General features: G+C 60.8%; 45 protein-coding genes and 1 pseudogene (1 of these 46 cut by a window edge). 22 read left to right on the top strand and 24 right to left on the bottom strand.

The features are described 5' to 3' along the window. The 6 genes and pseudogenes from V6M90_RS07825 to V6M90_RS07805 all read left to right on the top strand — a co-directional run. Window positions 1–522 carry the final stretch of a DUF1631 domain-containing protein gene (locus V6M90_RS07825; RefSeq protein WP_332846279.1) on the top strand. The gene continues 1,629 nt to the left of window position 1, outside the view, so the window shows 522 of its 2,151 coding nt (coding positions 1,630–2,151); the start codon falls outside the window, past its left edge; its stop codon occupies window positions 520–522. Between the two features lie 61 nt (window positions 523–583). Next, window positions 584–1,147: a 1,6-anhydro-N-acetylmuramyl-L-alanine amidase AmpD gene (ampD, locus tag V6M90_RS07820; RefSeq protein WP_078823228.1), complete on the top strand. Its 564-nt coding sequence runs from the start codon at window positions 584–586 to the stop codon at window positions 1,145–1,147. Next, a complete protein-coding gene (gene ampE / locus V6M90_RS07815) occupies window positions 1,144–1,980 on the top strand; it encodes a regulatory signaling modulator protein AmpE (protein ID WP_141064340.1) in 837 nt (278 codons plus the stop codon). The genes ampD and ampE overlap by 4 nt, the downstream gene beginning before the upstream one ends. Before the next feature lie 214 nt (window positions 1,981–2,194). Beyond that, a pseudogene (locus tag V6M90_RS30105) lies at window positions 2,195–3,286 on the top strand (methyl-accepting chemotaxis protein); the annotation flags it as partial. After that, the gene (locus V6M90_RS30100; protein ID WP_408637285.1) at window positions 3,263–4,192 is read left to right on the top strand and encodes a methyl-accepting chemotaxis protein; all 930 of its coding nucleotides are present in this window, start codon (window positions 3,263–3,265) and stop codon (window positions 4,190–4,192) included. The pseudogene V6M90_RS30105 and the gene V6M90_RS30100, both read left to right, overlap by 24 nt. A gap of 127 nt (window positions 4,193–4,319) precedes the next feature. Further along, window positions 4,320–4,751, top strand: a complete 432-nt coding sequence (locus V6M90_RS07805; RefSeq protein ID WP_141064342.1) for a hypothetical protein — start codon at window positions 4,320–4,322, stop codon at window positions 4,749–4,751. On the opposite strand, the gene V6M90_RS07800 is transcribed toward V6M90_RS07805, so the two are convergent. Together V6M90_RS07800 and cra are read right to left on the bottom strand one after the other, a co-directional pair. Next, window positions 4,698–5,474 (bottom strand): TatD family hydrolase, encoded by a 777-nt coding sequence (locus V6M90_RS07800; protein ID WP_332846278.1) that lies wholly within the window; start codon window positions 5,472–5,474, stop codon window positions 4,698–4,700. The genes V6M90_RS07805 and V6M90_RS07800 overlap by 54 nt on opposite strands. A gap of 2 nt (window positions 5,475–5,476) precedes the next feature. Beyond that, window positions 5,477–6,472 carry a catabolite repressor/activator gene (gene cra / locus V6M90_RS07795; protein WP_003171698.1) on the bottom strand — a complete coding sequence of 332 codons (996 nt, stop codon included), beginning with the start codon at window positions 6,470–6,472 and terminating at the stop codon, window positions 5,477–5,479. 293 nt (window positions 6,473–6,765) lie between these two features. Here cra and ptsP point away from each other — a divergent pair, with 293 nt between their 5' ends. From ptsP to V6M90_RS07775, 4 genes are all read left to right on the top strand, one after another. After that, the gene (gene ptsP / locus V6M90_RS07790) at window positions 6,766–9,624 is read left to right on the top strand and encodes a phosphoenolpyruvate--protein phosphotransferase (RefSeq protein WP_141064344.1); all 2,859 of its coding nucleotides are present in this window, start codon (window positions 6,766–6,768) and stop codon (window positions 9,622–9,624) included. Then, on the top strand, window positions 9,625–10,545 hold the full coding sequence (gene pfkB, locus V6M90_RS07785; protein ID WP_003171702.1) for a 1-phosphofructokinase: 921 nt from the start codon (window positions 9,625–9,627) through the stop codon (window positions 10,543–10,545). An 11-nt stretch (window positions 10,546–10,556) separates the two neighbouring features. Then, a complete protein-coding gene (locus tag V6M90_RS07780; protein WP_141064345.1) occupies window positions 10,557–12,275 on the top strand; it encodes a PTS fructose-like transporter subunit IIB in 1,719 nt (572 codons plus the stop codon). A gap of 88 nt (window positions 12,276–12,363) precedes the next feature. Beyond that, window positions 12,364–13,905 carry an alkaline phosphatase D family protein gene (locus V6M90_RS07775; RefSeq protein WP_003171705.1) on the top strand — a complete coding sequence of 514 codons (1,542 nt, stop codon included), beginning with the start codon at window positions 12,364–12,366 and terminating at the stop codon, window positions 13,903–13,905. 50 nt (window positions 13,906–13,955) lie between these two features. Here V6M90_RS07775 and V6M90_RS07770 read toward each other — a convergent pair whose 3' ends face one another. Together V6M90_RS07770 and V6M90_RS07765 are read right to left on the bottom strand one after the other, a co-directional pair. Beyond that, on the bottom strand, window positions 13,956–16,481 hold the full coding sequence (locus V6M90_RS07770) for a sulfite reductase flavoprotein subunit alpha (RefSeq protein WP_332846277.1): 2,526 nt from the start codon (window positions 16,479–16,481) through the stop codon (window positions 13,956–13,958). 136 nt (window positions 16,482–16,617) lie between these two features. Then, window positions 16,618–18,903, bottom strand: coding sequence for a TonB-dependent receptor (locus tag V6M90_RS07765; protein WP_332846276.1), 2,286 nt, complete (start codon window positions 18,901–18,903; stop codon window positions 16,618–16,620). 207 nt (window positions 18,904–19,110) lie between these two features. Here V6M90_RS07765 and V6M90_RS07760 point away from each other — a divergent pair, with 207 nt between their 5' ends. The 4 genes from V6M90_RS07760 (at window position 19,111) to V6M90_RS07745 (ending at window position 21,185) form a co-directional block, all read left to right on the top strand. After that, entirely contained in the window at window positions 19,111–19,791 is a 681-nt protein-coding gene (locus V6M90_RS07760; protein ID WP_003171708.1) for a Fe2+-dependent dioxygenase, read from the top strand. A 1-nt stretch (window position 19,792) separates the two neighbouring features. Beyond that, the gene (locus tag V6M90_RS07755; RefSeq protein WP_332846275.1) at window positions 19,793–20,578 is read left to right on the top strand and encodes a tetratricopeptide repeat protein; all 786 of its coding nucleotides are present in this window, start codon (window positions 19,793–19,795) and stop codon (window positions 20,576–20,578) included. Between the two features lie 65 nt (window positions 20,579–20,643). Further along, a complete protein-coding gene (locus V6M90_RS07750) occupies window positions 20,644–20,910 on the top strand; it encodes a CopG family ribbon-helix-helix protein (protein WP_042944164.1) in 267 nt (88 codons plus the stop codon). Beyond that, window positions 20,910–21,185, top strand: coding sequence for a type II toxin-antitoxin system RelE/ParE family toxin (locus V6M90_RS07745; protein ID WP_042944166.1), 276 nt, complete (start codon window positions 20,910–20,912; stop codon window positions 21,183–21,185). Before V6M90_RS07750 ends, V6M90_RS07745 begins: the two co-directional genes overlap by 1 nt. 73 nt (window positions 21,186–21,258) lie before the next feature. Here V6M90_RS07745 and V6M90_RS07740 read toward each other — a convergent pair whose 3' ends face one another. From V6M90_RS07740 to V6M90_RS07720, 5 genes are all read right to left on the bottom strand, one after another. Then, window positions 21,259–22,422: a type III PLP-dependent enzyme gene (locus V6M90_RS07740; protein WP_014716890.1), complete on the bottom strand. Its 1,164-nt coding sequence runs from the start codon at window positions 22,420–22,422 to the stop codon at window positions 21,259–21,261. A gap of 417 nt (window positions 22,423–22,839) precedes the next feature. Next, complete coding sequence (locus V6M90_RS07735; protein WP_003171711.1) at window positions 22,840–23,997, bottom strand: osmoprotectant ABC transporter ATP-binding protein OsmV; 1,158 nt, start codon at window positions 23,995–23,997, stop codon at window positions 22,840–22,842. Continuing rightward, complete coding sequence (locus V6M90_RS07730) at window positions 23,994–24,647, bottom strand: ABC transporter permease (RefSeq protein WP_141064351.1); 654 nt, start codon at window positions 24,645–24,647, stop codon at window positions 23,994–23,996. Before V6M90_RS07730 ends, V6M90_RS07735 begins: the two co-directional genes overlap by 4 nt. 12 nt (window positions 24,648–24,659) lie before the next feature. After that, window positions 24,660–25,553, bottom strand: coding sequence for a glycine betaine ABC transporter substrate-binding protein (locus V6M90_RS07725; protein WP_003171713.1), 894 nt, complete (start codon window positions 25,551–25,553; stop codon window positions 24,660–24,662). Window positions 25,554–25,573: 20 nt separating this feature from the next. Continuing rightward, window positions 25,574–26,326: an ABC transporter permease gene (locus V6M90_RS07720; RefSeq protein WP_408637284.1), complete on the bottom strand. Its 753-nt coding sequence runs from the start codon at window positions 26,324–26,326 to the stop codon at window positions 25,574–25,576. Window positions 26,327–26,622: 296 nt separating this feature from the next. Here V6M90_RS07720 and V6M90_RS07715 point away from each other — a divergent pair, with 296 nt between their 5' ends. Beyond that, on the top strand, window positions 26,623–28,206 hold the full coding sequence (locus V6M90_RS07715) for a peptide chain release factor 3 (RefSeq protein ID WP_003171715.1): 1,584 nt from the start codon (window positions 26,623–26,625) through the stop codon (window positions 28,204–28,206). Window positions 28,207–28,303: 97 nt separating this feature from the next. On the opposite strand, the gene V6M90_RS07710 is transcribed toward V6M90_RS07715, so the two are convergent. The 12 genes from V6M90_RS07710 to V6M90_RS07655 all read right to left on the bottom strand — a co-directional run bounded on the left by V6M90_RS07710 (window position 28,304) and on the right by V6M90_RS07655 (window position 46,261). Further along, a complete protein-coding gene (locus V6M90_RS07710; RefSeq protein ID WP_332846274.1) occupies window positions 28,304–29,506 on the bottom strand; it encodes an MFS transporter in 1,203 nt (400 codons plus the stop codon). 185 nt (window positions 29,507–29,691) lie between these two features. Next, complete coding sequence (locus V6M90_RS07705; protein ID WP_078731542.1) at window positions 29,692–30,663, bottom strand: peptide ABC transporter ATP-binding protein; 972 nt, start codon at window positions 30,661–30,663, stop codon at window positions 29,692–29,694. After that, window positions 30,663–31,631, bottom strand: a complete 969-nt coding sequence (locus V6M90_RS07700; RefSeq protein WP_003171718.1) for an ABC transporter ATP-binding protein — start codon at window positions 31,629–31,631, stop codon at window positions 30,663–30,665. The genes V6M90_RS07705 and V6M90_RS07700 overlap by 1 nt, the downstream gene beginning before the upstream one ends. A gap of 10 nt (window positions 31,632–31,641) precedes the next feature. Continuing rightward, window positions 31,642–32,553 carry an ABC transporter permease subunit gene (locus V6M90_RS07695; protein ID WP_042944169.1) on the bottom strand — a complete coding sequence of 304 codons (912 nt, stop codon included), beginning with the start codon at window positions 32,551–32,553 and terminating at the stop codon, window positions 31,642–31,644. A 10-nt stretch (window positions 32,554–32,563) separates the two neighbouring features. After that, window positions 32,564–33,574 carry an ABC transporter permease subunit gene (locus V6M90_RS07690; RefSeq protein ID WP_003171721.1) on the bottom strand — a complete coding sequence of 337 codons (1,011 nt, stop codon included), beginning with the start codon at window positions 33,572–33,574 and terminating at the stop codon, window positions 32,564–32,566. Window positions 33,575–33,650: 76 nt separating this feature from the next. Then, window positions 33,651–35,249, bottom strand: a complete 1,599-nt coding sequence (locus V6M90_RS07685; protein ID WP_332846273.1) for an ABC transporter substrate-binding protein — start codon at window positions 35,247–35,249, stop codon at window positions 33,651–33,653. Between the two features lie 80 nt (window positions 35,250–35,329). Beyond that, a complete protein-coding gene (locus V6M90_RS07680; protein WP_332846272.1) occupies window positions 35,330–36,727 on the bottom strand; it encodes an OprD family outer membrane porin in 1,398 nt (465 codons plus the stop codon). 169 nt (window positions 36,728–36,896) lie between these two features. Further along, window positions 36,897–38,501 carry an ABC transporter substrate-binding protein gene (locus V6M90_RS07675; protein WP_003171725.1) on the bottom strand — a complete coding sequence of 535 codons (1,605 nt, stop codon included), beginning with the start codon at window positions 38,499–38,501 and terminating at the stop codon, window positions 36,897–36,899. 303 nt (window positions 38,502–38,804) lie between these two features. After that, window positions 38,805–40,433 (bottom strand): ABC transporter substrate-binding protein, encoded by a 1,629-nt coding sequence (locus V6M90_RS07670; RefSeq protein ID WP_003171726.1) that lies wholly within the window; start codon window positions 40,431–40,433, stop codon window positions 38,805–38,807. A gap of 258 nt (window positions 40,434–40,691) precedes the next feature. Beyond that, window positions 40,692–42,293 carry an ABC transporter substrate-binding protein gene (locus V6M90_RS07665; RefSeq protein WP_003171727.1) on the bottom strand — a complete coding sequence of 534 codons (1,602 nt, stop codon included), beginning with the start codon at window positions 42,291–42,293 and terminating at the stop codon, window positions 40,692–40,694. A 92-nt stretch (window positions 42,294–42,385) separates the two neighbouring features. Further along, window positions 42,386–45,259, bottom strand: coding sequence for a dermonecrotic toxin domain-containing protein (locus tag V6M90_RS07660; RefSeq protein WP_332846271.1), 2,874 nt, complete (start codon window positions 45,257–45,259; stop codon window positions 42,386–42,388). Window positions 45,260–45,550: 291 nt separating this feature from the next. Then, window positions 45,551–46,261 (bottom strand): SIMPL domain-containing protein, encoded by a 711-nt coding sequence (locus V6M90_RS07655; RefSeq protein WP_003171729.1) that lies wholly within the window; start codon window positions 46,259–46,261, stop codon window positions 45,551–45,553. 205 nt (window positions 46,262–46,466) lie between these two features. On the opposite strand from V6M90_RS07655, the gene V6M90_RS07650 reads away from it, so the two are divergent. The 3 genes from V6M90_RS07650 (at window position 46,467) to V6M90_RS07640 (ending at window position 50,104) form a co-directional block, all read left to right on the top strand. Then, window positions 46,467–47,729 carry an ATP-binding protein gene (locus tag V6M90_RS07650; protein ID WP_003171730.1) on the top strand — a complete coding sequence of 421 codons (1,263 nt, stop codon included), beginning with the start codon at window positions 46,467–46,469 and terminating at the stop codon, window positions 47,727–47,729. Next, complete coding sequence (locus V6M90_RS07645; RefSeq protein WP_003171731.1) at window positions 47,722–48,282, top strand: response regulator transcription factor; 561 nt, start codon at window positions 47,722–47,724, stop codon at window positions 48,280–48,282. Before V6M90_RS07650 ends, V6M90_RS07645 begins: the two co-directional genes overlap by 8 nt. A gap of 100 nt (window positions 48,283–48,382) precedes the next feature. Further along, window positions 48,383–50,104 (top strand): ABC transporter ATP-binding protein/permease, encoded by a 1,722-nt coding sequence (locus V6M90_RS07640; protein ID WP_141064358.1) that lies wholly within the window; start codon window positions 48,383–48,385, stop codon window positions 50,102–50,104. Between the two features lie 151 nt (window positions 50,105–50,255). On the opposite strand, the gene V6M90_RS07635 is transcribed toward V6M90_RS07640, so the two are convergent. Next, window positions 50,256–50,693 carry a YhcB family protein gene (locus tag V6M90_RS07635; RefSeq protein ID WP_003171734.1) on the bottom strand — a complete coding sequence of 146 codons (438 nt, stop codon included), beginning with the start codon at window positions 50,691–50,693 and terminating at the stop codon, window positions 50,256–50,258. A 146-nt stretch (window positions 50,694–50,839) separates the two neighbouring features. Here V6M90_RS07635 and V6M90_RS07630 point away from each other — a divergent pair, with 146 nt between their 5' ends. The 3 genes from V6M90_RS07630 to zapE all read left to right on the top strand — a co-directional run bounded on the left by V6M90_RS07630 (window position 50,840) and on the right by zapE (window position 54,024). Continuing rightward, a complete protein-coding gene (locus tag V6M90_RS07630) occupies window positions 50,840–51,469 on the top strand; it encodes an alpha/beta hydrolase (protein WP_141064373.1) in 630 nt (209 codons plus the stop codon). A 25-nt stretch (window positions 51,470–51,494) separates the two neighbouring features. Continuing rightward, entirely contained in the window at window positions 51,495–52,850 is a 1,356-nt protein-coding gene (locus tag V6M90_RS07625) for a tryptophan--tRNA ligase (protein ID WP_003171737.1), read from the top strand. A gap of 79 nt (window positions 52,851–52,929) precedes the next feature. Next, a complete protein-coding gene (gene zapE, locus V6M90_RS07620) occupies window positions 52,930–54,024 on the top strand; it encodes a cell division protein ZapE (RefSeq protein ID WP_078731552.1) in 1,095 nt (364 codons plus the stop codon). Between the two features lie 131 nt (window positions 54,025–54,155). Here zapE and V6M90_RS07615 read toward each other — a convergent pair whose 3' ends face one another. Continuing rightward, window positions 54,156–55,052 (bottom strand): GlxA family transcriptional regulator, encoded by an 897-nt coding sequence (locus V6M90_RS07615; RefSeq protein ID WP_181408626.1) that lies wholly within the window; start codon window positions 55,050–55,052, stop codon window positions 54,156–54,158. 244 nt (window positions 55,053–55,296) lie between these two features. Between V6M90_RS07615 and V6M90_RS07610 the strand changes: the two genes are divergently transcribed. After that, window positions 55,297–56,433, top strand: coding sequence for an acyl-CoA dehydrogenase family protein (locus V6M90_RS07610; protein WP_332846270.1), 1,137 nt, complete (start codon window positions 55,297–55,299; stop codon window positions 56,431–56,433). Window positions 56,434–56,561: 128 nt separating this feature from the next. On the opposite strand, the gene V6M90_RS07605 is transcribed toward V6M90_RS07610, so the two are convergent. Next, entirely contained in the window at window positions 56,562–57,602 is a 1,041-nt protein-coding gene (locus V6M90_RS07605; protein ID WP_332846269.1) for an NADP(H)-dependent aldo-keto reductase, read from the bottom strand. Window positions 57,603–57,671: the final 69 nt, after the last annotated feature.

The following is a 57,671-nucleotide window of genomic DNA, read 5'->3' as shown; positions in this document are numbered from 1 at the left end:
CCGGACGATACCGAGGCAGGTCGGCACCTGATGGAGCAATTGCCGGGCTTGCTCAAGGCCTTGCGTGACGGTTTGACCAGTGCCGCCTTCGACCCCTTCAGCACGCGCGATTTCTTTGTTCGCCTGCAGGCCCTGCATGTCCAGGCGCCCGAAGGCGTGGAGGCGTTAATCGAAGTGCGCGGGCCGTTCGTGCTCAGCACCTTGCCCGCCGATTCAGGCGAACACCTGCCGGCCGATGATCCCGACCTGCTCAAGGTTCACCAATTGCGCATCGGCGGCTGGGTGATGTACCAGCAGGACCAGGCCAACACCCTGCGCTGCAAGTTGACGGCGATCATGGCGCCGGCCGACACCTATATATTCGTCAGTCGCACCGGGCTCAAGGTCCTGGAGCAAAGCGCCGGTCAGTTAGCACTGGCGTTCAAGCGCGGCGCGCTGCAGACGTTGGACGACGGCCCCCTGTTCGAACGGGCGCTGGCCGCCGTGGTGGACAGATTGCAGCAACTCAATCGCGGCAAGTGATCGCAACCACAGGGTCGAACGCGGCATACTGGTCACACGTTGTCTCACTCAGGGAACCTGTATGCAGTTGGACCCCATCAGCGGTTGGTGCCAGGGCATCCGTCATTGCCCCTCGCCCAACTTCAACGAGCGCCCCGCAGGCGAAGTCTCACTGTTGGTGGTGCATAACATCAGCCTGCCACCGGCGCAGTTCGCCACGGGTAAAGTGCAGGAATTTTTCCAGAATCGCCTGGATGTCACGGAACATCCCTACTTTGAAGGGATTGCCGACCTACGGGTATCTGCACATTTTCTGATTGAGCGTGACGGCGCCGTGACGCAGTTTGTGTCGTGCCTCGATCGTGCCTGGCATGCCGGGATTTCGTGCTTCGAAGGGCGGGAAACCTGCAATGACTTTTCCCTGGGAATCGAGCTGGAAGGCACGGATGAACTGCCATTCACCGATGCTCAGTATGAGGCGCTGATCGAGTTGACCCGTCAGTTGCTCGGCGCTTACCCCGGTATTACCCCGCAACGTATCTGTGGCCACAGTGACATTGCGCCTGGACGCAAGACCGATCCCGGCCCCGCTTTTGATTGGACGCGCTTTCGCAGCGCCCTGCAGGATGGAGGACACGCACGATGAGTTTCCTGGTATTGGTACTGGCCGTGTGGATCGAGAAATTCTCGGCCCTGCGTCAACGTTTGCAGCGTGATGGTGGCTGGTTGCGCGAATTGGCCAAGCTGGAATCGAGCCCGCGCATGGGCAAACAGCCGTGGCTGATTCTGACCCTGTTGGTGCTGCTGCCGGTGGCGTTGCTGGCGTTGTTGCTTCTGGTGCTGGAGCCGGTGGCGTATGGCTTGTTGGCACTGCCGGTGCATCTGTTGGTGGTGATCTACAGCCTGGGGCGCGGCGATCTACTGGCCGGGCTCGGCCCGTTCCGCGATGCCTGGCGGCGTGGTGACTTGCAGGCTGCCGAGCATGTGGCCGAGCGCGATCTGGCGCTGGGCGCGGACAGCGGCGAGCAGTTGCTGGAACGCGTTCAGGGCCACCTGTTGTGGCAGGCGTACCAGAGTTTTTTCGCGGTGATTTTCTGGTACTTCTTGTTGGGTCCCGTCGCCGCCCTGGCTTACCGCCTGTTGGCGCTGGCCAGCGAGCACAGTCGCAACCCGTTGGTGGCCGAGCGCGCCGGGCAACTGCGACATGCCTTCGATTGGTTGCCGGTTCGCTTGCTGGCGGCCAGCTTTGCGCTGGTGGGCAACTTTGTTGCGGTCAGCCGCGTGATGCTTCATGAGCTGCTGAGCTGGGACATCAGCGCGGCTCAACTGGTGGAAAAGGTCGGCTTGGTGGCCGCCGAAATTCCGGCTCCGGTGGTGGGGGCCGACGGTATCAGCAGCCTCGATCGCCTGTGGGAACTGCTGCTGCGCGCGGCGGTGTTGTGGTACGCCGGGTTTGCCATCTGGACCGTATTGCCTTGATCCTTGTCATCAGCGGGCTTGCCCCGCGCCGGGCTGCTTAGCAGCCCCCTGGACTCCCCCCTTCGTTAACCTTAAGTTACAAAACTCCCCTTCAAATTGAGCTATACAGGCAGAGCGCCAAATAGTGGCTTTGTGCCGCCGCCCTGCGCCTCAATAAAAATAAAAACAAGGGAGTTCACCTGTGAAGAGCTTGCTCTATCCCGCTGTCGCATTGATGAATCGCCTGACCTTCAGCATGAAGTTCAGCCTGATCAGCGTGCTGTTCCTGCTGCCGATGCTGGCGACCAACTATTACCTGGTGCGCGATTCCTGGCGTGAATTCCAAGGCACCCGAGTCGAGCTGCAAAGCCTCGATCTGCTTGGCGGCAGCCTGGCGTTGCGTCGTGATCTGGAAACCCTCAACAACCAGGTACAGATCAACGCAACCCTCGGCCAATCGGGCAAGGCCGGTGACCTGGAGAGCCAGATCGGCACCCTCGAACAGAGTCTGCTCAGCCGCTTGCAAGCCCTCAACGCAGTGGCCGGCGAGCCTGAGCAAATAGTCGTTTTCGAAGGCAAGCGCGACGAACTGATCGCCGCCTTTACGGCCCAGCAACAGGAAACCTCGCTGATGAGTAAAAGCGCGCTGATCGGCAAACTGCTGAACAAGGCGCAAATGCTCAGCCAGATCATCGCCAGCCAATCCGGCCTGAGCCGCGATTCCCAGAGCGACCTGCGCCAACTCAGTGAGCTGATCACCAGTGTCACCCCGCAAGTCACCCAGACCTTGGGCGAAGGTCGTGCGATGGGCGCGTATTCCCTGGGCCAGGGTTTCCTCAACTCATCGTCCAGCACCCGCTTTGATGAATTGTTGCAGCAGCTGGAAAAACTCCACGCCGAATACGCCTTGAAGTTGCAGGACGCCCTGGGTTCCAGCAGCGCCGCGCATGCCGCCCTCGATGGCCTGGCCAAGGCCAGCAATGGGAGCCTCAAGCAAGGCAGCGCAGTTTTTGAAGAGCAGGTGGTGATGGCCGAAACTCTCGACGCGCCCTGGCCGGCCTTCTACGACGAGGTCAGTCAATTGATGGCCACTACCTATGAACTCGATGCAGCCACGCTGGCCTTCCTGGGCCAGCAACTGGAGCAGCGGTTGGCGCAGAACCGCACGCACATGCTGGTGCTGATCTCGGGCCTGACGGCGGTGTTCTTGCTGATTTTCTATCTTTACGCCGGTTTCTACGCCTCTACCCGCACCACCCTGCGGCGCCTGGGGGCCATGATGGACAAGGTCGCGGCCGGTGACATGACCGTGACCTTCGTTGCCCGCAGTCGCGATGAACTGGGCGACCTGGGCCAGGTGTTCAACGGCACCGTGGCGAAAATCCATGACTTGATCGAACGTGTCGGGCACACGGTCAGCCAGGTCGAGCGCCAGGCTGGCCAGGTGCAAGCGGTCTCGGCGCAGAGCAACCAGGCGGTGTCCGGTCAGCGCAGCCAGATCGAACAGGTAGCGACTGCCATGAACCAGATGTCGTCGACGGCCCAGGAAGTCGCACGCAATGCCGCAGCGGCGGTCAGCAGCGCCCACAGTGTCAACGATGAGACCGTCAGTGGCCGTAGCCTGGTGCAATCCCAGCAAGGCAGCATTGCGCGGCTGGCCTTGGAAATCGACCAGTCGGTGCGGGTCATCAACCAATTGGCCACCGACAGCCAGGCCATCAGCAGCGTATTGGAGGTGATCAAGAGCATCGCCGAGCAGACCAACCTGCTGGCGCTCAACGCGGCGATCGAAGCGGCCCGTGCGGGGGAGCAAGGGCGCGGTTTTGCGGTGGTGGCCGACGAGGTGCGTACCCTGGCTCGACGGACCCAGCAGTCCACCGAGGAAATCGAACAGATGATCAGCCGTCTGCACGACGGGGTGGCGGCGGCGGTCACCGCCATGGGCTCCAGCCATGCAATGGCGAATGGCACCGTGGGCCAGTCGGAGCAGGTACAGCAGGCCCTGGAAAACATCCTCGGTGCCGTCGGCATGATCGTCGATCAGAACCAGCAGATCGCCGCCGCCGTGGAACAGCAGACCGCGGTTGCCCACGATATCGACCAGAACATCGTCGAAATTAACCGTGCCGGTGAACATGCTGCCGACGGGGCGCATCAGACCGAAGCGGCGAGCCGGCAGTTGTCATTGCTGGTGGTCGAATTGAAGCATTTGATCGGGGCGTTTCGCGTGTAGGACGCGGGAGTAAGAACGGTCTTCGAGCGGTGTGGCGTTTTTCTGTATTTCACGGTGTGTCTTTTTTGAACGCGTAAGTAGGTGAGAATTTGTTTCACCTTATTAACGGTCCAAGGGAGGCACGACGATGACCGCTGCAATCGGCATCAAAGGGCACTGCGCCCATTGCGACATCACGTTTGTACTCAAACCCTGGCAATTGAATGCCATCGCGATCGAGGAGCCCTTCGATTGCCCGTATTGCCAGCAGATCCTGCAGTTGAGATGCCCGCGGCAGATGCGCCAATTCAAGTCGCTGGGCCACTGGGCCCTGGTACGCCCGAGCATGACCATGCTGACCTGTGCGGTGTTGATTGTGGTCCTGGTGGCGGAGTGGCTGGGGCTGATCAGTCTGGTCGGGCAGCTCAATGTGTCGCTGGTGGTGATCCTGATGCACTTTCTAACGCTGCGCTATGCCCGTTACCGGCAGAGAATGACGCTGCAACTGCAAATCGCCGCCGCGCCGTTACCAGTTGAACAGCTCGCACGCATTGCGTGTGCTCGCCTCGGCCAGCATTAGCGGGCTTGTGCCCATGCGCTCGGCCAGGGCGCCGCAGATCGCCGGCAAGTGCTCAGGGCTGTTGCGCCGGCCTGGGTACATGGCGGGGGCCATGTCCGGCGCGTCGGTTTCCAGCACCACGGCGTCCAGCGGCAGGTGCGCCAGCACCTTGTGCATGCGCAAGGCCTGCGGCCAGGTGGCGGCGCCGCCCAGGCCGAGCTTGAAGCCCAGCTTGATGTACTCGTGTGCCTCTTCGCGGCTGCCGGCAAAGGCGTGGATAATGCCGCCGCGTGGCAGGCGGATGCGCTTGAGCGTGGCGATGACCGCCGCGTGGCTGCGGCGTACATGCAGCAGCGCCGGGAGCTGGAAATCCACCGCCAGCTGAAGCTGCGCCTCGAACAGTGCTTGCTGGCGTTCGCGATCCAGCGCTTGCAGGAAATAATCCAGGCCGATTTCGCCGACCGCGCACAGTTGCCGATGGCCATGCAGGCGTGACAACCAGTCGGCCAACGCGGTCAGGTCGGCGGGGCGGTGGTCGTCGAGGTACACCGGATGCAGGCCGAAGGCCGCGAACAAACCTTCATCGGCCTGCACCAGATCCCACAGCCTCTGCCAGTTCTGCTGATACACCCCCAACACCACCATGCGCCGCACGCCCAATTCACGGCTATGGGCGAGGACTTCGCGCCGATCCGTGTCGAAGTCGGCGAAGTCCAGGTGAGTGTGGGTGTCGATCAGCTCCACGCTTACGCCTCGATAATGCGCTGCTTGAAGGTCCGGCCGATGGCGTGTACGCCCGGCTGGTACTGCTCTTCTTCAATCGCCGCCAGCGCCAGGCGCAGGGCGGCGTCCGCGATCAACTGGTGTTGCTGGGCCATGGCGTTGACCGGCAGTGGCAAAAAGTCCAGTAACTGGGTGTCACCAAACGTGCCCAGGCGCAGCGGGCGTGATTTGAGCGGATAGTCATGCAGTGCGTCGAACACGCCCTGTAACAACACATAGGACGTGGTCACCAGCGCATCAGGCAGGTGCCCCAGTTGCTGGAGCAATTGCTGCATCAACTGGCGGCCACCCTCGCGACTGAAGGCTTCGGCGTGTTCGACGATGATTTCACCGGTGAACCCCTGCAGCGCTTCGCGAAAACCGGCGGCGCGCTCCTGGCTGATGCTCAACTCGGGCCGTGCGCCGATCAGCACGATCTGCTTGGGCAGCGGTTGCAGCAGGCTGGCCGTCAATTGCTGGCAGGCCTGGCGGTCGTCGCTGACCACCGAGCAGAACTGTTCCGGCGCCATCACCCGGTCGATAGCGATCACCGGCAGGCCCTTGGCTTGCAGCTCGCGGTAACTGTCGTCGTCGGCGGGCAGGCAACTGGCCACGAACAACGCGTCGCAACGCCGGGCGCGGAACAGTTGCAGCAACTGGCGCTCGCTGTCCGCATCGTCGTCGGAACTGGCGATCAACAGTTGATAGCCGCGCGCTCGGGCGCCTTGTTCCAATAGCTTGGCGATACGTGCGTAACTGGGGTTTTCCAGGTCGGGCAGAATAAAGCCCAGGGTGCGCGTATGCCGGCTGCGCAGCCCGGCGGCCTGTGGGTTTGGGGTAAAGCCATGAGCCTCGACAACGGCACGCACCCGCTCGACGGTGGCATTGCTGATGCGTTGCTGTTCGGCCTTGCCGTTGATGACGTAGCTGGCGGTGGTCACGGACACACCGGCGAGACGCGCGATATCACTGAGTTTCAAACCGGGATTTCCTTGTTTTTTAGAGCTTGCCCCGACATTTTGTCCAATCCTAACCGATTCCAGCCCGGGACCCATGTCCCAGCTCAAGTGCCGAGTGGGTCTTCAAGGATGGCCAATTAACGCGTAATCTGCCATAAAATCTAGATTAAACGTTTCAGCAGGCGTATTTTTACGATGTTCGCGACTGAGTGGCTACTGCCAATTGACTACTCAGTCAGTTATCGCAGAACACCTTTACACTGTTTTATTCAAAACAATACCTAGTGCACCAGCGCACTAACTAGGAGAACGGCATGCTTGAGCTCACCCACGAGCAGATATCCATGGGCCAGGTGGCTGTGGATAAGTCTGCTGCCTTGCACTTGCTCGCTGACAAACTGGTGGCCGATGGCCTGGTCGCCGAGGGTTACCTCAGCGGTTTGCAAGCCCGTGAAGCCCAAGGTTCGACCTTTCTCGGCCAAGGTATTGCCATCCCCCACGGCACCCCCGAAACCCGCGACCAGGTGTTTGCCACCGGTGTGCGCCTGCTGCAGTTCCCCGAAGGGGTGGACTGGGGCGACGGCCAGATCGTCTACCTGGCGATCGGCATCGCCGCGCAATCCGATGAACACCTGCGCCTGCTGCAATTGCTCACCCGCGCCCTGGGTGAAACCGACCTGGGCCAGGCGCTGCGCCGTGCCGGCAGTGCCGAAGCCTTGCTGAAACTGCTGCAAGGCGCGCCGCAGGAACTGGCGCTGGATGCGCAGATGATCAGCCTGGGCGTGTCTGCCGACGACTTCGAAGAGCTGGTCTGGAGAGGTGCGCGCCTGTTGCGCCAGGCCGACTGCGTGAGCAACGGGTTCGCCGCCGTGTTGCAGCAGGTCGATGCGCTGCCCCTGGGTGATGGCCTGTGGTGGCTGCACAGCGAGCAGACGGTAAAACGTCCGGGCCTGGCGTTTGTGACCCCGGATAAACCGATGCGTTACCTCGGTCAGCCGCTCAATGGTCTGTTCTGCCTGGCCAGTCTGGGGGAGGCCCATCAAGCCCTGCTGGAGCGCCTATGCGCATTGCTGATCGAAGGCCGCGGCCAGGAATTGGGCCGTGCCACCAGCAGCCGTGCGGTACTCGAAGTGCTGGGCGGCGAACTGCCGCCGGACTGGCCGAGTGCCCGTATTACCCTGGCTAACGCCCATGGCCTGCATGCGCGCCCGGCGAAGATCCTCGCCCAATTGGCCAAGAGTTTTGAAGGCGACCTGCGTGTGCGCATCGTCGATGGCTCAGTGGGTGCTGTGTCGGTGAAAAGCCTGAGCAAGCTGCTCAGCCTCGGTGCGCGTCGCGGCCAGGTGCTGGAATTTGTCGCCGAGCCGAGCATCGCCGGCGATGCGCTGCCCGCGCTGTTGGCGGCGGTGCAGGAGGGTCTTGGCGAAGAGGTCGAGGCGTTGCCGACGGTGAGCGCCCAGCCCGAAGTGCTCGATATCGAGCCGGTGGTCAGCGCGCCGCCAGCCGGCAGCCAGGTGCAGGCGATTGCGGCCGCGCCGGGTATTGCCATCGGTCCTGCGCACATTCAGATCCAGCAAGTATTCGACTACCCCCTGCGCGGCGAGTCCTCGGCCATTGAGCGCCAGCGCCTGCAAGCCGCCCTGGCGGACGTGCGCCGCGATATCCAGGGCCTGATCGAACGCAACCCGTCCAAGGCGATCCGTGAGATTTTCATCACTCACCAGGAAATGCTCGACGATCCGGAACTGACCGACGAAGTCGACACCCGCCTCAAGCAGGGCGAGAGCGCCGAAGCCGCCTGGATGAGCGTGATCGAAGCCGCCGCCAGGCAGCAGGAGTCATTGCAGGACGCCTTGCTCGCCGAGCGTGCCGCCGACCTGCGGGACATCGGCCGGCGTGTGCTGGCGCAATTGTGCGGCGTCGAAAGCGCCCAGGAGCCGAGTGAGCCTTACATACTGGTGATGGACGAAGTCGGCCCCTCCGATGTCGCGCGCCTGGACCCGACTCGCGTCGCCGGTATCCTCACCGCCCGTGGCGGCGCCACCGCTCACAGCGCCATCGTCGCGCGTGCTCTGGGCATCCCTGCGCTGGTCGGCGCCGGCCCCGGCGTGCTGCTGCTGGCCGCCGGCACGCCGCTGTTGCTCGATGGTCAGCGCGGCCGCCTGCATGTGGACGCCGACGCCGCGACCCTGCAACGCGCCACCGTCGAACGCGACACCCGCGAACAGCGCCTGCAAGCCGCTGCGGCCCAGCGCCACGAACCGGCCGTGACTCGCGACGGTCATGCCGTGGAAGTGTTCGCCAACATCGGCGAAAGCGCCGGTGTGGCGAGTGCGGTGGAGCAGGGCGCCGAAGGCATCGGCCTGCTGCGTACCGAACTGATTTTCATGGCGCATCCCCAAGCGCCGGACGAAGCCACCCAGGAGGCCGAATACCGCCGCGTGCTCGACGGCCTCGGCGGGCGTCCGCTGGTGGTGCGGACCCTGGATGTGGGTGGCGATAAACCCTTGCCTTACTGGCCGATTGCCGAGGAGGAAAACCCCTTCCTTGGCGTGCGCGGCATTCGCCTGACCCTGCAACGCCCACAGATCATGGAAGCGCAATTACGCGCGTTGCTGCGTTCTGCGGACAGCCGCCCGTTGCGCATCATGTTCCCGATGGTCGGCAGCGTCGATGAGTGGCGTGCGGCCCGCGACATGACCGAGCGCCTGCGCCTGGAAATTCCGGTGGCGGACCTGCAACTGGGCATCATGATCGAAGTCCCGTCGGCCGCGTTGCTGGCGCCGGTGCTGGCCAAGGAAGTCGACTTCTTCAGCGTCGGCACCAACGACCTGACCCAATACACCCTGGCCATCGACCGAGGCCACCCGACCTTGTCGGCCCAGGCCGATGGCCTGCACCCGGCGGTGTTGCAACTGATCGACATCACCGTGCGCGCGGCCCATGCCCATGGCAAATGGGTCGGTGTGTGCGGCGAGCTGGCGGCGGACCCGCTGGCGGTGCCGGTGCTGATCGGCCTGGGTGTGGATGAGTTGAGCGTGTCGGCCCGCAGCATTCCCGAAGTGAAGGCGCGCGTGCGTGAATTCAGTCTGAGCGAGGCCCAGAGCCTGGCGCAACAAGCACTGGCGGTGGGCTCCCCCGCCGAAGTGCGTGCCCTAGTGGAGGCCGTGTAAATGGCAAGGATTCTAACCCTGACGCTGAACCCGGCGTTGGACCTGACGGTGCGCCTGCCGCGCCTGACGCCCGGTGAAGTCAACCGCAGCGAAACCCTGCTCACCCACGCCGCCGGCAAGGGGGTGAATGTCGCCCAGGTGCTGGCCGATCTCGGTCACGTGGTCAACGTGGGCGGTTTTCTCGGGCGTGCCAACCCCCAGGCGTTCGATGTGTTGATCGCCAGCCGGGGATTTGGCGACTCGTTCATTCGCGTACCGGGCGAGACCCGCAGCAATATCAAGATTGCCGAACAGGACGGCCGGGTCACCGATATCAATGCGCCGGGGCCACTGGTGAGTGAGCAGGCACAACAAGACTTGCTGACACTGATCACAACCGTCGGCCCTGACTTCGATGCGGTGGTGGTGGCCGGCAGTTTGCCGCGTGGCGTCAGCCCGCAGTGGTTTCAGAACATGCTGGAGCAACTGAAGGCGCTCGGTCTGAAGGTGGTTCTGGACACCAGCGGCGAAGCGCTGCGCGCCGGTTTGAAGGCGGGGCCATGGATGGTCAAGCCCAATACTGAAGAGCTGGCCGAAGCGCTGGATAACGCCACCGATGCCGTCAGCCAACTGCATCGACAGGGTGTGGAACACGTGGTGGTTTCCGACGGTGCCGCCGGCGTGACCTGGTACAGCTCGGCTGCGACTCTGCATGCCACGCCGCCTCAAGTGACGGTAGCCAGCACTGTTGGCGCCGGCGACTCGCTGCTGGCCGGCATGCTCCACGGGCTGCTCAGCGGCGACACGCCCGAGCAGACCCTGCGCCGCGCCACCGCGATTGCCGCGATGGCGGTGACGCAGATCGGTTTTGGCATCAGCGATGACGCGCAGTTGGCGCGCCTCGAAAGCGGCGTTGTCGTACGCACGCTGACAGAACAATAAGAGGGTTTGTGATGAAGTTAGCCATTGTTACTGCCTGCCCCAACGGCATGGTCACCAGTGTGCTGTGCGCCCGCTTGTTGGATGCCGCCGCGCAGCGCCAAGGGTGGAGCACCAGCGTCGAAGTGGTGGATGTGCAGCACCCGGAACGCCAATTGTCCGAGGCGACCCTCAACGATGCCGAGTGGGTATTGCTGGTCAGCAGCACCCCGGTGGACATGCAGCGGTTTGTCGGCAAACGCGTGTTCCAGAGTACCCCGGCCCAGGCGTTGGCGGATGTCGACGCGGTGCTGCGGCGCGGGGCTGAAGAGGCCCAGGTATTCGTCGCAAGCGATGCATCCGCCGTTGCGAAAAATGCTCCGCGCATCGTCGCGATTACCGCCTGCCCGACCGGCGTGGCCCACACCTTCATGGCCGCCGAAGCCTTGCAGCAAACCGCCAAGCGCCTGGGCTATGACCTGCAGGTCGAAACCCAGGGTTCGGTCGGCGCGCGTACGCCGTTGAGCCCGCAGGCCATCGCCGATGCCGACGTGGTGTTGTTGGCCGCCGACATCGAAGTCGCCACCGAGCGCTTCGCCGGCAAGAAGATCTATCGCTGTGGCACCGGCATTGCTCTCAAGCAATCCGAAGCAACCCTCAACAAGGCCCTGGCCGAGGGTGCCGTGGAAAGCGCGGCCAGCGGCGCGGTGGCCAAGCAAGAAAAAGCCGGTGTGTATAAACACCTGCTCACCGGTGTGTCGTTCATGCTGCCGATGGTGGTAGCGGGCGGGCTGTTGATCGCGCTGTCGTTCGCGTTCGGCATTCATGCGTTCGAACAGCCAGGCACCCTCGCAGCCGCGTTGAAAACCATCGGCAACAGTGCCTTCACGCTGATGGTGCCGCTACTGGCGGGGTATATCGCCTACTCGATTGCCGACCGTCCCGGCATTGCGCCGGGCATGATCGGCGGCCTGTTGGCCGGCACGTTGGGCGCGGGGTTTATCGGCGGCATCCTGGCCGGTTTCCTGGCGGGTTACAGCGTCAAGCTGATCAGCCGTGCCGTGCGCTTGCCGCAAAGCATGGAGGCGCTCAAGCCGATCCTGATCATCCCGTTGCTGGCGAGCCTGTTCACCGGTCTTGCGATGATCTACCTGGTGGGGCCGCCGGTGGCGCGCATGCTCACCGGGCTGACCGGCTTCCTCAGCACCATGGGCACCACCAATGCGGTGCTGCTGGGTATCCTGCTGGGCGGCATGATGTGCGTGGACCTGGGTGGGCCTATCAACAAGGCGGCCTATGCGTTTTCGGTGGGATTGCTGGCGGCGTCCAGCGGCGCGCCGATGGCAGCGACCATGGCTGCCGGCATGGTGCCGCCGATTGGCATGGGCATCGCCACGTTCCTGGCGCGGCGAAAATTTGCCCAGACCGAGCGCGAAGCCGGCAAGGCCGCGATGATCCTCGGCCTGTGCTTTATCTCCGAGGGCGCGATCCCGTTTGCCGCCAAAGACCCGCTGCGCGTAATCCCGGCCTGCATCGCCGGCGGAGCATTGACCGGTGCCTTGTCGATGTACTTCGGCTGCGTGCTGGCGGCGCCCCATGGTGGGTTGTTCGTGTTGGTGATCCCGAATGCGATCAACCATGCGCTGTTGTATCTGCTGGCGATTGTGGCCGGCAGCCTGCTGACCGGGGTGGTGTACGCACTGATCAAGCGCCCGGAAGCGGTGGAGCTGGCAGTCACCACCGCCAAAGTCTGACGCCATTCAAACGGTGTCTTTAGATGTGTCACATGGGCTTCATCCCACCATGCTTTAGTGCCCTTTTGATTCTCAAGAGGGCACTCGCATGAGCCACTTCGATCTCGGCCGTCGCCGTGTGATGCAAGTCGTCGGTGCCGGCCTGTTGCTGCCGGGTCTGGCGCCGGCAGTGATCGCGTCGGTCAAGGACCGGCCGCAACTCACCGATGGCGTGCAGTCCGGCGACCTGCTCGGCGACCGTGCGATGATCTGGAGCCGCAGCGACCGCCCGGCGCGCATGGTGGTGGAGTGGGACACCCGCAGCGTGTTCAGCAACCCGCGTCGCTTTGTCTCGCCGCTGGCCGACAAAGGCAGCGACTTTACCGCGCGCGTCGAACTCAGCGGACTGCCTGCCGACCAGGCGATTTTCTACCGTGTGCACTTCGAAGATGCCCAGACCGGTATCGCCAGCGAGCCCTGGTTCGGCCACCTGCGCAGCGTGCCGCAACAGCGCCGCGACATCCGTTTTGTCTGGAGTGGCGACACTGTCGGCCAAGGTTTCGGCATCAACCCCGACATCGGCGGCATGCGCATCTACGAAGCCATGCGCCTGCGCCTGCCGGACTTCTTTATCCACAGCGGCGACACCATCTATGCCGACGGCCCGGTGCCGGCGCAACTGCCCACCGAGGGCGGGCGCATCTGGCGCAACATCACCACCGAGGCCAAGAGCAAAGTCGCCGAAACCCTCGACGACTATCGCGGCAATTACCGCTACAACCTGATGGATGAAAACGTGCGCCGCTTCAATGCCGAGGTGCCGCAGATCTGGCAGTGGGATGACCATGAGGTGGTGAACAACTGGTCGCCGAGCAAGCAACTCGATGAGCGCTACCAGACCAAGGACATCAACACCCTGGTGGGCCGTGCGCGTCAGGCCTGGCTGGAATATTCCCCCATGCGCCGGCAAAGCGCCGACGGTGGCGGCCGCATTTATCGCAAGCTCAGCTATGGCCCGCTGCTGGATGTGTTTGTGCTCGACATGCGCAGCTATCGCGGCGGCAACGATGACAACCTGGGCGGCGAAAAACCCTTCCTTGGCCGCGAGCAGTTGGACTGGCTCAAGCGCGAACTCAAGGCCTCCAAGGCGCAGTGGAAGGTGATTGCCGCTGATATGCCGATTGGCCTTGGTGTGCCCGACGGTGAGGTCAGCCCCGGTGTGGCGCGTTGGGAGGCGATTGCCAACAACGACCCGGGCGCGCCGCAAGGGCGCGAACTGGAAATCGCCGAGCTGCTGGGTTTTTTAAAGGCGCAGCAGGTGCGCAATCATCTGTGGCTGACGGCGGATGTGCATTACTGCGCAGCGCATCACTACCATCCGGATCGCGCGGCGTTCCAGGACTTTGAGCCGTTCTGGGAGTTTGTCGCCGGGCCCCTGAATGCGGGGAGCTTTGGACCCAATCCGCTGGATAAGACCTTTGGCCCAGAGGTGGTGTTCGAGAAGGCACCGCCTGCGCAGAACACCTCGCCGTTTGCCGGGTTTCAGTTTTTTGGCGAGGTGAATATTGATGGGCAGACGGCGGAGTTGACGGTGGTCCTGCGGGACTTGGATGGCGTCTCAGTATTTGAGCAAAAACTACAACCAGTCTGACCTGAAATGCGGTCCAAATGTGGGAGGGGCTGCTCCCACATTGGATCGCATCAGTACACGTCTCTACGGTAACGGCCTTGCTCAATCAAGCGCTCCACCGTCTCACGTCCGAGGACGTCGTGCAGCACCTGATCCACGCCCGCGGCCATGCCCTGCAAACTGCCGCACACATAGATCGCCGCGCCATCGGCCAGCCATTTACGCAATACATCCGCCGATTCACGCAGTCGGTCCTGTACGTAGATCTTTTCTGCCTGATCCCGCGAGAAGGCCAGGTCCAGCAAGGCCAGATCACCACTGGCCAGCCAGCTTTGCAGTTCGTCCTGGCACAGATAGTCGTGGGCGATATTGCGTTCGCCGAACAACAGCCAGTTACGCTGTTGGCCGTCTGCAATACGCGCCTTGAGCAAGCTGCGCAGGCCGGCGAGGCCGGTGCCGTTGCCCAGCAGAATCAACGGCACCGGCGCGTCCGGCAGGTGGAAGCCGCTGTTGCGGCGCAACCGCAGGCTGATGCCCGAACCGATGGACGCGTACTCGGTGAGCCAACCCGAACCCAGGCCCAGGCTGCCGTCGGGGTGGCATTCCTGACGCACGATCAGTTCCAGTACACCGTCGCTGGCAATCGAGGCAATCGAGTATTCGCGCATGCCCAGAGGCACCAGGGCATTCACCAGCGCCTGGGCGTGCAGGCCGACCAGATGAGTGCGGTTGTCCGGCAATTGGCGACTGGCCAGGGCCTGGTTGAGGGGTTGGGCCAGGCCGTCGATCAGCACATCGTCGTTGCCCGCCAGGCCCAGGCCTTCAAGGAAGTGCTCGATGGCCCGGGGGCCATTGCGCGGTAGCACTTCCACCAGGTCGCCGGCTTGCCAGGTGTGTGGCGAGGACGGGGTCAGGCCCAACAGGTACACGGCCGAGCCGCTGCTGTCCGGGTTGAGCAGGCGGCGCTGGCTGAGTGTCCAGTGTTCGTATTGCGCGGCGGGCCATGCCGCTGCGGGCGTGTGGCCGGTCAGTTGCCCCAGCTGTTGTTGCCAGTGCAGCAGCGCGGCGGTGTCACCGCTGTCCACTTCCACCGGGGCGAACAACGGGTTGCCGCCCTGGTTGGTCAGCCAGAAATGCAGGCGCCGGGCAAAGCCGCAGAAGTGTTCGTACTGGCGGTCACCCAGGGCCAGTACCGAGTAGTTCAGGCTCTTGAGGGACAGGGTTTGGCCGAGCACGCTGCGTTCGAAACCACGGGCGCTGTCCGGGGCTTCGCCGTCGCCGAAGGTGCTCACCACAAACAGTGCATTGTGCGACTGACGCAGGTCGGCCTGGCTGACGCTACCCAGAGGCTGCACCTTCACCGGCAGGCCGGCCGCCTGCAATTGCCCGGCGGTCTGCCAGGCCAGTTGCTCGGCAAAGCCGCTCTGGCTGGCAAAGCCGATCAGCCAGGCGGGCGCATCGCTGTGGTTGGCGGCCAGGCTTTGGCGGGCATCGCGCACCTGGCGTTTTTTGCGGCGACGGTCCAGGTACAGCAGCCAGCCGGTGATAAAGAACAGCGGCATCAGCACCGCGCTGAGCGTGAGGATGATGCGCCCGATCAGGCCGAAGTAGCTGCCGGTGTGCAGTGCATAAATGCTGGTCAGCAACTGCGCCTTGACGCTTTTGTTGGCGTACTGATCATGGGATTTGACCTCGCCGGTGGCCGGGTCGAGGTTGATCTGGTTCAGCGCGCGGTCGTGGGGCGAGTTTTGCAGCAGGTAATAAACGGTGGCGGGCTGGCCGGCAACCGCTGGCATGCGGATGTTGTAGGCGCTCAAGCCGGGACCGGCGTTGCTGTAGATGCTGCTCCAGATCGCATCGTAATTGGCGATCGGCGCCGGGCCCGCGGGCGCGGGGCCACGTGTGCGTACCCGCTCGTTTTGCGGGGCGTCGGACAACAGTTTGGTCAGACCCTGGCTGTACCAGTCGTAGGACCAGGACAATCCCGTCAACGCCGCCAGCAGATAGGCCAGCAGACACCAGGTGCCGAATACCGAATGCAGGTCCCAGTTGAAACTGCGACCTTTTTTTCGCCAGTCCAGGGTCAGCCATGCACGCCAGTTCGCGACCTGGCGCGGCCAGCGCAGGTACAAGCCAGAGAGACAGAAAAACACCAGGATCAGGGTGCAGGCGCCGGTGATCTGTCGGCCGGTTTCGCCCATGGCGAGGAAGCGGTGCAACTGCAGGATAAAGCCGAAGACGTCCTGGCCAACCACCTCACCCCGGTAGTCGCCGGTGTAGGGGTCGAAGTAGCGCATCTGGCCCCGGCGCTCTCCTGGCGGCGGGGTGAAGGCCACGCGCGCGGCGAGGCCGCTGTCGCGTTCGACCCAGAGCATGGCCACGGTCTTGCCTTCGGTGGCTTCCAGTTTGCGCACCAGTTCGGCGGGCGGCAGCACGCCGGCTTCGCGTTTTTCTACGCTCAGTACGCTGGGGTTGAGCGCCCGCAGTATTTCATCCTGAAACGAGACCGCAGCCCCGGTGATCCCCATCAAGGCCAGCACCAGCCCGGCACTGATGCCGAAGAACCAGTGCAACTGGAACAGGGTTTTCTTCAACACGTCTGACCGCCTCGTCTATCCGGATATGTAGGGCACGGCGCGCATTATGCCGTGGCTTGTCGAGAAACATTCTGTTTTACACAAAAAAGCCCCGCGCATCCGATGCGTGGGGCCGTTTGCCGGGTGACGCCGTTGGTTAGAAGTGGAAACTGGTGGTCAGCAGCGCCGTGCGCCCCGCCGCCTGGTTGGCGAAGTGCGAACTGTAGGCCTTGTCGTAGTAGACCTTGTCAGTCAGGTTCTGCACGTTCAGTTGCAGGTCGACGTTTTTGGTCAACTTGTAGCTGGCCATGGCGTCGTAGCGGATGTAGGACGGCACGTAAACAGTGTTGCCCACATCACCGTAAACGTCGTCGACATAGAACGCGCCACCGCCGACGGTCAGCTTCGAGGTGATGTCATAGGTGGTCCACAGGCTGAAGCTGTTCTTCGGCGTGTTGGGCATTTGGTTGCCTTCGTTGGAACCTGCGCTGATCACCCCGTTGCGACCGTTACGGCCGGCCTTGACCAGTTCACTGTCCAGGTAGCTGTAGCCCGCGAATACTTGCCATTGATCGGTGATCTTGCCGCTGGCGGACAGCTCGACGCCGTCGACTTGGGATTCACCGGCATTCTGGTAGGTGAGAGCGTCGACCAGGATGCGCGTGTTTTTCTTCTCGGTACGGAACACCGCAGCGGTCAGCGAGAGGCGGTCGTGGAACAGGTCCCACTTGGTGCCCAACTCGTAGTTGACGGTTTCTTCTGGTTGCAGGTCGCTCGATGCGGCGCCCGCCGACAGCGGATTACCGTCGGCGCCTTCACCCACCAGGCCACCGGCCGGCGACGCCGAGGTGGCATAGGAGGCATAGATGCTGGCGTTCTCCACAGGCTTCCAGACCAGGCCGGCCTGCCAGTTGAAGAACTGGCTGTCGTCCTTGATTTTGCTGCGCCCGGTGGCGGCGTTGGTGTTGGCCTCGGTGTCGAAGGTGTCGTAGCGCAGGCCGACGTTGAGCAGCCATTTCGGGTCCAGCTCGATGGTGTCGAACACATAGGCGGCGCGGCTGGTGGCCTTGGTGTTGGTACCGTTGTAGTTGCGCGCGATGCTGCCGGCCCAGGCGTCATCCGGGTTCGGGTTGCTCAGCGAGGTGCACTGGCCGCCGCGACCGCCGCCGGCCACGGTGCAGACCGGGTTGGCGTTCGGGCTGACGGTGTAGCTGCTGACGCGGGTTTCTTCACCGGTGAACTCCAGGCCGGTGGAGTAGCTGTGCTTGAAACCCAGGGCCTGGAAGTTGCCGAACAGGTCGGTCTGGTTGGTGGTGGTCGTGGTGGTGGACACGCGGGTGTTGGCGCGGCGCCACACGGTGCCGAAGCGGTTGACGTTGAACTTGCTGTCATCCGGCTGGGTGAGTACGTAGTCCTGGCCGGTGCTGCCGTGGCGCAGGGTGTTTTTCAGGGTCATGTTGTCGTTCAGGTCGTGCTCGACAGAGACGGTGCTGATGTCGGCGCGGGTCTTGCGCAAGTCACGATCCTTGAGGCCGTAGAAGTTGTTGCTGTCACCGCCGTCGGTGGGTTTGTCGTGCACGTGGGCGGTGGCGGTCGCCGAACCGTAACCGTAGGGAATGCCCGAGTCCGGCAGGTCGTTGCTTTCCACGTGGTAGTAACTGAGGTTGACGCGGGTCGGGGTACCCAGGCCGAAGGTCAGCGATGGGGCCACGCCCCAGCGGTCGTAGTTCACCGCATCGCGGCCGGCGACGTTCTGCTCGTGGCTCATCAGGTTCAGGCGGAACGCGGCGCTGTCGTCGAGGAACTGGCGGTTCACGTCGAGTACGTAGCGGCGGGTCTGGTCGGAGCCGTAGGTGAAGCCACCGTTGGTGAAGTCCCGCGCCTGTGGGGTCTTGCTCACCAGGTTGAGGCTGCCACCGGCCGAGCCACGACCGCCGAACGAGGAGTTCGGGCCTTTGCTGACTTCGATCGATTCGATGTCGAAGATTTCACGGCTCTGGCCGCCGGTGTCGCGCACGCCGTCCAGGTAAGTGTCGCCCTGGGCGTCAAACCCACGGATGAACGGACGATCGCCCTGCGGGTTACCGCCTTCACCGGCACCAAAAGTGATGCCTGGCACGGTGCGCAAGGCATCCTGCAACGAGGTGGCGGCGGTGTCCTTGAGCACTTGTTGTGGCACCACGGTGACCGAGCGCGGAGTGTCCACCAGTGGCGCGGTGTACTTCTGCGATGAAGCTTTTTCGACCTGGTAGGAGGTGTTGTCCTGTTCTTCCCCGGTGATACTGGTGGCCCCCAGGGAGATGCTGTTGCGCTGGCCTTTCTGCTCAGTGTCTTCGGCTGCCTGCGCCATGTGGGCGGCGGAGCTGGCACCGATGGCAACGCCGATGGCCGAGGCCAGCAAGCGTGGTGAACCGGCCGTTGTTTTTAGCGTAGTGCGCGACATGACGTGTCCTTTCCCCAAGGATGTGAGGCCGCGGAATATAGGGTGAACAAGACTTCATATCAATTGCGATACATTGCTAATTGCATTGAATTTACATTCTTTACACTTCTGCGTTACGGTTTTTAGCCTCTCATTCGTCCTGCACGTTTTACATGGCGGATAAGAATCAATACCATTGGCGCCTCCTTGTTTTCAGGTGTTGCCCTCATGTTGCTGCATATTCCCGGCCTGTTCTCTCGCGAGGAAGTGCAGCGCATCCGCCAGGCCCTTGAAGACGCCGATTGGGCCGACGGCAAAATCACCGCCGGGCACCAGTCCGCCAAAGCCAAACACAACCTGCAGTTGCCCGAAGGCCACCCATTGGCCAAGGAAATCGGCGCGGCGATGCTTGAACGCTTGTGGCAAAACCCGCTGTTTATGTCGGCGGCGTTACCGCACAAGGTGTTTCCGCCGCTGCTCAACTGCTACACCGCAGGCGGCAGTTTCGACTTCCATATCGACAACGCGGTGCGCCAGCCCAAAGGCAGTCACGAGCGCGTGCGCACCGACCTGTCATCCACGTTGTTCTTCAGCGATCCCGACGAATACGACGGCGGCGAATTGGAGATCCAGGACACCTTCGGCCTGCAACGCGTCAAATTGCCCGCCGGCGACATGGTGCTGTACCCCGGCTCAAGCCTGCACAAAGTCAACGCCGTGACCCGTGGCGCGCGCTACGCTTCGTTCTTCTGGACCCAAAGCCTGGTGCGCGAAGACAGCCAGCGCACCCTGCTGTTCGAGATGGACGGCGCGATCCGGCAATTGACCGCGGATGTGCCCGACCACCCTGCGTTGATCCAGCTCACCGGCACCTACCACAACCTGTTGCGTCGCTGGGTCGAGGTCTGAGATGGGCTTTTTGTTACGCCGCCAGGAAGTGCTCAATGTCGAACAGTTGCAGAGCATGCTCGACGACGCGCCGGTGCGCGCCGCCCAAGCGATCCTGATCGCGGCCAAGGAAGGCGTGGTGGATGCCCAGGCCCTGCTCGGGCAAATCCTGCTGGAAGGGCGCGGCATTGCCCGCGATGAAGCGCTGGCGTTGCGCTGGTTCCGCATCGCGGCGCAGGGCGGTCATCTGATGGCGCGCAATATGGCCGGGCGTTGCCTGGAGCATGGCTGGGGCTGCCCGGCGGATGCAGCCGCGGCGGCGCAGCAATACCGTCTGGCCGCCGAGGCGGGGCTGGATTGGGGGCAATACAACTACGCAAACCTGCTGGCGACCGGTCGCGGTGTTGCTGAGGATCAGCCGCAAGCATTGTCCTTCTATCGTCGGGCGGCGGAGCAGGGCCACGCCAAGTCGATGAACCTGCTGGGGCGCTACCTGGAAGACGGTCAGTATTGCCCGAGGGACCCGCAGGCCGCCGTGGACTGGTATCGCCGCTCGGCCGAAGGCGGGGATTTTCGTGGGCAGTTCAGTTATGCGGCGGTGCTGGCGGATAGAGGCCAGGTCGAGACGGCGCTGGAGTGGCTGCACAAAGCGCTTGCCGGCGGCAATCTGAAGTTTTTGCGGGTGGCATACGCAGCCCTTTTAAATGCCAAACAACCCGAAATAAAAGCTTTGGCGAAAGAGTTTGCGCAGCGCCTGGCTCAATTAAACGATGAGCGGCAAGGTGTCGAGGTTGCTGCTCAAACCTAAATCACTATGATTAGGGCTGATTCAATTTTAATCACTGGTTTCGCAGTATCGCGAAGAGAGCATTTATGGGCGCCGACACTAAAGTTCTGACAGCTCATGTCCCCACGGCACTTGCGCAAAAAGTGGATCAGATGGCGGCGCGAATGGATCGTTCGCGTGGTTGGATCGTCAAGCAAGCGCTCGCCGATTGGGTCGATCTTGAGGAGGAGCGCAGCCGACTTACGCGGGAGGCCATGGCCGATGTTGATGCCGGCCGCGTGATTGACCAACGGGCGGTTCAGGCCTGGGCGGACAGCTTAAGCACCGATTCCCCGCTTCCGGTACCACTCTGATGGAGTTGAAGTGGACGAGTAGGGCCTTATCGGACCTGGCTCGACTTTTCGACTTCCTTGCCGTAGTAAATCGCCAAGCGGCTGCACGCACGGTGCAGTCGCTTTCTCAGGCGCCTATCAGCTTGTTGAGCAACCCTCGCATCGGCGAACGAGTTGAAGAGTTTGAGCCGCGAGACGTAAGACGGCTGTTGGTTGGGAGTTACGAGATGCGGTACGAGATTCAAGAATCAACCGTCTATATTTTGCGTTTATGGCATGTCCGTGAAGACCGCTGACTTTGCAGGCGGGCATAAAAAAACCCATGACACGTCATGGGTTTTTCTTGCAGCTTAAAACTTGCGGCTGCTGTTAAACATAAAACGACTTCAACGGTGGAAAGCCATTGAATTCAACCGCGCTGTAGCTGGTGGTGTACGCGCCGGTCGACAGCCAGTACAGACGATCACCGATCGCCAGGTTCAGCGGCAGGCCGTACTTGTAGTTTTCGTACATGATGTCGGCGCTGTCGCAGGTGGGGCCGGCGATGACCACTTCTTCCATCTCGCCTTTCTTCTCGGTCCAGATCGGGAACTTGATGGCTTCGTCCATGGTTTCGATCAGGCCGGAGAACTTGCCCACATCCGTGTACACCCAACGCTCGACGGCTGTGCGGGATTTACGCGCCACCAGCACCACTTCGCTGACCAGGATGCCGGCGTTGGCGATCAACGAACGGCCCGGCTCCAGGATGATTTCCGGCAGGTCGTCGCCGAAGTCTTCCTTGAGGAAACGGATGATCTCTTCGGCGTAGGTTTCCAGGCTGTTGGTGCGGGTGATGTAGTTGGCCGGGAAGCCGCCGCCCATGTTGATCAGCTTCAGATGGATGCCGTCTTCTTCCTTCAGACGTTCGAAGATCACTTTGACCTTGGCAATCGCTGCGTCCCACACGCTGATGTCGCGCTGTTGCGAACCGACGTGGAACGAGATGCCGTACGGCACCAGGCCCAGGTCGCGGGCGAGGATCAGCAGGTCCATGGCCATGTCGGTCTGGCAGCCGAATTTGCGCGACAAAGGCCAGTCAGCCGTGGTCGAGCCTTCGGTGAGGATACGTACGTACACTTTCGAGCCCGGCGCGGCCTTGGCGATGTTGCGCAGGTCGGCTTCGGAGTCGGTGGAAAACAGGCGCACGCCCTTCTCGTAGAAGTAGCGGATGTCTTTGGATTTCTTGATGGTGTTGCCGTAGCTGATGCGGTCGGCGCTGACGCCACGGTCCATCACTTTGTCCAGCTCGTAGATCGAGGCGATGTCGAAGCTCGAGCCTTTGTCCTTGAGCAGGTCGATGATCTCGACGGCCGGGTTGGCCTTGACCGCATAATACACTTTGGCGAATTCGAAACCGGCGCGCAGGTCGTCGTAGGCCTGGCTGATCATCGCGGTGTCGATCACCACGAACGGGGTTTCTTGCTTGTCGGCAAACGCCTTCATTTTGTCAAAAGTGGCGCGTGCGAAATAGTCTTCGACGTTGATCGACATGCTGGGAACTCCTAAGGGCAAACTGAAATTAGCAATGGGTGCAAATGAACGTCCTCCGTATCCCCACTTTGGTTCGCCTACTTCCCAAGGCATGTCGCCGAAAGCAAAAAGGCCATGGGAATTACCGCTTCCCTTGGCCTTGCTGTCTCGTCGTCAGTACTTGAGCCGGATGGATCGTTTCCAGCATGGACGTTCGGCGCGAACTTTAGGGCTTGATGGGCGTGGGATCAACTAAAAATGTCGCGTTTTTGCACGCGTTCGTCGCGCGATGGCGTGCAACTACTTATGTAACCGACCGGTGTGACGGATTGATGTTCCCCGGATGGGGTAAATCGACGGTATTTCCCTGACACACCGCAGGTCAAATGTGGGAGGGGGCTTGCTCCCACATTTTGAACGGTGTTGTGTCAGTTCAGGTCAGGCCAGGGCCGTCTCGGCAGGCGAAACAATACTGGTCTTGCCCCCACGCGACTTACCGGAACTCAGGTACTCGGCAATCGACTCCTGGGTCACCTCACCCAAAAACACCCGCTCGGCATCCATCACCGGCAGCCACGAACGGTTGAACTCGTACATGCGCGACAGCAGGATGCGCAAGTGCTCGTCATACGCCGCCGTGGCGTTGAATTCGCGCAGGTACTGGCCGCACGTACCGGTCTGACGGTGCAGGTCGCGACGGCGCACATAGCCCAGCGCCTTGTTCTCGGCACAGGTGACCACCACGTAGCGGCGGTCATGTTCGTCCATCAGCTCCAGGGCGTCGGCCACCGGGGTCTCCGGGCTCACCGACGGGGCGTTGTCCGCCGCGTCTTCGGCCTTCACCAGCAGCAGGCGCTTGAGCGTGCTGTCCTGGCCCACGAAGTTGCTGACGAACTCGTCGGCCGGGTGCGCCAGCAGCGTGTCCGGGTGGTCGATCTGCAGCAGTTTGCCGGCGCGGAAGATCGCGATCTTGTCACCCAGCTTGATCGCTTCGTCGATGTCGTGGCTGACCATGATCACGGTCTTGTTCAGCGCACGTTGCATCTCGAAGAATTCGTTCTGGATCATCTCGCGGTTGATCGGGTCGACCGCGCCGAACGGCTCATCCATCAGCAACAGCGGCGCGTCGGCCGCCAGCGCGCGGATCACGCCGATGCGCTGTTGCTGGCCGCCGGACAATTCACGCGGGTAGCGGTGCAGATACTGCTTGGGCTCCAGCTTGATCATGCTCATCAACTCGCGGGCGCGGTCGTGGCATTTTTGCTTGTCCCAACCGAGCAGCTTGGGCACGACCACGATGTTTTCCTCGATGGTCATGTTGGGAAACAGGCCGATCTGCTGGATCACGTAGCCGATGTTGCGACGCAGGGTCACCTCGTCGAGGTCGGTGGTGTCTTCGCCGTTGATCAGGATCTTGCCCGAGGTGGGCTTGATCAGGCGGTTGATCATCTTCAGCGTGGTGCTCTTGCCGCAGCCCGAGGGGCCGAGGAATACGCAAATTTCGCCTTCGTTGACGGTCAGGCTGACATCGTTGACGGCCGTGACGGTCTTGCCGTTGCTTTGAAAGGTCTTGGACAGATTTTGAAGTTCGATCATTTGAGCAATCCTTTTGGAGTCAGCGAGCGTTGCAACGACTGCAGAAGCAGGTCGGCGAAGATGGCCAGGAGACTGACCAGCACGGCGCCGACGATCAGCATCGACATGTCGCTGCGGCTGATGGAGGCCAGAATCAGTACACCCAGGCCACCGGCGCCGATGGTGGCGGCGATGGTCATCACACCGATGTTCATCACCACGGCGGTGCGCACGCCGGCGAGGATCACCGGCACCGCAATCGGCAGTTCGACCATGCGCAGGCGCTGGCCGAAGGTCATGCCGATGCCTTTGGCGGCTTCGCGAATGCCCGGCTCCACGCCGGTAAGGGCCAGGTAGGTGTTACGCATGATGGGTAGCAGGGAGTAGAGGAACACGGCGGTAATCGCCGGCATCGGCCCCAGGCCCTGGCCGAACTTGGAGTAGAACGGCAGCAGCAGGCCGAACAGGGCGATGGATGGCACGGTCAGCAACACGGTTGCGCTGGCCTGCAACGGGCCGGCCAGGGTCGGGTAGCGCGTCATCAGGATGCCCAGGGGCACACCGACAAAGATCGCGAGAATCACCGCGACGCCGACCAGGGTGATGTGCTGCCAGGTCAGGTGCAGGACTTGGGCCCAATCAAGATGGGAAAAGGCGTTCAGGAATTCCATGTCTTCTCCTCTTTAATGGATGGGGTGTTGGCGCAGGAAATCGGCGGCCACCGCGGACGGGCTTTCATGGTCGACGTCGACCCGTGCATTCAGCTGGCGCATGGTTTCGTCGTCGAACAGGTCCGCCAGTGGCTTGAGCTCAGCGGCCAGTTGCGGGTGCTGGTCGAGGTATTCCTGGCGGATAACAGGCGCGGCGGTGTAGTCCGGGAAGTAGCGCTTGTCGTCTTCCAGCAGCTTCAACTTGAACGCGTTCAGGCGCCCGTCGGTGGTGTAGACCAAGCCGGCAAACACTTGGCCGTTACGCAGTGCGGTGTAGACCAGGCCTGCATCCATCTGCCGGGTGTTCTTGCGGGTGAGGTTCATGTCGTACAGCTTGACCATGCCGGCCAGACCGTCGGAGCGGTTGGCGAACTCGGTGTCCAGAGCCACCAGGCGGTGCTCTTTGGTGTCTTGCGCCATGGCGTTGGTGAGGTCGCTGATGCTGTTGATCTCGGGGTGTTCCTTGGCCACTTTTTCCGGCAGTGCCAGGGCGTAAGTGTTGCTGAAGTGCGACGGCGACAGCCAGACCAAGCCTTTTTTCGCGTCGAGTTCTTTCACCCGTGCGTAGGACTGCGCGCTGTCGAGCTTCTCGTCGATGTGGTTGTAGGCGACCAGCGACACCCCGGTGTATTCCCAGAGCAGATCCAGCTGCCCGCTTTCCTGGGCACTGCGCGCCAGGTTGCTGCCCAGTCCGCCGGTCACACGGGTGTCGTAACCCTTGGTGCGCAGGTACTGGGAAGTGATTTCGGCGAGCAGGGTCTGTTCGGTGAACACCCGGGCGCCGATGCGAATTACCGGTTTCTCGGCGGCTTGCGCAATGCCTGCAAACAGCAGGACGCAGCCTAATATCAAGCTTAGTTTTTTCATGTGAATTCCTTTACCCAGCCTTAAGACGCACGCACTCCGCGTTCCAGCCAGAGGCGGCTGGCCATGGTCACCAGACCGTCGAGCAGCAAGGCCAGCAGCGCTGTGCACGCGGCGCCAAGCAGCAATTGCGGCTGATTGTTCAGGGCGATGCCGGGGAAGATCAGGCTGCCCAGGCTGTTGGCGCCGATCAGAAAGGCCAGCGGTGCGGTGCCGACGTTGATCGCCAGGGCCACGCGCACACCGCCGATGATGATCGGCACGGCGTTGGGCAATTCCACGCGAAACAGCACCTGGCGCGGGGTCATGCCGATGCCGGTGGCGGCTTCCTTGAGGGAACCCTGTACGTTTTTCAGGCCTTCGTAGGTGTTGCGCACGATGGGCAGCAGGGAGGCGAGGAACAGCGCAAAGATCGCCGGGCCACTGCCGATGCCGAGGACGCCGAGGGCGATGGCCAGTACGGCCAGGGGCGGGACGGTGTTGCCGATGTTGAAGATCTGCATGAAGCGTTCTGCGCGCCCGACCCAATTTGGTCGGCTGAGCAGGATACCGGCGGGGATGCCCACAATCAGGGCGGCCAGCATGGAGACTAAAACAAGGATCAGATGAGCTTGCAGGTAAAACAACAAATCGTCGCGGTACAGTTCGATCGTGTTGATGCCGATCCAGTGGACCAGCAGGGCCAGGAGCGCGACGACAACCGCGCCTCCTATCAGCCCTTTGCCATAGCGAATAGCCACAGGCGGACTCCTTTTTTCTTTTGTCGGCGAACACATTTGCGCGTGGCATGCCATTGCTGGCTGTCAGCGAAATGTGGTCGCGAAATGCAGCTCGCCAATACCGTCAAAAGCGGCATGAGTTCGAGCCATAAGCGCTGCCCCGTCAGGCTAACTTGCTGATTTTTCAGCCCCTGATACGCGTGCGTTGGCAGGGGAGTGGACGTCTCCACCTTTTAAAAGGTTCCACACTTGGCCTTATTTAGCCACCCCCAACCGGGCGAATGGTGGTCCGGTGCGCCCGGTTTGCGCTATACTCGCCGCCCTTTTTTGACTCACCTGCCAGGCGATTTCCCATGACCCACCAGGCCGCCGAAGTCGCGAAACGCCGCACTTTCGCCATTATTTCCCACCCCGATGCCGGTAAGACCACCATCACCGAGAAGCTGTTGCTGATGGGCAAGGCGATCGCGGTGGCCGGCACGGTGAAATCCCGCAAATCCGACCGCCATGCCACCTCCGACTGGATGGAAATGGAAAAACAACGGGGTATTTCCATTACCACGTCGGTCATGCAGTTCCCGTATCGCGACCACATGGTCAACCTGCTCGACACCCCAGGCCACGAAGACTTCTCCGAAGACACCTACCGCACCCTCACCGCGGTGGACTCGGCCCTGATGGTTCTCGACGGCGGTAAAGGCGTCGAGCCACGCACCATCGCGCTGATGGACGTGTGCCGCCTGCGTGACACGCCCATCGTCAGCTTCATCAACAAACTCGACCGCGACATTCGCGACCCTATCGAACTGCTGGATGAAATCGAAGCGGTCCTGAAGATCAAGGCCGCGCCGATCACCTGGCCGATTGGTTGCTATCGCGACTTCAAGGGCGTGTACCACCTGGCCGACGACTACATCATTGTCTACACCGCCGGCCACGGCCACGAACGCACCGACGTGAAAATCATCGAGAAACTCGACTCGGATGAAGCCCGCGCTCACCTGGGTGACGAGTACGACCGCTTCGTCGACCAGCTGGAACTGGTGCAGGGCGCCTGCCATGAATTCAACCAGCAGGAATTCCTCGACGGTCAACTGACTCCGGTGTTCTTCGGGACGGCCCTGGGCAACTTCGGTGTCGACCATGTGCTCGACGCCGTTGTGGACTGGGCGCCGAAACCCCTGGCTCGTGTCGCCAACGAACGCACCGTGGAACCGGTGGAGGAGAAGTTCTCGGGCTTCATCTTCAAGATCCAGGCGAACATGGACCCCAAGCACCGTGACCGTATCGCGTTCATGCGCATCTGCTCGGGCAAATACGAAAAAGGCATGAAGATGCGCCACGTGCGCACCGGCAAGGACGTGCGCATCGGCGACGCCCTGACGTTCTTCTCTTCCGAGCGTGAGCAACTGGAAGAGGCGTTTGCCGGCGACATCATCGGCCTGCACAACCACGGCACCATCCAGATCGGTGACACCTTCACCGAGGGCGAAGTGCTGGGCTTCACCGGTATCCCGCACTTCGCCCCGGAACTGTTCCGCCGCGTACGCCTGCGCGACCCGCTCAAGTCCAAGCAACTGCGCCAGGGCTTGCAGCAGTTGGCGGAAGAGGGCGCCACCCAGGTGTTCTTCCCCGAGCGCAGCAACGACATCATCCTCGGCGCCGTCGGTGTGCTGCAGTTCGATGTGGTCGCCAGCCGCCTGAAAGAGGAATACAAGGTCGAATGCTCCTACGAGCCGATCACTGTGTATTCCGCGCGCTGGATCGAGTGCAGCGATAAGAAGAAGCTGGAGGAGTTCTCCAACAAGGCTGTGGAAAACCTGGCAGTGGACGGCGGCGGTCACCTGACCTACCTGGCGCCGACGCGGGTGAACCTGGCGTTGATGGAAGAGCGCTGGCCGGATGTGAAATTCCGCGCGACCCGCGAGCACCATTAAAGGTCTGAGCGGTACAGAGAAGGGCGAAGCGATGGTGGCTTCGCCCTTTTTTTGGCGTGAATTTCACCTCAAGAAGCCATACGTTCCCTGGTCAGGTTCAACACTCGAGTTCGGGTGTGGGTTTGGTTTTTCTTGCAAACCACCACAGCGTGGCGGCCCCAAGCAGGGTTGTCAGCACGGCCAGCATCAGGATCACCCGCTGCGTGCCCAAAGGCGCTGCCAGCAAGGCCACCAGTAAACCGGCCAAGGGCTGCGACAGGTTGTTCAGCAACGTCATCACGCCCACGGTCTTGCCGAAGTCTTGAGGTGGAATCACCCGCTGCCGAATCGTACGCATGTAGACGTTGAACATTTTATCGAAGCCAACGATCAGCAAAAAACCGAGCCCATAGCCGATCAAATTTGGGCTCAGGGCGCTGATGAATGCGCCGATGGCAATCAATGAATAGCCAGCGCAACCCAATACCCGCAGCGGCAGCTCCACCCGAGCGAGAAAAAACAGGATCAGGATGGTTGTCACGGCACCGGCCGCTTGCAGTCCTGCATAAGCATCCTTGTCGGCGCTGTACTGGCCGATCACCATGGCCGCCGAAGTGGCCAGGGTTACGCCGACGATCAGATTGACGCCGACCGCCAGAGCGATGATTTTTTTCAACTGCGCCAAATCACGGATATGCGCGAAAGCGATACGCAAAGGCTGCAGCCAGAGGTCCTGATGCTGCTCGAACACCGGTAGCGTCATACGGCTGAGGCGCTGCCACGCCAGCATGCTCAGGTCTGCCAGCAGGAACAGCCCGGCGACCCAGAGCACCACCCAATGCCAGGCCCACACCTCCAGCATCAGAGCCGCCACCAGGGGGCCGAGGACCAATCCGGTCTGGTCAGCGATCTGAGAGTAGGACAGGGTCTTGGTGTAGCTGTAATGCTCGAAGACAGACGGCATCAGCACTTCGCGAGCCATGATGCCTTGTGTGGTCAGCACCCCGCACACGGCTGACAGCACCACCAACCAGGCGATGCCCCCCACTGCTGCGTAGCACGCCATCGCCAGCACACACAGCAATGCCCGATAGATCTGGCTGATATGCAGGATCCTGATCGGCGAGTACTTGTCGCACAGCGCGCCGCACAACGGAAACGCGAGAAACCGCGGCAGTGATTCAACGAAAAACGCCAGCCCGGCCCACGAGGCGCTGTTGGTGGTCTGGAACACCACCAGCGGAACCATGAACAACAAGATTTGATCCGCCAGCCTCGAGAGAAACAGCGAGGTGAAAAAGGCGAGGTAGTCCTTACGCATAAAGACCTCCTTCAAATAGATCTGTTTATTTAGGTGAAGACAGCGAGACCGCCCATAAAAGAAAGCCCCTCCCGCCAGGCTGATGCGCAACCTGACGGGAAGGGCTGTAGAACACTGTAAAACTTCCCTGTAATGCCCGTAGCAGCTGTCGAGCTTTAGCGAGGCAGCTGCTACGGGGCGGGGTGTCAGGCCACGAACTGCTCCGCGTAGTGGCAAGCCACCTGACGGTTATCCAGCGCCCGCAGTTGCGGCTCCTCGGTGCTGCAGCGTGCCGTCGCGTACGGGCAGCGTTTGTGGAACGCACAGCCGGGCGGCGGGTTCAGGGGGTTGGGCAACTCGCCGACGATTTTTATCTTCGGTTTGTTCGGGTCCGGGTGAATGGTCGGTGTCGCCGACAGCAACGCCTGGGTGTAGGGGTGCAGCGGACGCGCGTAGATGTCTTGCTTGGGGCCCACTTCCACCGGGCGGCCGAGGTACATCACCATCACGTCATCGGCGACGTGCTGCACCACCGCCAGGTTGTGGGAGATGAACACGTAGGCAGTGTTGAATTCCTGCTGCAAATCCATGAACAGGTTGAGTACCTGGGCCTGGATCGACACGTCCAGCGCCGAGGTCGGTTCGTCCGCCACCAGCACTTTCGGTTGCAGCATCATGGCGCGGGCCAGGGCGATACGCTGGCGCTGCCCCCCGGAGAACATGTGCGGGTAGCGCTGATAGTGCTCGGGGCGCAGGCCCACCTGTTTCATCATCGCCTGCACTTTCTCGCGGCGTTCGGCGGCGGACAGGTTGGTGTTGATCAGCAGCGGTTCGCCCAACTGATCGCCGACCTTCTGGCGCGGGTTCAACGAGGCATACGGGCTCTGGAACACCATCTGCACGTCTTTGCGCAATTGCTTGCGCTGGGCCTTGTCGGCACCGGCGACTTCCTGGCCGGCGATTTTCAGTGAGCCCGACGACGGTTCTTCAATCAGCGTCAGCGCACGGGCCAGGGTGGATTTGCCGCAACCCGACTCGCCCACCACGGCGAGGGTCTTGCCGGCTTCCAGTTCAAATGACACACCATTAAGCGCGCGTACCAGCGCATGGCCCTTGAACAGGCCACGGGACACTTCGTAGTGACGGGTCAGGTCGCGGGCGGTAAGAACGACGGCCATTACGCCACCTCCTGGTTCAAGGGGTAGAAGCAGCGCGCAAGGCTGTTGGATTTAGGGTCGAGACCCGGACGGCTCTGACGGCAGTTTTCCTGCACATACGGGCAACGCGGCGACAGCAGGCAGCCTTGCGGGCGGTCATAACGGCCGGGCACGATGCCGGGCAACGTGGCCAGGCGCGTGGCGCCCAGGCTGTGCTCCGGAATCGCCTTGAGCAACGCTTCGCTGTAGGGGTGCGCCGGAATGTCGAACAGCTGCGGCACCTGGCCGACTTCCACGGCTTGGCCGGCGTACATCACGCACACGCGCTGGGCGGTTTCCGCGACGACGGCAAGGTCATGGGTGATCAGCACCAGGCCCATGTTCTGCTCTTTTTGCAGGGCCAGCAGCAGGTCCATGATCTGCGCTTGAATCGTTACGTCCAACGCGGTGGTCGGTTCATCGGCGATCAGCAGTTTCGGCTCGCCGGCGATGGCCATGGCGATTGCCACGCGCTGGCTCATACCGCCGGACAGTTGGTGCGGGTAGGCGTCCATACGGCTGGCGGCGCCCGGGATCTCGACTTTTTCCAACAGTTCGATGGCGCGCTTGCGCGCTTGCTTGCCGGACATTTTCAGGTGCAGGCGCAGCACTTCTTCAATCTGGAACCCCACGGTGTAGCTGGGGTTCAGCGCGGTCATCGGGTCCTGGAACACCATTGCCAGGTCTTTGCCGACAATCTGGCGACGCTGGCGGTTGCTCAGCTTGAGCATGTCCTTGCCGTCGAAGGTCAGCGCGTCGGCGGTGACGATGCCGGGGTGCTCGATCAGGCCCATCAGCGCCATCATGGTCACGGATTTACCCGAACCCGACTCGCCAACGATGGCCAGGACTTCGCCTTTGTCGACAGAAATGTCGAGGCCATCGACCACCGGCACGGCGGTTTTGTCGCCGAAGCGCACATTGAGATTCTTGATTTCTAACAGTGACATGGGAATCTCCTCAGGCGGCGTTCTTGAGTTTCGGGTCCAGCGCATCGCGCAGGCCGTCACCCATCAAGTTGATTGCCAGCACGCTGAGCAAAATGGTCAGCCCCGGCAGGCTCACAACCCACCAGGCGCGTTCGATGTAGTCACGGGCCGAAGCCAGCATGGTGCCCCACTCAGGCGTTGGCGGTTGTACGCCAAGGCCAAGGAAGCCCAGCGCCGCGGCGTCGAGGATCGCCGAGGAGAAGCTCAGGGTCGCCTGTACGATCAGCGGCGCCATGCAGTTGGGCAGCACGGTGACGAACATCAGGCGCGGCAGGCCGGCACCGGCCAGGCGTGCGGCGGTCACGTAGTCGCGGTTCAGTTCGCCCATCACTGCGGCACGGGTCAGGCGCACATAGGACGGCAGCGACACGATCGCGATGGCGATCACGGTGTTGATCAGGCCAGGGCCGAGGATCGCGACAATGGCAACGGCCAGCAGCAGCGACGGCAGGGCCAGCATGATGTCCATCAGACGCATGATGGTCGGGCCGAGCAAGCGCGGGAAGAACCCGGCGAACAGGCCCAGCAGGATGCCCGGGATCAGCGACATCACCACCGACGACAAACCGATCAGCAACGACAAGCGCGAACCCTGAATCAGGCGCGAGAGCAGGTCACGGCCCAGTTCGTCGGTGCCAAGCAGGAACTGGATCTGCCCGCCTTCGAGCCACGACGGCGGCGTGAGCAGGAAGTCGCGGTATTGCTCGCTGGGGTTATGCGGCGCCACCCAGGGCGCAAAGATCGCGCAGAACACGATCAGCAACATGAACAGCAGGCCGGCAACCGCGCCTTTGTTCTTGGAGAAGGCTTGCCAGAATTCTTTGTACGGGGACGGGTACAGCAGGCTTTGATCGACTGCCGACGCTTGTGTAGGTGTGGTCATGGTCATGATCTCAGCGCTGGTGACGGATGCGTGGGTTGGCGAAGCCGTAGAGGATATCCACCACGAAGTTCACCAGGATCACCAGGCAGGCGATCAGCAGAATGCCGTTTTGCACCACCGGGTAGTCCCGCGCGCCGATGGCTTCGATCAGCCATTTGCCGATGCCGGGCCACGAGAAGATGGTTTCGGTGAGTACCGCACCGGCCAACAGGGTGCCGACTTGCAGACCGACCACGGTGAGCACCGGGATCAGCGCGTTGCGCAGGCCGTGTACGAACACCACGCGGGCCGGCGACAGGCCCTTGGCCTTGGCGGTACGGATGTAGTCTTCGCGCAGCACTTCGAGCATCGATGAACGGGTCATCCGCGCGATCACGGCCAGCGGGATGGTGCCGAGCACGATGGCCGGCAGGATCAGGTGGTGCAGCGCGTCCCAGAATGCGTCCGGCTCGTCAGCCAGCAGCGTGTCGATGAGCATGAAGCCGGTGCGCGGCTCGATGTCGTAGAGCAGGTCGATACGCCCGGAAACAGGGGTCCAGCCCAGGCTTACCGAGAAGAACATGATCAGGATCAGGCCCCACCAGAAGATCGGCATCGAATAACCCGCCAGGGAGATGCCCATCACCCCATGGTCGAACAGGGATCCTCGCTTCAAGGCCGCGATCACCCCGGCCAACAGGCCCAGGATACCGGCGAACAACAGGGCGGCCATGGACAGTTCCAGGGTCGCGGGGAAGAGGGCGGTGAACTCGGTCCACACGCTGGTGCGGGTGCGCAGCGATTCGCCAAGGTCGCCCTGGGCGAGCTTGCCGACATAGTCCAGGTACTGCGCATACAACGGCTTGTTAAGGCCAAGGCGTTCCATTGCCTGTGCGTGCATCTCGGGGTCGACGCGCCGCTCGCCCATCATGACTTCGACGGGATCGCCAGGGATCATGCGTATCAACGCAAACGTGAGCAACGTGATGCCGAAAAACGTGGGGATCAATAACCCCAGTCGGCGGGCAATAAAACTAAACATCTTGGTGTGTACCTCAATCAGCCGGTTAGGCAGGTCCGGCACCGTCCTGGTGGACGGTGCCGAGCGTTTCTCTTATTTACTTCACCTGGGTAGTGGCGAAGTTATTGGTGGTCAGAGGGCTTTGGGTATACCCCTCGACGTTTTTACGCATGGCGGTAAACATTTTCGGGTAGGCCATGGGGATCCAGGGTTGGTCCTTGGCGAAAACGTCCAGTGCTTGTTGATAGAGTGCGGCGCGTTCCTGGGGTTCAGCGTCGGCGCGAGCCTTGTCGATCAAGGCCTGAAACTCTTTGTTACACCAACGGGCGTAGTTTTCGCCGTTTTTGGCTGCGTCGCAACTCAGGTTCGGCGTGAGGAAGTTGTCCGGGTCGCCGTTGTCACCGGCCCAGCCGGCGGAAACCATGTCGTGCTCGCCGTTTTTAGCACGCTTGAGCATCTCGCCCCATTCCATGACTTTGATATTGACCTTCAGGCCGATCTGCGCCAAATCCGCCTGCATGCGCTGGGCGCCGAGCATTGGGTTAGGGTTGGTCGGACCACCGCCGTTACGGGTGAACAGGGTGAACTCAGTGCCTTCCGGCACGCCGGCTTCCTTGAGCAGGGCACGGGCCTTGTCCAGGTCGCGCTCGGGGTTTTTCAGCTTGTCGTTGAAGCCCAGCAAGGTCGGCGGATACGGGCCGGTGGCGTCGACGGCGTTGCCTTTGCCGTACAAGGATTCGTTGTAGCCTTTCTTGTCGAACGCGATGTTGATCGCGTGACGCACCCGCGCGTCGCTCATGTACTTGTGGGTGGTGTTCAGGGCGGTGTACGCGGTGGTCATCGCCGCCAGTTCATCGACTTTCAGGTTCGGGTCTTTCTTGATGCTCGGGATGTCATCCGGCTTTGGATACAGTGCGACCTGGCACTCGTTGGCCTTGAGCTTCTGCAGGCGCACGTTGTTGTCGGTCGTGATTGCCAGGATCAGCGGATCGGCCGGCGGCTTGCCACGGAAGTACTCCGGGTTGGCCTTGAAGCGCACCTGAGCGTCCTTGGCATAGCGGGTGAAGATGAACGGGCCGGTGCCGATCGGCTTGGCGTTCAGGTCATCGGTCTTGCCGGACTTGAGCAACTGATCGGCGTATTCGGCCGAGTGAATCGAGGAGAACGCCATGGCCAGGTCGGCCAGGAACGGCGCTTCAGGGCGGGTAAGGGTAAAGACGACGGTGTGATCGTCGGTCTTCTCCACGCTCTTGAGCAGTTCCTTGAAGCCCATGCTTTCAAAGTACGGATAGCCCACGTTGGACTTGTTGTGCCACGGGTGTTTCGGGTCCAGTTGGCGCTGGAAGCTCCACAGCACGTCGTCGGCATTCAGGTTACGCGTGGGTTTGAAGTAGTCGGTGGTGTGGAACTTGATGTCATCGCGCAGATGGAAGGTGTAGGTCAGCCCATCAGCGCTGATTTCTGGCAGATCCTTGGCCAAGGCCGGTACCACTTCGGTGGTGCCGGGCTTGAAGTCGACCAGGCGGTTGAACATGGTTTCAGCAGCGGCGTCGGCGGTGACGGCGGTCGTGTACAGCACCGGGTCAAAACCTTCAGGACTGGCTTCGGTGCAGACCACCAGTGGTTTGGCCGAAATGCCGACAGCCACGCTCAACAGCGCAGCCGCCATGGCGGCTTGTAACGGAAGCATTTTCATTCATAACCCTCTGCAATCGATGGGACCAGACAAACGTAGACGGCAGGCTCGTCCTGAGCCCGCCGTCTACCGGGTGCTAGTTAAAGAATGTTGAATGGGACGGTGGTGACCAGACGGAACTCTTTGATGTTGCCGTCAGCCTGTTGAGCGCTGCCACGGTGTTCGACGTAAGTCGCACGAATCGCGGTGGCCTTGAGTGGCCCGCTCTGCACGGCGTAAGCCGCGCCTACACCGTATTCCTGGTGTTTCTCGCCATCCATCAAGCGCAAGTCGCTACGTGACTTGCCAGCTTCGCCATAGGCGGTGCCGTTGTAGTGAGTACCGTCGATGCCCCAGCCGCGTGCCGAGTAGACGTTGAACTTCAGGCCAGGCACGCCGTATTCGGCCATGTTGATGGCGTAGGCCACCTGGAAGGACTTCTCGTTCGGGCTGTTGAAGTCGGACGTCAGGGAGTTGGCCAGGTAGATGCCGTTGGTTTCGTGCAGGTAGTCGAAGTACTCGTCACCATTCACTTCCTGATACGCGAAGGTCAGGGTGTGAGCCTGGTGAGTCAGTCCCAGGGACAACGAGTAGGTATCGTTGTCGATGTTGCCCATCTTCTTGCTGCCGGTGTCGGTGGTCTTGTAGTAGTTCAAGCCGGTGGTCAGTGCCAGGGTCTGCGCATCACCCAATTCGTTGGTGGCACCGAAGTAGTACTGGTTCCAGAAGTCTTCGACGTTAGCCGCGAATACGCTGGTTTTCAGGCTCTTGAACGGCTGGTAGTTGAAGCCCAGTGTTTTGACCTTGTCGGTTTTCTGGCCATTGCCGTATTCGGAGACGAATTTCGTCAGACTTTGCTCGGTCCGTGGCGAAACGCGATCGAAGATACCGCCCTGGAACGACAGGTTGCTGAACTCTTCGCTGTTGAAGCTCACACCTTCGAAGCTCGATGGCAGAGCACGGTTCCCGATGGTGTCGACGATGCCGCTGCTGAAGTTCTGGCGACCGGCGGTCAGAGTGGTGTTGGACACGCGGAACTGCATGTTGGCCAGGCCCAGTTTGCTCCACTGGTCTACGGCGTTGCCATCCGAGTCGGCCAGTGTGCGGTTGGAGCCGCCCTTGATGTCACGCTTGCTACGATCCAGAACCAGGGCGTTGTACACCGCCAGTTCGGTCTTGACGCCTACAGTGCCCTGGGTGAAACCCGAGCTGGCGTTGATGATGGTGCCCTGTACCCAGTTGGTGCGGTTACGGTCGGTTTCAGTTTTACCGTGTTTTGTGTAGGAAAAGGTGCCGCCACGGTATTTGCTTTCGTGGGAGTACCAGTTACGCGTGGTGCCGCCCAGGCTGAAATCTTCGATAAAACCTTTGGCCTCGCTTTGCGCGCTGGTGCCGGCCAGTGTCGTCGGAACGAAGTCCTGGCTGACGGGTTCAGCGTAGGCGGTGGCCGTGATGCTGCTGATGGCCAGGGCCAGAAGCGCTTTGCTGCTCAGTTTCATGGGTGGAGCTCCTTTGGTTCTCTTTTTTATGCCGGTCTTTTTAGGTGAACCGGCTATTGGGTGTGTAACTCGTTCAAGCTGTTGCAAACGTTTGCTGTAGGAAAAATCCTAATAAAAGCCTGCGCGTTTGCAGCAAGGCGGTTAAGCCTTGCTCAATCCGGTTATTTTCTTATGGGGTGATACTGACGCCCGAGAACACGTTGCGGCCGAAGGGGCTGACTTTGAACCCTTCGACTTTGGCGCTTAACGGTTGGTTGACCGTCGAGTGGGCGACAGGCGTGATTGGCACTTGCTGTTTGAGCAATTGCTGCGCCTGCTTGTAGAGAACAGTCCGTTGTTCGCGGTCGGTGACGACCTTGGCTTGCTTGATCAGCTTGTCGTACGCCGGGTCACACCACATGGAGTAGTTGTTCCCGCCGATGGCGTCGCAGCTGTAGAGGGTGCCCAGCCAGTTGTCCGGATCACCATTGTCGCCGGTCCAACCGATCAGGCTGATGTCGTGCTCACCGTTCTTGGTGCGCTTGATGTACTCGCCCCACTCGTAGCTGACGATCTTCACTTTCAGGCCGATTTTGGCCCAATCGTTCTGCAGCATCTCGGCCATCAGCTTGGCGTTGGGGTTGTAGGGGCGTTGTACCGGCATCGCCCACAGGGTGATTTCGGTGCCTTCCTTCACGCCGGCGGCCTTGAGCAGTTCCTTGGCTTTTTCCGGGTTGTAGGCCGCGTCCTTGATGGTGTCGTCGTAGGACCACTGGGTCGGCGGCATGGCGTTGACCGCCAGTTGCCCCGCGCCCTGGTACACGGCATTGAGGATGCTTTGCTTGTTCACCGCCATGTCCAGCGCCTGGCGCACTTCGAGTTGGTCGAAAGGCTTGTGGCGCACGTTGTAGGCGATGTAGCCAAGGTTGAAGCCGGGCTTGGTCAGCAGTTGCAGCTTCGGGTCGGCCTTGAGCGCGTCGATGTCAGCCGGGCGCGGATGCAGGGTGATCTGGCATTCGCCGGCCTTGAGTTTCTGCACGCGCACCGACGCGTCGGTGTTGATGGCGAAGATCAACTGATCGAGCTGGACTCGGCTCGGGTCCCAGTACTGTTTGTTGCCCGCATAACGGATCTGCGAGTCTTTCTGGTAGCGCTGGAACACGAACGGCCCCGTGCCGATCGGCTTCTGGTTGATGTCGCTGGGCTTGCCGTCCTTGAGCAACTGTTCGGCATATTCAGCCGACAGGATCGATGCAAAGCTCATGGCGATGTTCTGCACGAACGCGGCGTCCACCGTGTTGAGGGTCATCACCACGGTGTACGGGCCGGTCTTCTCGACCTTGGCGATGTTCTTGTTCAGGCTCATCCCGTTGAAGTACGGAAACTCGGTGGGGTAGGCCTTACGAAACGGATGGTCGGGGTCCAGCATGCGGTTGAAGGTGAACAGCACGTCGTCGGCATTGAAGTCCCGCGTCGGCTTGAATTCCTTGTTGCTGTGGAACTTCACTCCTTCACGCAGGTGGAAGGTGTAGGTCAGGCCGTCGTCGGAGATATCCCACTTGGTCGCCAAGCCAGGCACCACATTGGTCGCGCCCTTTTCAAACTCAACCAGGCGGTTGTACAGCGGCTCGGCTGCGTCGTTATCGGTGGCGGTGGTGTATTGCGCGGTATCAAAGCCCGCCGGGCTGCCTTCAGAGCAGAACACCAGGCTCTTCTTGTCGGCGGCCTGGCCCAGGGTGGCCACGGCCAGCAGGCTGGTGCCAAAAATAGCGGATAGAACGGAGGTATGGCGCATGACGATCCCGATCCTTGTTTGTAGTTGTCATCAGTGAGCAATCACCCTGCCTTTCGGACAGGGCGACATCACTGATCCCACGCACGGCAAGTGCCTTTCCTAAGTTGGCTCCTCTGCTGTCCTACAACGTTAGGAGTCGTGGACTTCGCAGTAAATGCGCCAAAATGGATTGACCTTGTAGGCAACGGGACCGTTTATCGCAGTTCGTTGCTGTAAGAAGCATCGCTTGCGAATGTGGTCCGTTTCCTAGGGTCAAGCGAATGCATAACGGCGACGTTTATGAAACGTCGCCGCCAATGATCCTTACTTGCCGCTAACGCTGACGCCGTAGAAAGAATTCAAGCCAAACGGGCTGATCTTGAAGTCCTGCACGGTGTTACGCATGGGTTGATACACCGTCGAGTGCGCGATAGGTGTCATCGGGACTGCATCTTTGAGGATATGTTGCGCCTGCTTGTACAGCTCGGTGCGTTTGGCGACATCCGACGTAGCCTTGGCTTCCTTCACGATGCCGTCGAATTTTTTGTCGCACCATTTGGAGAAGTTGTTACCGGCCAGCGAGTCGCAGCCGAACAGCACGTTCAGCCAGTTGTCCGGGTCACCATTGTCGCCGCTCCAGCCAATGATCATGGCCTGGTTCTCGCCGCCTTTGGAGCGCTTGATGTACTCGCCCCATTCGTAGCTGGTGATCTTGACCTTGAGGCCGATCTTGGACCAGTCGTTCTGCAGCATTTCAGCCATCAGCTTGGCGTTCGGGTTGTACGGACGCTGAACCGGCATGGCCCACAGCACGATCTCGGTGCCTTCCTTGACGCCGGCTTCCTTGAGCAGCGCCTTGGCTTTTTCAGGGTCGTACTTGGCGTCCTTGATGGTGGTGTCATAGGACCATTGGGTCGGTGGCATGGCATTGACGGCCAGTTGGCCCGCGCCCTGGTACACGGAGTCGATGATCTGCTGCTTGTTCACCGACATGTCCAGCGCCTGGCGTACGCGCAGGTCCGCCAGTGGGTTTGGCTGGTCGCTGCCCTTGATCTTGTCCATGACGTTGTAGGCAACGTAGCCCAGGTTGAAACCGGCCTGGTTCGGCAGTTTCAGGTCCTTGTCCTCACCCAGCGCCTTCAGGTCGGCCGGACGTGGGAACAGGGTGATCTGGCATTCGTTTTTCTTGAGCTTCTGGATGCGCACCGACGGGTCGGTGGTGATGGCGAAGATCAGGTTGTCGATCTTCACGTCTTCAGGCTTCCAGTAGTCCTTGTTGCCGGTGTAACGAATATTGGAGTCTTTCTGGTAGCTCTTGAACACGAACGGGCCGGTGCCGATCGGCTTCTGGTTGATGTCCTGCGGCGTGCCGTTTTTCAGAAGCTGGGCGGCATATTCGGCCGACTGGATCGACGCGAAGCTCATGGCCAGGTTCTGGATGAACGCGGCGTCCACGGTGCCAAGGGTGAACTTGACGGTGTGGGCATCGACTTTCTCGATGTTCTTGATGTTGGTGTCCATCCCCATGTCCGTGAAGTACGGGAACTCGGTGGGGTAGGCCTTACGGAATGGATCGTCTTTGTTGATCATTCGGTTGAAGGTGAACAGCACGTCGTCAGCCGAGAATTCACGAGTCGGCTTGAAATACGGGGTGGTGTGGAACTTGACGCCTTCGCGCAGATGGAAGGTGTACGTCAGGCCATCCGGGGACACGTCCCAGCGGGTGGCCAGGCCAGGAACCACGGCGGTGCCGCCACGTTCGAACTGGCTCAGGCGGTTGAACATGGTTTCGGCCGAGGCATCGAAGTCTGTTCCGGTGGTGTACTGGCCTGGATCAAAACCGGCCGGGCTCCCTTCGGAGCAGAACACCAGGTTAGTTGCCGCGTGGGCAAAAGGGGCCGCGGCCAAAAGGCCCGCGCTCACTAATAACGGAAGGACTGCGTGTTTAAGCATGTTGGCCTCATGATTTGTTGTCATTTTTGGTGGTGAGGGCGACCTCGTGAGTCGGCCTGCGGATACTTATGCAGGCGCCATACCCATTGCAAGATGCTGAACCGCTGCAAGGCTCAAAGAGTGGTACGAACGTACAGGAATGTCGCAATTATGAAACTTTCGACATATTTACGTATATTTTGAGGGTTTTTTAGGTGCAATGGTCGCACCAAAGCGGCCCAGCCGAGGCGTCTGGCGCACTCGGTTGGGGCGTTCTTGTTACTTCTCCAGACTCACACCATAGAACGGCGTCAGTCCGAAGGGGCTGATTTTGAAATCTTGTACTTCTTTTCGTAACGGCTGGAAAACCGTCGAGTTCGCAATAGGCGTTATAGGCACTTGTTCCTTAAGGATTTTTTGCGCCTGTTGATACCACTTGATGCGCTGCTCGCGGTCGCTGCTGAGCTTGGCCTGCTGCACCAGTGTGTCGTAGGCCGGGTTACACCATTTGGCGTAGTTGCTGCCCTTGACCGCGGCACAACTGTAGAGCACGCCGAGCCAGTTATCCGGGTCGCCGTTGTCGCCGGTCCAGCCGTAAATCATGGCGTCATGCTCGCCGTTTTTGGCGCGCTTGATGTATTCGCCCCACTCATAGCTGACGATGTTGGCCTTGATGCCAATCTTTTCCCAGTCCTGCTGGATCATCTGCGCCGACATGCGCGCATTCGGGTTGGACGCGCGTTGTACGGTCATTGCCCACAGGTTGATGGTGGTTCCCGGTGCAACCCCTGCTTCTTTTAGTAGCGCCCTGGCCTTGGTCGGATCGTGGGGCGCGTCCTTGATGCTGGGGTCATAAGACCACTGCGCCGGTGGCAGGGCGTTCTGCGCCAATTGTCCGGCGCCTTGGTATACCGCCTTGATAATCGCCGGTTTATCGATGGCCATGTCCAGGGCCTGGCGCACCTTGAGCTGGTCCAGCGGCGGGTGGGTCACGTTGTAGGCCAAAAAGCCCAGGTTGAAGCCGGCTTGTTGCAGCACGCGCAGGTTGGGGTCCTGTTTCATCACCTCGATGTCGGCCGGGCGTGGATAACCGCTGACCTGGCACTCGCCAGCCTTGAGTTTTTGCAGGCGCGAGGCGGCGTCCGGGGTGATGGCGAACACCAGGTTGTCGAGTTTCACATCCTCGGGTTTCCAATACTGTTTATTGGCGACGTAGCGAATCTGCGAATCCTTCTGGTAGCGCTTGAACACGAAGGGTCCGGTGCCCACCGGCTTCTGGTTGATGTCTTCGGCTTTACCCTGCTGCAGTAACTGGGCGGCGTATTCGGCGGACTGTACCGAAGCGAAGCTCATGGCCAGGTTTTGCACGAACGAGGCATCCACGTTGTTGAGGTTGAAGCGCACGCTGTGCTCGTCGAGTTTTTCGACGCTCTTGATCGTAGTGTTCAGGCCCATGTCGGTGAAGTAGGGCGACTCGGACGGGTAGGCCTTGCGAAACGGGCTTTGAGCATCGAGCAGGCGATTGAAGGTGAACAGCACATCATCGGCGTTGAAGTCGCGCGTGGGGGTGAAGAAGTCGGTGGTATGAAACTTGACGCCTTCGCGCAGGTGGAAGGTATACGTCAGGCCGTCCTTGGACACCTCCCAGCGTGTCGCCAGGCCAGGCTCGACCTCGGTGCCGCCGCGCTTGAACTGAGTCAGGCGGTTGAACACGGTTTCGGCGGAGGCATCGAAGTCGGTGCCGCTGGTGTACTGGCTGGGGTCGAAGCCGGCGGGGCTGGCTTCGGAGCAGTAGACCAGGGTACTCGCCGCCTGGGCGATCGGCATGAAAGCCAACAGGCCGGCAGCGAGGATGAGCGGTTTTAAGGCGATTCTTTCCATAAAGACCCCTGAAGTGGCAGGCATGTATAAAGCTGCCCAAACGAAAACGGCGGTACCCGAGGGTACCGCCGTTCAGTGGCGTCAGGTAGGGCTTATTGAGTTGCCGGCTCTTGGTCCACTACGACAGACAGCTCTATCTGGGTAGGTGCCTGTTTGTCGATGACATAGACCTGTTCGCCGTCGCTGTTGATGTCATTGCTGGGAGAGATCGTGAACGTGCGCTTGGTGGTGATCAGCGCACCCGGTACCCGTTGGACATCCTGGTCTGGATTGGCAATGGGGTTTTTCGAGGTGAAGTGCACCTGCGCCTGTTGCGTCACCTTGTCGTATTCAATGGTGATCTGCGTATCTCCACCGGTCAGATAGTAACCATCCCTGAGACCGGAATCCGGCTGATTCATGTGCGTGGTGCCTTCGGCCAGGGAGCCTTGGTGGGCAACTTCGGAGATACGCGCCCGCAACACCGGATCGGGGATCAGCGTCTCCAGTTGTTGGAGCCTGTCTCGCTTGAGGCCCTCTTCGGTCGTTGCAGAGCTGCTCAGTTCAGTCTGAGTCACCCGGCCATTTTCCTTGGTGACCACGGTATATCGCAGGCGGTGGATGTCTTTGGTGAAACTGTCGGAGTATTCGCCATTGGCCAAAGGTGTCGTGCGCGCCGTTTCTGCGGGCGCGACGGCGAACGGCTTGTCCTCCAGCGTCCAGGACACGCCGAGTTTTCTTTTGACCACTCCATTCTCTTCAAAGAATGCACTGGAGGATTCATAGCGAATGCGATCATCCATCAGCAGGTAGTCATTAAATTTTTCAGCCGCCTGGATTTTGCTGCCGTCCAGTTCGAGAAACGTGTCCGAAAACTTGCCGGGTGTCTTGAGTTCGTTGCTGGGGGTCGGCGAAGGCTTGCGTTGCCAAGGCCATGTGCGTGCGCCGCCTGGACCGATACCGCGTACCCATTCGCCGTCCGCGCCGGCATGCACCGTCATCACCGGTTTGCGGGTCACGGGGTCAATGATCTGTACGTAATCGTGACTCAGTTTGAAGTCGCTCTTGATTTCGTACACGTTGAGAACGCCTGTTGCATCCTTGTACTGGATATACCAGTGATCGATCTGGGCACTGTCTTTAAGTTGATGGATACCTTTGGCATTGCGCGTGGCACGCTCAAGAACGGTTTCGCCATCGGGCACGGCATAGGCACTGATGTCGGCGGTTCGTGAAGGTTGAAGGCGGTTTGCGATGGGCTCACCGACCGGCTTGGCCGGTTCAGGTGCGACAGGTGTTGTATTTTCCTCAGCCAGCTCTGAGGTTTCCAGGTATTCGCCGGCGGCGGCTTCCCCCGTCTCGACCCCGTTGAGGGCCCGGGTTGCGCCACCGGCCACTACCGGCAGCGCATTGAGCACGCCGAACACAATATGGTCTGCGCCGCCTGGCTTGCCATGCTTGAGGTCGTCGGCACCGATTCCAACTTCGGCGGCGCCTGCCGCGACGTAAAACACCTCCAGTGCCACCGCGACTTCAGGCATGACCAGGGCAAGCGGCGTCATCAGCAGGGCTATCTTGGTGGTGGTTTCCAGGACTTCAAGGATCGTGGCCTTGGTGACATCGCCGTCGGTGGTGATCTCTGTTTCGGCGTCGACGTAGGAGCGTGCCTTTTGCCGCTGGGTCATGACCTTGAACGGGTCGTCGGACAAGGGTTCGGTGGTGATGAACGTTTGTGGGTCGAATTCATTCAGGCGCTCAAGCGGGCCGGCGTCGTCGGCGTCTTTTCTCGACCATCCTCCCAGGCCGGTCAACGTCTGGTTCACGCCGTCGGAGAAGTATCGATTGGCTTGGTCGCGCAGCTGAAAGTGCATCGACAGTGCTTCACGCTTGACGGGGTCCGCGGCTTGCTCGGCCAACCAATTCTTCATCTGCGCCGGGCTGTCAAAGCTGTGGATCGGTGACGAGTTGCCCGGGATATACAGCAGCGTGGGGTTGATCGTTTTACCGTCAGCGGCGGTCCTGGATTTTTTGTCGGTGATGTAGAGCAGGTCCGTGGACTGGAAACCATTGATCTTGAGCAGCCCGACCTCCACGCTGGGGTCTTTCACGCGCGAGCTCTTCAAATCGTCCAGGGTCAAGCTCGACCAGGTGGTGTCCAGCGGTACGCCCGCGGCCCGCATCACCAGGTTGGTATTGTGCTCGTTCAGGCTGTCATTGTTGAATTGAGCCAGGGCGGCGCCGATAAACGAGGCCTTGCTCGTTTGCGCGTATTTTTGTTCATGCGCAGGCCAGAACGTGTTCAGGAAATCTACATACGGTTTACTCCGGTCGGTGTTCCATACAATGTCCCGGAACTGTGCAGGCGTTTCGGGTAGCAATGTCCTCTGGTTGTAAAGCTGCGGCATATCCGGGTCTGTACCGGTAAAGATACCCTCGTAAGTCTTTTTTGCATGCACTTGCATGTCGATGCTATCAATCAGTGCTGGCAGCGGAGCCAGCGGTGCAAAGCGGTTCAGCCAGGTATGCAGGGTCGAGCGGTTTTTTTCGGCCGCCGTCTGATGTTCATCGGTTTTATTGGCGCGTTGTACGTTGTGAAGCGCGGCTTGGGTCAGTGAGATTTTATTGAGAACTTTGCCGTCCGCGGGTTTTGGTTTCTTGGGGTCGTAGTTCAAGGTGGTGATAAATGTATTGTCTGGATCAATGTCCTTGCCCCAGCGTTTTTTCAATTCGGCACGGATAATGTCCGAGGTGCTTTGGGTGGGTGTTTTGAAACCTTGGGTTGAGGCCGCGATAAATTTATCAACGGCCGGGTTATGCGGGAGCCCTGGAATGAGCGTCTGATGATGATTCCGTCGTTTTGGAGACTTTTGTCGGGAGACCGGATGGCGGTATGTCGTGGTTGTTTCGGCAGGGCTTGTGTCGTTGATGGCAGGTTTCGGTGGGGTGCTGGTTGAAGAAAAATTACGCGTGGGTGTAGTTGTGAGCATTGGATAGTTACCTCAACAGGTAGGGAGTTTGTAGAACGCTTCCTTTACTTGCGTGAGATAAGTGACCGTTAGGGTTCCGATTCAAGAAGATCGGCCCATTTGCTAATGTTGCCTTGCGCAACTTTTGCAATACTTATTGTGGGGGAGAATAGTGTTCGCTGGGTAAACAGATGCCTTCAGCGTGGTTGTTAGTATTGTTGTGTGTAACAAACAATGTGTATTGATAAAGCATGTAATGCTTAGCGGTAAACGATGCGCCCTGAGGGCGCACCGACATTTATCCACCAGCGCTTATTGCAGCACTTCAACCACCCCATCAGCGACCATGTTGACCTTGCTGGTGCCGGCTTCCACTTCGGGGGTCGGCGCCGAATCCGCCATGGACGCTTTCATCATCATCCCACCGCGCTCAAAGGGCTGCGGGTAGCCGTTTGTGTTGAAGTTGAGGTTGACGATCTTGTAGCCCTTGCCGCCCAACGCGTCGGTTGCCAACTGGGCGCGTGCCTTGAACGCGTCCACTGCTTCTTTGAGTAGGGCGTCTTCGCTGGACTTGCGCGTGGTGTCGGCGATGGCAAAGTCCATGCTGCCCATTTTCAGGGTATTGAGCAGTTCGCCGGTCAGTTTGGACAGCGCCGGGAAGTCTGCGCTTTCCAGGCGCAGTTCGGCGCGTTCACGCCAGCCGGTGATCTTTTGGCTCTTGTTGTCGTAGATCGGGTAGCTGTTGCGGCTGCCCTGGCGCAAGGTCACGGCCTTGACTTCACGGGCCTGGCCCAGGGCCTGGTTCATCGCGGTGGTGATTTCGGCGGCGAGCTTGGCCGGGTCGGCGTTTTGCGACTCGGTGTAGAGGGTGACGATCATTTTGTCGCGGGCCACTTCCTGGCTGACTTCGGCGCGCAGGGAGATCTGGTTGTAATGCAGCTCGTCGGCGGCCAGTGCCGGAAGGCTGGCCAGGGTGCCGATGCTGAGGGTGATAACGGCCGCGCTGCGAGTGAAACGAGACATGGAAGCTCCTTGAGGTTATTCGTATCGGTATGACTGTAGACGGTGGGATCGGGTTCTTCGGGTTTACACATCACCTACAAAATGTCGTGGTGCCGACGAGCGGTCATTTGCGCGGACTGCGTCAAAGAGCCACACGCGCCGTGCCGGCGTGTCTGCTTCGTTTATACTCCTGCCGATCCGCCAGCAGCGCCCACCGGGAGAGCTCATGCTCGCCGCCGTAAAACTGACTTCCGCCACCCGCCAGAACCTCTGGCGCCTGACGTTCATTCGTACCCTGGTCCTGGCCGCCCAGGCCGGTTCGGTGGGGCTTGCCTATTGGTTCGACCTGTTGCCGCTGCCCTGGTTGCCACTGGGCGTGACTCTCGGGTTCTCCACCGTACTCTGCGTGTTTACCGCGATCCGGTTGCGCACCACCTGGCCGGTGACTGAGCTGGAATACGCCCTGCAGCTGGCCTGCGACCTGTTTATCCACAGTGTGTTGCTGTATTTCTCCGGTGGTTCCACCAATCCGTTCGTTTCCTATTACCTGGTGCCGCTGACCATCGCCGCAGTGACATTGCCGTGGCGCTACTCGGTGGTGCTGTCGGGCATCGCGCTGACCTTGTACACCCTGCTGCTGGCGCAGTTCTACCCATTGCAGACCTTTCCCATCGCCCGCGAAAACCTGCAGATCTACGGGATGTGGCTGAGTTTCGCACTGTCTGCCGCAGTCATTACCTTCTTCGCCGCGCGCATGGCCGAAGAGCTGCGCCGCCAAGAGGAGCTGCGCGCCATTCGCCGTGAAGAAGGCCTGCGCGACCAGCAACTGCTGGCCGTCGCCACCCAGGCCGCCGGTGCCGCCCATGAGTTGGGCACGCCGCTGGCGACCATGAGCGTTTTGCTCAACGAAATGACTCAGGACCATCACGACCCGGTACTGCAGGAAGATCTCGGCGTACTGCGTGAACAGGTCAAGCAGTGCAAGCAGACCTTGCAACAACTGGTGCGCGCCGCCGAAGCCAATCGCCGCCTGGCGGTGGAGATGCAGGACGTGACCCAGTGGCTCGATGAAGCCCTCAATCGCTGGCACCTGATGCGTCCCGAAGCCAGCTACCGCTTCCATCTGCTGGGGCAGGGCACCGTGCCGCGCATGGCGCCGCCTCCGGACCTGACCCAGGCGCTGCTCAACCTGCTCAACAATGCCGCCGACGCTTGCCCCGAAGGCCTGGGCGTACAGTTGGACTGGGATCTGGAGCACGTCACCATCAGTATTCGCGACCACGGCGCGGGCGTGCCGCTGGCCATTGCCGAGCAGATCGGCAAACCTTTCTTTACCACCAAGGGCAAAGGCTTCGGCCTGGGCCTGTTCTTGAGCAAGGCCAGCGTGACCCGCGCGGGCGGCTCAGTGAAGCTCTATAGTCATGAGGAAGGTGGCACGCTCACCGAGCTGCGCCTGCCCCGTGTCGCACGAGGAGATATCGATGAGTGATGAGATCCAAGTCGAAGGCGAAGAACTGCCGCACCTGTTGCTGGTAGACGACGATGCTACCTTTACCCGCGTGATGGCGCGCGCCATGAGCCGTCGCGGTTTCCGCGTGAGCACCGCGGGCTCCGCCGAGGAGGGCCTGACCATTGCCCAGGCCGACCTGCCGGACTACGCTGCGCTCGACCTGAAAATGGACGGCGATTCCGGCCTGGTGCTGCTGCCCAAGCTGCTGGAACTGGACCCGGAGATGCGCGTGGTGATCCTCACCGGTTACTCCAGCATCGCCACCGCCGTCGAGGCCATCAAGCGCGGCGCCTGCAACTACCTGTGCAAGCCGGCGGACGCCGACGACGTGCTGGCGGCGTTGCTCTCCGAGCACGCCGACCTCGACACCCTGGTGCCGGAAAACCCGATGTCGGTGGACCGCCTGCAATGGGAACACATCCAGCGCGTGCTGACCGAGCACGAAGGCAATATCTCCGCCACCGCCCGCGCCCTGGGCATGCACCGCCGTACCCTGCAACGCAAGTTGCAAAAGCGCCCGGTACGACGCTGAACCTAGGCTGAACGACCCGCCTCAGGCCGCACGGAGCCCTGAACCGATCAACTATGATCGGTTCAAACGCCTGTCACCTTTTTCCTACCGAGCCTGAACAATGAATCAGAACGCTGAGTACTCTGCGGTCAACGACGCGGTGCGTGGGCAGTTTTTCCGTCGAACCTGGGCGATGATCACGCCGTACTGGCGCAGCGAAGAGAAGGGCAAGGCCTGGTTGCTGCTGGCCGTGGTGATTGGCTTGTCGCTGTTCAGCGTGGCCATTTCCGTGTGGCTCAACCATTGGTACAAGGACTTCTACAACGCCCTGGAGAACAAAGACACCGCAGCCTTCTGGCAGCAGATCCTCTATTTCTGCGGCATTGCGGCGGTGGCGATTCTCGGCGCGGTGTACCGCCTGTACCTGACCCAGATGCTGACCATTCGCTGGCGGGCGTGGCTCACCGAAAAGCACTTTGCGCGCTGGCTGGGGCACAAGAACTACTATCAGCTGGAGCAGGGCGGCTATACCGATAACCCGGACCAGCGGATCTCCGAAGACCTTAACAGCTTCACTTCCAGTACCTTGAGCCTGGGCCTTGGGCTGTTGCGCAATGTCGTCAGCCTGGTGTCGTTTTCCGTCATCCTGTGGGGCGTGTCGGGCAGCATTGAAGTGTTCGGTGTCACCATTCCCGGCTACATGTTCTGGTGTGCGCTGGTCTACGCCGCCGTCGGCAGTTGGCTGACGCACCTGATCGGCCGTCGTTTGATCGGCTTGAGCAACCAGCAACAACGGTTCGAAGCGGACCTGCGTTTTTCCATGGTGCGAGTGCGGGAGAATGCCGAGAGCATCGCCCTGTACAACGGCGAGCCCAACGAGAATCAGCGTCTGAGCGCACGTTTCGGCAAGGTCTGGCATAACTACTGGGACATCATGAAAGTCTCCAAGCGTCTGACGTTCTTCACCGCGGGCTACGAGCAGATTGCGACCGTCTTTGCGTTTATTGTGGCAGCGCCACGTTACTTTTCCGGCAAGATCGAACTGGGCGAGCTGATGCAGATCAACTCGGCGTTCGGCAATGTGCAGGGCAACTTCAGCTGGTTTATCAGCGCCTACTCCGATCTGGCCGGCTGGCGTGCGACCAGCGACCGTCTGCTGAGTTTCCAGCAGGCCATGACCGAAAACGAGCAGCGCCCGGCGGCCATCGATGTGAGTGCGCAGGGCGAACGCCTGGTGGTGCAAGGCTTGGGCATGAATCTGGCCGATGGCCGCCACTTGCTGACGGACGCCAACATGAGTGTGGAGCCGGGTGAGCGCGTCATGCTCAGCGGCCGTTCCGGCAGCGGCAAGAGTACGCTGTTGCGCGCGATGGGCCATCTCTGGCCGGCAGGTCACGGCAGCATTCGTCTGCCGGCCAAACGTTACCTGTTCCTGCCGCAGAAGCCCTACCTGCCGATTGGCACACTCAAGGCCGTGTTGAGTTATCCACAGGACGACAGCGTCTACTCGGCAGAACGTTATGCACAGGTCCTGGAAACTTGCCGCTTGCCACATCTGGTCGAACGCCTGGACGAAGCCAATCACTGGCAGCGCATGCTCTCACCGGGCGAGCAACAGCGCCTGGCGTTCGCCCGCGCCTTGTTGTACGCGCCGCAATGGCTGTACATGGATGAGGCTACCTCGGCCATGGATGAAGAGGATGAGGCGACGTTGTACCAGGCGTTGATCGATGAACTGCCGGGGCTGAGCATCGTCAGCGTCGGGCATCGCAGCAGTCTCAAGCGTTTCCACGGGCGGCATGTGCGGATTGAGGGTGGCTGGCTTCAGGAGCAACCGGTTTAAAGCCTTGCTCGGTCAATGTGGGAGGGTGCAAGTCGAATCGTCGCACCGCTCCTCCCACATTTGACCTCAGTGTTTTCGCGAGTGAGCGGCAACAAAAAAAGCCCGGCTGATCATCGATCAGCCGGGCTTTTTTGTGTCGCTTGAAAATAACTTACTTCTTCAAGCCGTAATGCTCATCGAGCATGCCAGGGGCGTTTGGCGTTTTTGGCGCGTAGTCCCTTGGTGGCTCCTGGTTTTCCCGGGGTGGGGTCAGGCGTTCCCGTGGGGTTTGCGGTGCATCGGAATGCAGCGCGGCCAGCAGGCGCTGACGGGTGATGTCGTCGAGGGCCAGGCGGTTTGCGCCATCGGCGAGATGATCCTGTACTTCCTGGTAGCTCTGGGTGAGCTTCTTGACCAGGGTGGCGGTGCTATTGAAGTGGGTAACAACCTCGTTCTGATAACTGTCAAAACGTTCCTGAATGTCATCCAGCTGACGCTGCGTGCGGTTAGGCGCGGCATTCGGCAGCAGGCGAGCAACCAGGAATCCAATGGCGACACCGGCAACCAGGGCAAGAGTCGGCAACAACCAAACTAAGAGCGAGTGTTCCACGAGTCCTTCCTCTATAAACGGCTTTGCTTTACGTTAACGGCTCGGACCTGCGCTGTATACCGCGATTAAGCTCGCAATGATGCCATGCACAGACTTTTAGCTAGACGAGTCGACCCTTTGAGAGGTCACGGAGTTCATCCTTGCTCATGCGTGAAACCCCCGTTTTGATCGATGGCCCGGTGGGTCAACTGGAAGCCTTGTACCTCGATCACCCCGAGCCACGTGGCCTGGCGCTGATCTGCCACCCCAACCCGGTGCAGGGCGGGACCATGCTCAATAAAGTCGTTTCGACCCTGCAACGCACCGCCCGCGATGCCGGTTTGATTACTTTGCGTTTCAATTACCGTGGCGTCGGTGCAAGTGCCGGCAGCCACGACATGAGCACCGGCGAAGTCGACGATGCCGAAGCGGCCGTCACCTGGTTGCGCGAAAAACACCCGAACCTGCCGATCACCTTGCTCGGTTTTTCCTTCGGTGGCTACGTGGCCGCCAGCCTCGGTGGCCGTCTGGAAGCCAAGGGCGAAAAACTCGCACACCTGTTCATGGTCGCCGCCGCCGTGATGCGCCTGCGCGACACGGATGCGCTGCCTCAAGGCTGCCCGTTGACCCTGATCCAGCCGGAAACCGACGAAGTGGTCGACCCGCAACTCGTCTACGACTGGTCCGCGGCCCTGAAACGCCCCCATGAGCTGCTGAAAGTGGCAGAATGCGGGCACTTTTTTCATGGCAAGCTCACCGATCTGAAGGATCTGGTGCTGCCGCGCCTCTCGAATTGATAGCAGTCTGATAAGCGATTACCCCATGACGACGCGTACCCGTATCCTCACCGGCATCACCACCACCGGCACGCCGCACCTGGGCAACTACGCGGGTGCGATCCGCCCCGCGATTCTTGCCAGCCAGGATGCGAATGCCGACTCCTTCTACTTCCTGGCCGACTACCACGCCCTGATCAAATGCGATGACCCGCAGCGCATCCAGCGCTCGCGTATGGAAATCGCCGCGACCTGGCTGGCCGGTGGCCTGGATGTGAACCGGGTGACCTTCTACCGTCAGTCCGACATTCCGGAAATTCCCGAACTGACCTGGTTGCTGACCTGCGTGGCCGCCAAGGGCCTGCTCAACCGCGCCCACGCCTACAAGGCCTCGGTGGACAAGAACGTGGAAACCGGCGAAGACCCGGACGCGGGCATCACCATGGGGCTGTACAGCTACCCGGTACTGATGGCGGCGGACATCCTGATGTTCAACGCGCACAAGGTGCCGGTGGGGCGCGACCAGATCCAGCACGTGGAAATGGCCCGCGACATCGGCCAGCGTTTCAACCACCTGTTCGGCAATGGCAAAGAATTCTTCACCATGCCTGAGGCATTGATCGAAGAAAGCGTCGCCACCTTGCCGGGCCTGGACGGCCGCAAGATGTCCAAGAGCTACGACAACACCATCCCGTTGTTCACCAGCGCCAAGGACATGAAGGACGCGATCTCGCGCATCGTCACCGACTCGCGCGCCCCCGGCGAAGCCAAGGACCCGGATAACTCACACCTGTTCACCCTGTACCAGGCGTTTGCGAGCAAGGCCCAGGAAGAGGAATTCCGCGCCGAACTCCTGCAAGGTCTGGGCTGGGGTGAGGCGAAGAATCGTCTGTTCCAACTGCTCGACGGCCAGTTGGGTGAAGCCCGCGAGCGTTACCATCAACTGATGTCGCGCCCATCGGACATGGAAGACCTGTTGCTGGTTGGCGCCAAAAAAGCCCGTGCCGTGGCCGCGCCGTTCCTGGCCGAGCTGCGTGAAGCGGTGGGCCTGCGTTCGTTCGTCAATCAGGCTGCGGCGCCGGTCGCCAGCAAAAAGAAAGCCGCGAAAGCCGCGCGTTTTGTGAGCTTTCGCGAAGACGACGGCAGCTTCCGTTTCCGCCTGCTGGCGGCCGACGGCGAGCAATTGCTGCTGTCACGCAACTTTGCCGACGGCAAAGCGGCGGGCGCGGTGACCAAGCAACTGCAAAGCGGCGATGCTTTGGATGTACGCTCCGACGCCCTGAGCTTCAGCGTGTGGCTGGACGGCGCCGCGGTGGCCGACAGTGCCGAGTTCGCCGACGGCGCCTCGCGTGACGCAGCCATTGAAGCCTTGCGCACTGCGTTGACCCCCATCGAGGATTAACCCGACCAAGGGTTGATTGCCATTATCCAGGGCCGTCGTTACAGTGTCGGCCCGTTTTTGTTGCCTTGCTAACGAAATTATGACGCCCCTAGAACGATATCAAGCTGATCTGAAACGCCCTGAATTCTTCCATGACGCGGCCCAGGAAACGGCGGTGCGTCATCTGCAGCGCCTGTATGACGACCTGGTCGCGGCCTCGCAAAGCAAGCCAGGGATGCTCAGCAAGCTGTTTGGCAAGAAAGACCGCACGCCGGTCAAGGGCCTGTACTTCTGGGGTGGCGTGGGCCGTGGCAAGACCTACCTGGTCGACACCTTCTTTGAAGCGCTGCCGTTCAAGGAAAAGGTCCGCACGCACTTCCACCGTTTCATGAAGCGCGTGCACGAAGAGATGAAGACCTTGCCGGGCGAGAAAAACCCGCTGACCATCATCGCCAAGCGCTTTTCCGACGAGGCGCGGGTCATCTGCTTCGATGAGTTCTTCGTGTCCGACATCACCGACGCCATGATCCTCGGCACGTTGATGGAAGAGCTGTTCAAGAACGGCGTGACACTGGTGGCCACCTCGAACATCGTGCCGGACGGCCTGTACAAGGATGGCCTGCAGCGCGCGCGCTTCCTGCCGGCCATCGCGCTGATCAAGCAGAATACCGACATCGTCAACGTCGACAGCGGCGTCGACTATCGCCTGCGTCACCTCGAGCAAGCGGAGCTGTACCACTATCCGCTGAACGAAGCGGCCCACGACAGCCTGCGCAAAAGCTTCCGTGCCCTCACGCCGGAATGCACCCAGGCGGTGGAAAACGACAAGCTGATGATCGAGAACCGCGAGATGATCGCGCTGCGTACCTGTGATGACGTGGCCTGGTTCGAATTCCGCCAACTGTGCGACGGCCCGCGCAGCCAGAACGACTACATCGAGCTGGGCAAGATTTTCCACGCGGTGATCTTGAGCGGCGTCGAGCAGATGGGCGTCACCACCGACGACATCGCGCGCCGCTTCATCAACATGGTCGACGAGTTCTACGATCGCAACGTCAAGCTGATCATCTCGGCGGAAGTTGAGCTCAAGGATCTTTACACCGGTGGCCGCTTGAACTTCGAGTTCCAGCGTACCCTGAGCCGCTTGCTGGAAATGCAGTCCCACGAGTTCCTGTCGCGCGGTCACAAGCCCTAGGTCAAATGCAGATCAAAATGTGGGAGGGGGCTTGCTCCCGATAGCGGTGGATCAGTCAACATCTTCAGTGACTGACACTCTGCTATCGGGAGCAAGCCCCCTCCCACTTGTTTTACTGTGTTTGGCTGGGGCTACGCGGCCTGCTGGAATTGCTGGCGATACTGGTTCGGCGACAGCTCCGTGTGCTGCCTGAACAGCCGTGCAAAGAAGCTCGCATCGTCGTAACCCACCTCATAGCTGATGGTCTTGATGCTCTTGCGGCTGCCCGAGAGCAGGCCCTTGGCTGTCTCGATACGCAGGCGTTGCAGGTAGTGCAGCGGCTTGTCACCGGTAGCGGTCTGGAAGCGGCGCATGAAGTTGCGGATGCTCATGCCGTGTTCGCGGGCGACGTCTTCGAAGCGGAACTTGTCGGCGAAATGCTCTTCGAGCCAATGCTGGATCTGCAGGATGATCACATCCTGGTGCAGTTTCTGCCCGCCAAACCCGATACGCCCCGGCGCATAGTTGCGCTGCACTTCGTAGAGAATATCGCGGGCCACGGCCTGGGCGATGTTGGCGCCGCAGAATCGTTCGATCAGGTAGATGTAGAGGTCGCACGCCGAGGTGGTCCCGCCGGCGCAATACAAGTTGTCGGCGTCGGTGAGGTGCTTGTCCTGGTTGAGTTGTACCTTGGGGAAACGTTCGGCGAAGGCGTTGAAGAAGCGCCAGTAGGTGGTCGCCTCCTTGCCATCGAGCAATCCCGCCTCGGCCAGCCAGAACACGCCGGTCGCTTCGCCACAGAGTACGGCGCCACGGGCGTGTTGTTCGCGTAACCACGGCAGCACTTGTGGGTAGCGCACGCAGAGCGCGTCAAAGTCATCCCAGAAGGCCGGCAGTACGATGATGTCGGCGTCTTCCAGGCCACCGTCGACCGGCATGATCACGTCGCTGAAACTGCGCACAGACTTGCCGTCGGGGCTGACCAGGCGCGTTTCGAACGCGGGCGTAAGGCCCTGGCCGAGTTGTTTGCCATGGCGCAGGCTGGCCAGATGGAAGAAATCCTTGGCTTGCATGAGGGTGGACGCGAATACCCGATCAATGGCCAAAATGCTGACGCGCCGCAAGGGCGTGGAGATTTGGTTAGACATAATTTCATTTATTCTTATAGGGGAAAGTGGTCACCAGACGGCTGGATCGTCTTATTTTTTGTCGCATGTGTCCAGTGTCCCGTGACGCTTTCGCGGCCTAGGCTCTGTTGGCTGGCCTTTGTCCGACAATCCACACAGGTGACCCATGATTCCCAGAACTTTATTCAGTCCGGAGCACGAGCTCTTTCGCGAGAGCGTGCGCACCTTCCTCGAAAAAGACGCCGCGCCTTTCCATGGGCAATGGGAAAAGCAGGGTTATATCGACCGCGAACTGTGGCGCAAGGCGGGGGAGGCCGGGATGCTGTGCTCCCATCTGCCGGAGGAATATGGCGGCCTGGGGGCGGACTTTCTCTACAGTGCGGTGGTGATCGAGGAGATCAGTCGGCTGGGCCTGACCGGCATCGGCTTTTCCCTGCATTCGGATATCGTCGCGCCTTACATCCTGCATTACGGCAGCGAGGCGCTGAAGCACAAGTACCTGCCCAAATTGATCGCCGGCGACATGGTCACTGCCATTGCGATGACCGAGCCGGGTGCCGGCTCCGACCTGCAAGGGGTCAAGACCAGCGCCGTGCTGGACGGCGATGAGTATGTGATCAACGGCTCCAAGACGTTCATTACCAACGGCTATCTGGCTGACCTGGTGATCGTGGTGGCCAAGACCGATCCCAAGGCGGGCGCCAAGGGCACCAGCCTGTTCCTGGTGCAGGCCGATACGCCGGGCTTCGCCAAGGGCAAACGCCTGGAGAAGGTAGGCATGAAGGCCCAGGACACCTCGGAGCTGTTCTTTCAGGACGTACGCGTGCCCAAGGAGAACCTGCTGGGCCAGGCAGGCATGGGCTTCGCGTATTTGATGCAGGAGCTGCCGCAGGAGCGTCTGACGGTGGCAATCGGTGCCTTGTCATCCGCCGAAGCCGCGTTGCAATGGACCTTGGAATATACCCGCGAGCGCCAGGCGTTCGGCAAGGCGATTGCCGACTTTCAGAACACGCGCTTCAAGCTGGCGGAGATGGCCACCGAAATTCAGATCGGCCGGGTATTCATCGACCAGTGCATGGCGTTGCACCTGCAAGGCAAGCTGGACGTACCCACGGCGGCGATGGCCAAGTACTGGGCCACGGACCTGCAATGCAAGGTGCTCGATGAGTGCGTGCAGCTGCACGGCGGCTACGGCTTCATGTGGGAATACCCGATTGCCCGTGCCTGGGCGGATGCGCGGGTGCAGCGTATTTATGCGGGGACCAATGAGATCATGAAGGAGATCATTGCGCGGGCGCTTTGATTTTGGGGTGCCCCTTGAGGGCCTCGTCGGGGGCAAGCTCCTCCCACACTTGAACTTGTGAACCCAGTCAAATGTGGGAGGGGCGGTGCGACGATTCGACTTGCTCCCGATGGCGGCCTAAAGGTCAGTCAAGGCGCCGGATTCGGATGATCCTTCTGAATCGCCTCGATCCCCTCCAGCACCTCTTTCGAGAGTTTCAGCTCGGCACTGGCGATGTTGCTATCCAACTGCTCCAGCGATGTGGCGCCAATGATATTGCTGGTCACGAACGGCTGCTGCGTCACAAACGCCAACGCCATCTGTGCCGGGTCCAAACCGTGCTCGCGCGCCAGGGTCACATAACGGCTGCAGGCCGTTTCCGACTGCGGGTTGAAATAGCGGCTGAAGCGGCTGTATTCGGTCAGGCGTGCTTTGGCCGGACGTGCGCCGCCCTCGTACTTGCCACTGAGCATACCGAACGCCAGGGGCGAATAAGCCAACAGGCCACATTGTTCGCGAATGGCAACTTCCGCCAGGCCCACTTCAAAGCTGCGGTTGAGCAGGTTGTAGGGGTTCTGGATCGACACCGCGCGCGGCCAGCCACGGGCTTCGGCCAGGGCCAGGAACTTCATGGTGCCCCACGGGGTTTCGTTGGACAGGCCGATATGGCGGATTTTTCCGGCCTTGACCTGCTCGTCCAGCGCTTCGAGGGTTTCCTCCAGCGGGGTCAGGTCGTCTTCGTCCTTGTGCTTGTAGCTCAGTTGGCCGAAGAAGTTGGTGCTGCGCTCCGGCCAGTGCAGTTGGTAGAGGTCGATCCAGTCGGTTTGCAGGCGCTTGAGGCTGGCATCCAGGGCTTGGGCGATGTGCTTGCGGTTGTGACGCAGGTAGCCGTCACGGATGTAGTCGATGGTGTTGCCAGGGCCCGCGATCTTGCTGGCGAGGATCCAGTCGGCGCGATCGCCACGGCTTTTGAAATAATTGCCGATGTAGCGCTCGGTGGTGGCGTAGGTGTCGGCCTTGGGCGGCACCGGGTACATTTCCGCCGTATCGAGGAAGTTGATCCCCGCGGCCTTGGCCCGCTCGATCTGCGCGAAGGCCTCTGCCTCGCTGTTCTGCTCGCCCCAGGTCATGGTGCCCAAGGCTATCGCGCTCACGTTCAGATCCGTACGGCCCAGCTGTCGATAATCCATCGGGTACTCCTTCAGGGAAAACAATCATAAAAGCAGGTTGAATTTTTTTTCGCAATCTGCATAATTGCC

Source organism: Pseudomonas lactucae (assembly GCF_036688725.1).
GTDB lineage: Bacteria > Pseudomonadota > Gammaproteobacteria > Pseudomonadales > Pseudomonadaceae > Aquipseudomonas > Aquipseudomonas lactucae.
The sequence above is the reverse complement of the archived record's forward strand: the minus strand, read 5'-3'. Positions and strand labels throughout refer to the sequence as shown.

Bases quoted from the DNA above. Each gene is read 5' to 3' on its own strand.
- V6M90_RS07610 (WP_332846270.1), top strand. From the start codon at position 55,297: ATGATTCCCAGAACTTTATTCAGTCCGGAGCACGAGCTCTTTCGCGAG.
- V6M90_RS07765 (WP_332846276.1), bottom strand. From the start codon at position 18,903: ATGTCGCGCACTACGCTAAAAACAACGGCCGGTTCACCACGCTTGCTG.
- V6M90_RS07740 (WP_014716890.1), bottom strand. From the start codon at position 22,422: ATGTCGATCAACGTCGAAGACTATTTCGCACGCGCCACTTTTGACAAA.
- V6M90_RS07705 (WP_078731542.1), bottom strand. From the start codon at position 30,663: ATGGCCGTCGTTCTTACCGCCCGCGACCTGACCCGTCACTACGAAGTG.
- V6M90_RS07725 (WP_003171713.1), bottom strand. From the start codon at position 25,553: ATGAAAAAACTAAGCTTGATATTAGGCTGCGTCCTGCTGTTTGCAGGC.
- ampE (WP_141064340.1), top strand. From the start codon at position 1,144: ATGAGTTTCCTGGTATTGGTACTGGCCGTGTGGATCGAGAAATTCTCG.
- pfkB (WP_003171702.1), top strand. From the start codon at position 9,625: ATGGCAAGGATTCTAACCCTGACGCTGAACCCGGCGTTGGACCTGACG.
- V6M90_RS07650 (WP_003171730.1), top strand. From the start codon at position 46,467: ATGCTCGCCGCCGTAAAACTGACTTCCGCCACCCGCCAGAACCTCTGG.
- V6M90_RS07630 (WP_141064373.1), top strand. From the start codon at position 50,840: ATGCGTGAAACCCCCGTTTTGATCGATGGCCCGGTGGGTCAACTGGAA.
- V6M90_RS07715 (WP_003171715.1), top strand. From the start codon at position 26,623: ATGACCCACCAGGCCGCCGAAGTCGCGAAACGCCGCACTTTCGCCATT.
- ptsP (WP_141064344.1), top strand. From the start codon at position 6,766: ATGCTTGAGCTCACCCACGAGCAGATATCCATGGGCCAGGTGGCTGTG.
- V6M90_RS07720 (WP_408637284.1), bottom strand. From the start codon at position 26,326: ATGTGTTCGCCGACAAAAGAAAAAAGGAGTCCGCCTGTGGCTATTCGC.
- V6M90_RS07625 (WP_003171737.1), top strand. From the start codon at position 51,495: ATGACGACGCGTACCCGTATCCTCACCGGCATCACCACCACCGGCACG.
- V6M90_RS07745 (WP_042944166.1), top strand. From the start codon at position 20,910: ATGGAGTTGAAGTGGACGAGTAGGGCCTTATCGGACCTGGCTCGACTT.
- V6M90_RS07760 (WP_003171708.1), top strand. From the start codon at position 19,111: ATGTTGCTGCATATTCCCGGCCTGTTCTCTCGCGAGGAAGTGCAGCGC.
- zapE (WP_078731552.1), top strand. From the start codon at position 52,930: ATGACGCCCCTAGAACGATATCAAGCTGATCTGAAACGCCCTGAATTC.
- V6M90_RS07680 (WP_332846272.1), bottom strand. From the start codon at position 36,727: ATGAAACTGAGCAGCAAAGCGCTTCTGGCCCTGGCCATCAGCAGCATC.
- V6M90_RS07730 (WP_141064351.1), bottom strand. From the start codon at position 24,647: ATGGAATTCCTGAACGCCTTTTCCCATCTTGATTGGGCCCAAGTCCTG.
- V6M90_RS07665 (WP_003171727.1), bottom strand. From the start codon at position 42,293: ATGGAAAGAATCGCCTTAAAACCGCTCATCCTCGCTGCCGGCCTGTTG.
- V6M90_RS07805 (WP_141064342.1), top strand. From the start codon at position 4,320: ATGACCGCTGCAATCGGCATCAAAGGGCACTGCGCCCATTGCGACATC.
- V6M90_RS07640 (WP_141064358.1), top strand. From the start codon at position 48,383: ATGAATCAGAACGCTGAGTACTCTGCGGTCAACGACGCGGTGCGTGGG.
- V6M90_RS07675 (WP_003171725.1), bottom strand. From the start codon at position 38,501: ATGCGCCATACCTCCGTTCTATCCGCTATTTTTGGCACCAGCCTGCTG.
- V6M90_RS07690 (WP_003171721.1), bottom strand. From the start codon at position 33,574: ATGTTTAGTTTTATTGCCCGCCGACTGGGGTTATTGATCCCCACGTTT.
- V6M90_RS07710 (WP_332846274.1), bottom strand. From the start codon at position 29,506: ATGCGTAAGGACTACCTCGCCTTTTTCACCTCGCTGTTTCTCTCGAGG.
- ampD (WP_078823228.1), top strand. From the start codon at position 584: ATGCAGTTGGACCCCATCAGCGGTTGGTGCCAGGGCATCCGTCATTGC.
- V6M90_RS30100 (WP_408637285.1), top strand. From the start codon at position 3,263: ATGACCGTGACCTTCGTTGCCCGCAGTCGCGATGAACTGGGCGACCTG.
- V6M90_RS07685 (WP_332846273.1), bottom strand. From the start codon at position 35,249: ATGAAAATGCTTCCGTTACAAGCCGCCATGGCGGCTGCGCTGTTGAGC.
- V6M90_RS07755 (WP_332846275.1), top strand. From the start codon at position 19,793: ATGGGCTTTTTGTTACGCCGCCAGGAAGTGCTCAATGTCGAACAGTTG.
- V6M90_RS07775 (WP_003171705.1), top strand. From the start codon at position 12,364: ATGAGCCACTTCGATCTCGGCCGTCGCCGTGTGATGCAAGTCGTCGGT.
- V6M90_RS07700 (WP_003171718.1), bottom strand. From the start codon at position 31,631: ATGTCACTGTTAGAAATCAAGAATCTCAATGTGCGCTTCGGCGACAAA.
- V6M90_RS07645 (WP_003171731.1), top strand. From the start codon at position 47,722: ATGAGTGATGAGATCCAAGTCGAAGGCGAAGAACTGCCGCACCTGTTG.
- V6M90_RS07605 (WP_332846269.1), bottom strand. From the start codon at position 57,602: ATGGATTATCGACAGCTGGGCCGTACGGATCTGAACGTGAGCGCGATA.
- V6M90_RS07660 (WP_332846271.1), bottom strand. From the start codon at position 45,259: ATGCTCACAACTACACCCACGCGTAATTTTTCTTCAACCAGCACCCCA.
- V6M90_RS07695 (WP_042944169.1), bottom strand. From the start codon at position 32,553: ATGACCACACCTACACAAGCGTCGGCAGTCGATCAAAGCCTGCTGTAC.
- V6M90_RS07750 (WP_042944164.1), top strand. From the start codon at position 20,644: ATGGGCGCCGACACTAAAGTTCTGACAGCTCATGTCCCCACGGCACTT.
- V6M90_RS07655 (WP_003171729.1), bottom strand. From the start codon at position 46,261: ATGTCTCGTTTCACTCGCAGCGCGGCCGTTATCACCCTCAGCATCGGC.
- V6M90_RS07670 (WP_003171726.1), bottom strand. From the start codon at position 40,433: ATGCTTAAACACGCAGTCCTTCCGTTATTAGTGAGCGCGGGCCTTTTG.
- V6M90_RS07735 (WP_003171711.1), bottom strand. From the start codon at position 23,997: ATGATCGAACTTCAAAATCTGTCCAAGACCTTTCAAAGCAACGGCAAG.
- V6M90_RS07780 (WP_141064345.1), top strand. From the start codon at position 10,557: ATGAAGTTAGCCATTGTTACTGCCTGCCCCAACGGCATGGTCACCAGT.